The organism is Paenibacillus sp. JNUCC 35, assembly GCF_058269095.1.
In genome coordinates, this window is record NZ_CM177771.1 from 2,524,996 (window position 1) to 2,581,647 (window position 56,652).

Below are 56,652 nucleotides of genomic sequence, written 5' to 3' on the forward strand. Positions count from 1 at the left end.
TTGGTCACAAAGCCGATCAGAAAAATCATGACCGCGATCGTCATCCGTTCCGGGTAAAACTGATGCTTCGTAAAAAAGAGGTAGGCCACGGCCGCGACAAGCAAAGCGCCTCCCCACAGAAACACTTCGCGCAGCCATTTGGAAATTTTGCCGAGCTTGCTGCTCAGCATGCTGGGACCGTCCAGATCCGCGCTCAACGCGGAGAAAGCGGCCACCGATATGTACACCGCAAAATTCGTTGGGGTAAAAGGATGAAAAGCGGACGCGGCAAGTCCGATGGCAGTGCCGATTGCGAGATGAGTTGAACCTTTCATAATGCCTCCGTTGACTGACGATGATAGGAATGCAAACATATGTTTGCTAAGACAGTATACAAGGAAAGCTCATTACGCACAAGGCATGGAGGAAAAATAAGTACTTCGGCGGAAATTCGAACTTCGGAGAAATCAACAAAAAAGACGCGGCACCCGTCAAAACGGGCTGCCGCGCCTTTTCTTGCATTTGTCTGCGTTCAGTCAAAGAAATTACCGAAATTTTTGATATGGAACTCGGTTTTGACATGGACAAACGCACGACCGCATCCGACAACACGCAGAAAACCCGGGAAAGAGCCGATTTTTTTGCGGGCAATGGGGTAAGTATAAGCAGGTGCAGCCTTATCTGGAAAACTACGGAGTACGGAGAGGAGCCGGATGGATGGGAAATACATTTGAAGACGCACGTGGACAGCGGACTCGTCGCCAAAATGTCGCCCGCGTTCCCGAACGACGGGATTGGTCTGGGCAGCTATTTGCGCAAGCTTCCGTCGGACGTCAAGCAGGAGTCGCATTATAAAGTGATGATGCAGACAGCCGGAGGTAAACGGACCCCCGAAATATTTTACGACCGACTGGGAAGCGGCCAAAATCTCCGTCCGGTTTCTGGAAGGATTACAGTCGTCTCTGGCCGTAACCGGACACGGAAGACAGGTTTCCGGACCAGAATTGGCGGAAGGATTGCGAACACTTTCTGAACATTTCGAAAAACGGGCGATGCCGGAGAAGAAATAACGGCTGAAATCCCTCTTTTTTTAAGGTGAATTGTCTGAAAATTTGTCGAAAAAACCGCCAATCTATGAGGTTTTTACCAAAAAAGCCATAATTGCCGGCTAAATTGTGAACTCTTGTGACAAAATGCGCAATTTTTTTGGACTTTTCTATAGACTGCATTATAATAAGTATTGTAATTTCCACATTTGATGACGATACCTGAAATTGAGGAGAGATTCTCGACGAGGAGGGCTATCGTTATTGTTATGCTAGGATGTTCTATACGAGCAGAACTAATATCTTAAAAGTGAGGCGGAAAATTACAGCTATGAGGAATGAAGTGGAAGGCAGTCGATGGCCCTGGGAATCTTATTACGGGCCGAACCTAGGTTACATTCAAGAGAAGTATGAGCAGTATCTGAACGATCCCGACTCTGTGGAAGCAGCTTATCGGGACCTGTTTGCGCGTTTTGGAGCGCCTCCGGCATCGGTACAAACCGTCCAATCCGAAGGTCAGGCAAACGCAGGAACCACTACCACCAGCGACCCGAACGTGCTGAAGAAAGTCGTCGCCGTCGGCAAACTGGTGTGGAATATTCGCACATACGGGCACTTAGCTGCCAACCTGGACCCGCTGGGTCTGAGCACCAACCCGGATACCAGACTTCTTGAGCCGGGCACATACGGCCTGACCAAAGAAGATCTGTTGGCAATGCCGGCTTCAATCGTTTGGGAAGAAGCTCCGTCCGACGTGGCGAACGGCTGGGAAGCGATCCAGCGCCTGCGTCAAAGATATTCCCAATCGATCGGTTTCGAGTTCAGCCATGTTCATGAAGAAGACGAGCGCAATTGGCTGAACCGTCAAGCGGAATCGGGCGCATCTATCGAGCCGCTTACGAAAGAAGAGCGCGCCAAGCTTCTGGACCGCCTTGTACAGACAGAGCAGTTCGAAAACTTCCTGCACCGCACATTTGTCGGCCAGAAGCGTTTCTCACTGCAAGGTACGGACGTACTTATTCCACTTTTAGACGAAATCGTTCATGAAGTCGTTCACGACGGAGCGGAACACATTCTGATGGGGATGGCTCACCGTGGACGCCTAAACGTGCTCGCTCACATTCTGGGCAAGCCGTACAAGAAAATCTTTTCGGAATTCCATCATTCGCCGAACAAAGACATCATTCCATCCGAAGGTTCCACAGGAATCAACTACGGCTGGACAGGGGACGTAAAGTACCACCTGGGTGCACGACGCTCAATCAAGGAAGGCGAAACTAGAGAAGCCAAGCTGACACTCGCGAACAACCCGAGTCACTTGGAGTTTGTAGGCGCAGTCGTTGAGGGCTTTGCGCGTGCGGCACAAGATAATCGCGAAAATCCCGGCTATCCAGAACAGGATCTGAACAAGGCGGCTTGTATTGTCATGCACGGCGACGCCGCGTTCCCGGGTGAAGGTATCGTTGCCGAGACGCTCAACTTTACGAAGCTGACCGGTTATCAGAACGGCGGAACGATCCATATTATCGTCAACAACCGGGTAGGTTTCACGACCGACAGCACGGATTCCCGCTCCACTCACTATGCGAGCGACCTGGCCAAAGGCTACGAGATTCCGATCGTTCACGTTAACGCGGACGACCCGGAAGCATGCCTCGCAGCGGCGCGTCTGGCTTGCGAATACCGCAACCGGTTCAAGAAAGACTTCCTGATCGACCTGATCGGCTACCGCCGCTATGGACACAACGAGAACGACGATCCGGAAACGACTCAGCCGCTGATGTACGGCAAAGTGAAGAACCATTCGACGATCTCCGTCCTGTATGCGGAAAAGCTGAAGAAGGAAGGGCTTGTAGACGACAACGGCTACCAGCAGATGCTCCAGAACATCCAGAACACGCTTCAGGAAGCGTACGAAGTCGTCAAAAATCACCAAGGCAAGGGACAGCGTGTCGCCGAGCCGGCTATTTTCGACGATCTCAAGAAAATCAAGACGGCCGTTCCGCTTCAGGAACTGCAGGAAATCAACCGCGAGCTGATTACATGGCCGGAAGATTTCAACGTCTACCCGAAATTGCAGCGTATCCTGGAACGCCGCGGAGACGCGCTTAACGAAGGCGGCAAGGTAGACTGGGCGCTCGCGGAGACGCTGGCGTTCGCTTCGATCCTGGCCGACGGCAAGCCGATCCGGATCAGCGGACAGGACGTAGGCCGCGGAACGTTCGCGCATCGCCACCTCGTGCTGCACGATGTGAAGAACGGCTCGACCTACTCGCCGCTGCACAAGCTGCCTCAGGCGCGCGCATCGTTCGCGATTTACAACAGCCCGCTGTCCGAAGGCTCCGTCCTTGCTTTCGAATACGGCTACAACGTGTATTCGCCGGAAACGCTCGTGATCTGGGAAGCCCAGTACGGCGATTTCGCCAATGCGGCGCAGGTGATCATCGACCAGTTCATTGCCGCGGGCCGCTCCAAATGGGAGCAAAAATCCAGTCTCGTGATGCTTCTGCCGCACGGCTACGAAGGTCAAGGACCGGAGCATTCCAGTGCCCGTCTGGAACGTTTCCTGCAGCTTTCCGCAGAGAACAACTGGACGGTCGCGAACCTGAGCAGCGCGGCGCAATATTTCCATATTCTCCGCCGCCAGGCTGCCATTACGGAACGCGAAGAGGCTCGTCCGCTCGTTATTATGGCGCCGAAAAGCCTTATCCGTAACGCGCGCGTATCGTCCGACGGCAAGGAACTCAGCGAAAGCTCCTTCCTGCCGGTCATGGAACAGAAAGGTCTTGGCGATCAGCCGAAGAAAGTGAAACGTCTTGTGCTGACCACCGGTAAAATGGCGATCGATCTGGAAGAAGCACTTGAAACTTCCGAAGACCGCGATTTCTCGTGGCTTCATATTGCCCGCGTAGAGCAGCTTTACCCGCTGCCGGAACAGGATATCGCGGAAATCATCGCGAAGTTCCCTGGACTGAAAGAAATCGTCTGGGTACAGGAAGAACCCCGGAACATGGGCTCCTGGAACTTCATGGAATCCAGAATCCGTTCCCTTGCGCCGGATAAAGTCAACGTGCGTTACGTAGGTCTGCCTGACCGCTCCAGCCCGGCCAGCGGTTTCCAGGAGATTCATACGTTCGAACATAACCAGATTATCTCGCTCGCTCTTAAACAACCGGAATAATAAATCTGCATAGGAGGTCACCATCGTGGCTGATATTAAAGTGCCTGAATTAGGCGAATCTATTACTGAGGCAACCATCTCTAAATGGCTTGTGACTGAAGGAAGTACGGTAAGTCAAGGCGACTTGCTTCTTGAACTTGAAACGGACAAAGTAAACCTGGAAATCAGCGCGGAACAAGACGGCGTCCTGTCTGAAATCCGCAAGCAGGAAGGCGACAACGTATCGGTCGGCGAAATCGTCGGCGTGATCGGCGCTTCTTCCGGCGCTCCGGCGTCTGCGGCTCCTGCAGCAGCGCCTGAGGCACCGAAAGCGGCGGAAGCTCCTGCAGCTTCCCCGGCGGCTCAAGCTCCTGCCAAAGCTACTGCGGCTTCCGCAGCGGAGAGCGACAGCGCGTCGCTGGCCGCTTCGCCGGCAGCTAGAAAGCTTGCCAGAGAGCGCGGTATCGACCTGAGCCAGGTCAAATCGCAAGATCCGATCGGCCGCGTATACTCGGACGATGTGAAGTCCCACGGCACGCAAGCGGCACAACCGGCGAGCGCGCCGGCTGCAGCGAAGTCCGGGGGCGCTGGACAAGCCGCACAGCAAGCGGTACCGGGCAAACCGGTTGAGCGCAAGCGCATGTCCCGCCGCCGTCAGACTATCGCGAACCGTCTAGTGGAAGCTCAGCACACGGCTGCCATGCTGACGACTTTCAACGAAGTCGACATGACGGCGATTCTCGACGTGCGCAAACGCCGCAAGCAGGCGTTCCTTGACAAGCACGATGTGGGTCTGGGCTTTATGTCCTTCTTCACGAAAGCGGTCGTTGGCGCGTTGAAGAAATTCCCTCATCTGAACGCCGAGATCGACGGAGACGATATCGTAGTGAAGCAGTTCTACGACATCGGTATCGCCGTATCCGCGAAAGAAGGTTTGGTCGTTCCGGTCGTTCGCGAAGCGGATCGTCTGAGCTTTGCGGATATCGAGAAGCAAATCGGAGACCTGGCCGGCAAAGCGCGTGCCAACACACTGGCGCTGTCCGACCTTCAAGGCGGTACGTTCACGATCACAAACGGCGGCGTATTCGGTTCCCTGCTGTCCACACCGATTCTTAACGCTCCGCAAGTGGGCATTCTGGGCATGCACAAAATCCAGATCCGTCCGGTTGCGATCGATGCGGAAAGAATGGAAAACCGTCCGATGATGTACATCGCGCTTTCCTACGATCACCGTATCGTAGACGGCAGCGAGGCGGTTCGTTTCCTCGTAACCGTCAAAGAACTGCTCGAAGATCCGGAATCCCTGCTGCTTGAAGGTTAATCGCTCAACTTGAGCGGTTTAACCGACCGGCACGTATCCTAGCTTATTGACATAAAAGGCCTGCTGAGCATTTGCTCGGCAGGCCTTTTTGCAAATAATGCCCCGTTTGTCTTTCAGATATCCATCTGATTAAGGATGATAATTATTAATAAGGTTAATTAACGGATTTCAGATATACTACTCCTGCTTTTTCTTCTGATCCGTTACGGTACTGCGCCTGTCGGTTCTTATTCCAAAGGTTCCGGCACAGCGTCGGGCTTGTCAGATAAGCAGGCTGCTTTTAAAATTCAGGAAGCTTCGGCTGTCATAGTACTTGCATTTCTGGGTAATGAATGTAGAGAAGCGGGATGCAGGAATGACCATTCGAAGGGGGAAGAAGAGATGAAGATCATGATTACGCAAAGCGAAGCGCTGGAAAAGGGAATCTGGCCCGAAGTGATGAAAATGTTCGGCTTGAACCAAGAGGACGATGTGTGGGCCAACGAAGAATTTGTCCTGACCGAAGAACAGGCTAAAGCACTGGGATTGATATCCTAAAGAATGGCCCGGAAGAGAGGGGATGGGAAATTCCCGGATTCGGTGTATAATAGGCTTCGAAGGTTTTGATGAGAAAGGAATGCTGACATGCTAACGATTACAGCTTTTAGTGCAGAACTTGTAAAAGACCCGTTCGGGATTATTCCGGGAAAGCGTTATGAATTTAATCTGGAGGTAGACGTCCCGGAAGACGACGAGCTGTACACGGCTAACGGAATCTATCTGCGGGTCATATATGGCGTGGACGAAGGCCAAGGCCGGATAATCAAGTACGATATTCATGAAAATTCGACGGATACCTACCTTGAGTTCGATCTTGAGGACGAAGAGCTTGCGGTCGTCGACACGTTCTGCAGAGAACATCTTCCGCAGGACGAATAAAATGCGGGGATGAAGGGGCGGCTTATTGCCTTTACCAAATCCCGTCATGCTGGCTGGCAAGAGGCTTACCAGGCGCGTCTTCGGATGGCCGCGGGAAGCCTTTTTTCATGCTTTTTGTGCTGCGTACGAGAGAACAGCCGCCATTTGAGCGCCGAACGGATGCCAGCCGCCGCATAAAAAGCCTGTTCCTACAGGAACAGGCTCGGCAGATGTAAGTAAGGATTGCGAAGGGATTGCAGGGGTTAATCGGTAACGTCTTCGGACGCCGTGTCTTCCACGGCTTCATCCGCTTCACCGATTCTATCGGCTTCCGGGACTTCGCCGTCGACCTCTTCCGTACTGTCTTCTAAGGCATCCGCGTCCGGGGCGACATCTTCCGCCGTTTCGGCTCCCGCAGCATCGGCGGCGCTTTCCGCATCCGCTTGGGCTTCCCCGGCTGTTTCTACCTCGCCGGCAGCGACTGTTTCTGAGGCTGCGGCTTCTTCTTCAGACAATTGAATTTCATTTTCGGACTCTGCCATCGTTCATCCCTCCATTTGTACACTTAGTTCTCTAAGCGCATCCTAAGCATACCAAACGGACAGCGAAGAAAATGTCGGAGGTTGAGAGCGAATTCATTAAAATCTTATAAATCTTGGGACATCCGGACCATATCGATAACCTGCATCCCGTTCTCGTAGATTTCTTCGGCGTAGTGCCGGACGAAAAAATCCTTGTCGATTCCCGTAATCCGGAATCCGCACTTTTGATAAAGCGCAAGCTGGGCGACCCCGGTGCTGCCTGTTCCGATTTCGATCGTTTTGAAGCCGATTTCCCGGGCCTGCCCGACGGCATGGAGAACCAGCTCCTTGCCGTAGCCTCTGCCGTGACAATCCTCGCGGACCGCCACGTTGACGAGCTCGACTGTCCCCGGGCGGGTTGGCAGCAGCACATAGACGCCTATCATGGTCCCATCCGCAGCCGCTCCGGTAAAGCAGCGTCCTCTCTGTATGTATTCCCGAACCAGTTCTTCCGAAGGATCGGCAAGAAGGAGCAGGTCCATCGGATAAGGTTCGCCATGACGCAGTTCCGTAATGTTCATCGTTTTTTCTCCTTTTATACGGTTTCTGTCTTCTAACAACTCCACACCTTTACTCCTATTAAACATTCGTCTCCTAATTCCTGTCTCGTGAAAAGGAAAAACGGCTATCGGCTCGAATTGTTTGGGGTAACAACAATTGGGAGGCGCAAAAAATGGAACCTATCGTAAATTATTACAGCCAATTTGATGAGTGGGGGAGACTTGACCGGGAAACGTGGGAGTACACCATAAATTTGTCTTTTATAAAAAAGTATCTGCCCGCGGGCTCCGCTGTTTTGGATAACGGAGCGGGGCCAGGCAAATACGCCATGGAGCTGGCTCGTCAGGGCCATGACGTGACCCTTGCCGACTTGACGCCGAAGCTCGTGGAAACGGCGCGGAGCAAAGCCGGCGAGCTGGGGCTGCTGGACCGGTTCCGCGGCTTTCACGCAGCCGATGCCAGGGACCTCAGCCTGTTCGGAGACGGGCAGTTCGACGTCTCCTTGATGCTTGGGCCTCTCTATCACCTGCAAGGCGCTGAAGACCGGGTGAAGGCGGTACGCGAGCTTCACCGGGTAACCGCCAAAGACGGCTGGGTCTTTGTCGCTTTTATGCCGCGGATAAGGCAGCTCGCCAATTCCCTGCGCTTTCCGCAGAATTGGAAGCCCAACGATACGGTCCGCGGGCTGGAGGCTTTCGCCGAAACGGGCCGCTTCGATCACAGCGATGACGGGCGTTTTACCGGCGCGTACTATTTTCCGGTAGGCGATATCGTCCCGTTCATGGAGACGAACGGCTTCGGGACCGTCAAGCTGATCGGTTCCGGGAGTATCGCCGGCGGAATGACGGAGGAGCAGTGGGATTACTGGCGCTCGCAAGGGGAGGAAGTCTCCCGGAGAGTAATGGATCTGATCCTGCAAGCGGCCGAAGATCCGTACAATCTCGGCTCTTCCTCGCACCTTTTGTACGTGGGCAGGAGACTTTAAAGCAGCCGTCCGATTATTCTCTGTATAGGGATTGGAATAAGATGATTTTAACGCTATAATCGAGTTAGGATTTTAGCTCTTTTTGCGATCCATTTCAAATTCAAACGAAGTAAGGAGCCTTTATTGATGGAAAAAACATTGATTTTCGGACACAAAAACCCGGACACCGACACCATTTGTTCCGCACTCGCATATGCAGACCTGAAGACCCAGCTTGGCGAAAACGTAGAAGCGGTCCGCCTGGGAGCCGTAAGCGGCGAAACCCAATTCGCGCTGGATACTTTTAAGGCAGAAGCTCCCCGTCTTGTCGAGACGGTTGCCGGCGAAGTCAAGACCGTTATTCTCGTCGATCATAACGAACGTCAGCAGAGCGTTAGCGACATCGATCAAGTGCGCGTAGCCGAGGTCATCGACCACCACCGCATCGCGAATTTCGAGACGAGCGGTCCGCTTTACTACCGCGCCGAACCTGTCGGCTGCACGGCGACGATTTTGAACAAGCTGTACAAAGAAAACGGCAAGTCCGTTCCGCAAAACATTGCCGGACTGATGGTGTCCGCCATCATTTCGGACACGCTGCTGCTGAAATCGCCGACCTGCACGGAGCAGGACGTGGCGGCCGCCCGCGAACTGGCGGAGATCGCCGGCGTTAACCTGGAAAGCTACGGACTGGACATGCTCAAAGCGGGCGCGGACCTCAGCGACAAAACGATCGAGCAGCTCATTTCGCTGGACGCGAAAGAGTTCCAGATGGGCTCCCGCAAGGTGGAAATCGCGCAGGTAAACGCGGTGGACACGAACGATGTACTCGCCCGCCAGGACGAGCTGGAAGCGGCTTTGAACGCGATTATCGAGAAAAAAGGGCTGGATCTTTTCCTGTTTGTCGTAACGGATATTCTTAATAACGATTCCATCGGTCTGGCGCTCGGCTCCTCCGCCAAAGCGGTTGAAGAAGCGTACAACGTAACGCTTGTCGACAACAAAGCGGTGCTGAAAGGCGTCGTTTCCCGCAAATCGCAGATCGTTCCCGTTCTGACAGATATTTTGAGCAAATAAGACTTTATAAATAACGGCCGCCGGGCATCCAAGCCTGGCGGCTTTTTAACGTTCACTGGAGGCTCGTACAGACTCGGGTACCGGGCTGAATCAATCGGGGCGTCTGATCCGTTGTTCCCTCCCTACATAGGTTGAACAGCACTATTCGCTGCACGCAAGGCTGATCTGTCATGAAGTCGGCCGGAAATTCGCTTAAGGAGGAATCGGGAAGGAAGGGACTTTCTAGCTGCGTGCCGGAAAAAAGTTAGATATGCCTCTTGACGAAATGGCTGCTCGGCTTTTATTATTTATTTATCGATAAATAAAAGGAGGTGCGGAGTTGGTTGTCCGCGAAGATCGCAAAGAACAGATTATAGACGCAGCCGTGGGAATATTCGCGGAACTCGGATATTACAAAGCAACGACAGCCATGGTGGCTAAAGCAGTGGGCGTGTCTCAGCCGTATGTGTTTCATTTTTTCAAGAATAAGGAAGAACTGTTCAAGGCGGTGATTGACCGGGCCGTACAGCGGCTCTATGATGTCTTCATACAGGTGGAAGCTTCAGGGGATCTCATTCTGGAATCAATGGGCCAGGCGTTCAAAGATCTCATGCGGGCTAACCGGGCGGAAATGTTGATGGTGTTGCAGGCGCCTGCCATATCAGAACCCGAAATCCGCAGGCATATGAGCGAGAAGTTTACGCTGATACACACCACAATCGTGCGAAAATTCGAAGAATCCGGAATGGACGAGGTCGAGACGGCAGCCGGAAATTTCATGGCACTCGGACTTCTGATCGTAACTTCGGATGTGCTACAGCTTCCCGGGCTGCTTCCTTTCAAAGATTTGAACTGCTAGGAAACCTAGCAAGGCGGCACGTTAAGGCTGCCTATTTTTTTGCAAGATTATTTATTGACTAATAAATAAATTTCTAAGAATAGGATGTGGGCAAAATGAAACCAGCTCTTTATAACGGACACGGCGGCTCAAAATCGATGTTTTCAGGCGAACGCGTACTAATCTGGACGGGTTTGGCAGGCTTGGTACTCGCCGCTTTTATGGCGGTTTATATGACCTTATACGGAAGCCGGGTCCTCCCGGAAGGCAATGTGGAAAGCGCCTTCTCCTTTAACGCGGCGCTAGGTGTTTTCGTCTTGTCGATAGCGGCCATTCTCCCATTGGCCGGAATGGGCAGCCGCCCGCACAAAGTATTCCGCTGGCTGCTCGCATTTACGGCAGGAGCAGCTTACCTGCTCGAGTCCGTCCAGCATCTGAGGGGAATCAATCCGCGCTTTACGCAGGCGGGCTCCGTCGTCGATCGCATCGCAAACATCACCTTCGGTCTTGACTCCATGCTGCTGATTGTTCTCATCGTCTGGCTTGCCGCGGCTTTTTTCAGAAAATCGGTACTTGCGGAGCGGCCGCTTGTTATTCTCGGCATCCGTTACGGGTTTCTCTCCACGATGGCGGCCGTCGCGGCGGGTATCGGCATGATCGTGCTCCAGAGCCGCTTCACCGGCTCTTCGGGCAATCTGATTGTTCTGCACGGGCTGGGGTTTCATGCGGTTCAGACGCTTCCGCTGCTTGGCTGGCTGCTGGAAAAATCGGATGACGCGCAGTCCCGCAAAGCCATGCTCGTCCACGCGGGCGCAATCGGCTGGATGCTGGCGATCGCGGGGATCGGATTCCAGACGGCTTCGGGCATGTCCGTCGTCGAGCTGTCGCCCTGGACGCTCACGGCAGCCGCCGGAATGCTCGTGTGGCTCCTTGCTCTGGGCGCGGCTCTCCGGAAGTCGGTAACCGTAACCTGGAGAGTCCGGCCAGAGGCACCGAAGCTTTAACGGCCCCCTGTTTCGGCAAAGCTGCGCGGCATATCAGCAAGCCGATCCTTGCCGATAAGCTCAAACGTCTGATTGCCGAGTGGGCCACTCGGATAAAAGAACGATAGAAGCCGTGAAAACCCGCCGTGAAGCGGGTTTTTTGTTTGTACAGGCCTGAATACCGGGCCTATCCGCACCGTATGCGATTTGTGAAGTCGATGCGAATGTTTTATAATAAGCTACATTTAAACCTACATTAGATTAGCCGCATACAATAGTTTAGGTGAATACGTCAGTATATTACTGGAGGAATCTTCATGCAGTTTATTAATCAGGCGGCCGTCCAGCAAGTTCTTGATCTGCTTAAGGGCCAAGACCTGTATATTCATCTGGAAATGACGAACGGGGCTTATGCTTCTCATCTTGACCAGTCTAAACATACGGCCTCGACGTTTATCCGCAATTCGAAGATCCGTTATCTGCAGGGGTCCATTGCCGGAAACGGCCCCTACCGGGTAGGGCTCAAAATGGAAGAAGGCTGGGTTTATTCCGAGGGGCTTACCCATTGGGATGAAACGGAGACGCAGAGACTGATTTTGTCGGGACATGATAAGGACGGCAAGCTCGTCGTTTCGCTGCAGTTGAGCCGCGCCCCTTTTTAACTTACAAAGAGAGAAGGTAGATGGAGATGGAACGACACATACTGGTCGTCCTGCCGCATCCCGATGACGAAGCGTTCGGCGTATCCGGTACGCTTGCCGGCCATATACGGCAGGGAACCCCGGTGACTTACGCATGCTTGACTCTGGGAGAGATGGGACGCAACATGGGCAATCCCCTTGCGGCCAACCGCGTGACGCTGCCTGAAATCCGTAAAGCCGAGCTTGAGGAATCGTGCCGGTCAATCGGAATTCAGGATCTGCGCATGCTGGGCTTTCACGATAAAACGATTGAATTCGAAGACCGCGAACTGCTCGTCGGCAAAATCCGCGGACTCATCGACGAGCTGAATCCTTCGCTTGTCATTACGTTCTACCCGGGCTACAGCGTGCATCCGGATCATGACGCAACGGGCGCGGCCGTGATTGATACGGTCCAGCGAATCCCCGTGGAAGAGAGACCGGTCGTTCACTGCATCGCTTTTTCCAAAGGATGCGAAGATGTGCTCGGCAAAGCGGATATCGTGAGCGATGTCAGGCCGTATCTGGGGCAGAAGCTGGGCTCGATCCTTGCACACAGCTCCCAGTTCCAGCTCAACGGAAAGCTGAGCGGCAAATCCGCGAACGACAAAGAGGTGCAGGAACGGTTCGGCCACGAGCGGTTATGGACCTACCGGTTTCAATAAAAGAATGTGCGGGGCGGAAGCCGTTGCCGCATGCCGAAAGACCGCCAAGGAGCAGGCGTATCGTTCCTTGGCGGTTTTTTGCCGTTATTCGAGGGAGAGGGCGGCTTGAGCGTTGGCCGCGTCGTTTTCCAGCAGTTCCTTCAGGTCATAAGCGGGGTACGCACCGTCCGCATACATCCGGTTGAACACTTTGGCGTGAAATTCGACCGCTCTCAACAGATGTTTCACAAAGGTTGCCCGGAGACGGGGAGTCGCGGTTTCCGTGAGGGCGCAGGCGTAGCCGCGTACGGCCGTTTTGGCAAAACCGAGAAGCTGTCCCGCTTCCAGGACGGGCAGCTCCGGATTTTTATTCCTGGAGGAAGCATGCGCTTTGGGATAATACGCCAGCAGCTCGTTCAGATTCTGCTCCAAGGTTTGTATCGCCTCTCTAAAGAGCGTTTGAAGCCCTTCGTCCGTAAGCGTCGGCAATTTTTGTTTAAACGCGATCAATTGTCCGGTTTGAAGGCTCACAAGCTCGTGAAGCTCTAAGGTTTCGTGCCAGGCGAGATGTTTGGGGACTTTTGGCAGGCTCATCTTCTCAGACTCCGTTCGTGGGGTTTCTAACAGCCTATGTGAAGGGGCCGAAATTAGTAAGTTGTCAGCATCTCCAGACGGAAGTTCAAGTTAACAGAAGAGTTAATGGGGAATAGTTAATTGTTAAATATTTAATACCTATCAGGGACACGACAACGATGCTAAGATGTTTTTAACCTTAACTAAGGAGTCCTCGGAGTGCCGAATAACAGCAGCCTTATTTCAAAAGCCGTTTTAATAGCAGAAAAAGCCGGATTAAAGGACATTACTCCTCTCGAGCTTGGTAATGGCGGGAACCTGATCGTTCATTTGGCCCCGTATCCGATTGTGGCCCGAATAGCCACTGTGCTTTCAAAAAATCATGCAGATTACGCCTACAAGGTACTGGTTCGTGAATTAAGAGCCGCACGTCATCTCCAATCAAAGGGAGTGCCGGTACGATTGCCAACTGACCGTACGGACGCAGGACCATACGATATTGGCGGCACATGGATGACGTTTTGGAAGTATGTTCCCCCTACAGAACTGCGGCGCCCTTCGCCAAGCGAAGCAGTTGAACTGGTGAATAGACTTTCACTGGCATTGAAAGATTTTACCGATGAGATTCCTATGCTTGGTGTTTGGGAGCGGACATGTCAATCGGCTTTTAGATTAATGAAGCATCCGGATCAGCGTATACAAAACTTGCTAAGTCTGTTCTTCGCGATGGATAGACAGATGCGTCTCGAAACAAGTTTGCTACTACCGTCTCATGGAGATGCCCATTCAAGAAACTTAATACCGAGTCCCGAAGGCTGGGTCTGGTCGGACTTTGAGGATTTATCCTGGATGCCCGCATACTGGGATTTGGCTTCATATGTAGGCAATCTTGCATTATTCAACGGAATTCAGGAGCCAACCTTTCAGTATATCTGGAGTCAGATGAATATTCAGGCCGATAAGCAAGCTTTTGGATTTGCTGTTACCGCACGCATCCTTATGTCCACTTTAGGTAACTTGGATTTCGCACTTTCAGGCAGCGGAGATTTGGAATTTGCATATAAACAGCTTGGGCTGGCAAAAGATTTTATTAATCAAATCAACCTGATTATGGAAGGGGAATAGCGGAGTCATAAACCGTCGCGGCTCCACTTAATAGTCCGAAGTTTGGTGGGCCCGCCTTACCGGTACATCTGCTTGCCCGTACGCTTCGGTCATTTGCCAAAACGCCTGATTTGGACTACTATTAACCGTGAAGTTGTTTGGCATGCATGCTTTTCTTAAGATAATGGACTATCAAACATTCTTTATTAAACAGGTTCCGGTTCTTTCTCCGGGGAGAGGGAACGGATTAAAAGGGAAGTTCGGTGCAATTCCGATACGGTCCCGCCACTGTAAGGGGAAAAGGGGGAGAGGCCCCGGCCGAAGCGCATCACGTCACTGGTTAATCCGGGAAGGCGCGCATAGGGTTCCCGAGTCAGGAGACCTGCCTGTTTACCGGTAACTTCATTCCTACGCGGATAGGATGGCGTTGATGCGAATGTTCTCCCTAATCGTCCGGGTCCCGACCCGAGCGTATTCATGCGATGAACCCAAACATCCTGCCTCCGGCGGGATGTTTTTATTTGTTTCGGATCGATTGACTCCTCCGGCTTTACACGTAAAATGAAGTCCGCCGCATTTTGATCAAAAGAAGTATGAACAAAGATCTTCAAACCGCATGGGGAGGCAAACGATGTATTACGGAGTCAAACTAAATACGAATTACAAAACCCTCTGGCAGGAGGGGATGAAGGACTGGGACGGAAATCTTCCCGTACGGATGACCGATGACGTCAAGGAAGAAGGGTTCTGGAACGCTTTTATGAAAAAGAAAGAACAAGCCGGGGTGGATTCCTGGGTCGCCAACCTACGCAAGGAGCTGATCGCTTTGATTGATCCCGGCGAGGATGTGCTGGAAATCGGTCCCGGCTGGGGAAACTATACGTTCGAAGCGGCCGAGAAAGCGGGTTCCCTCACCTGTGTCGACAGCTCCGAAAGCGTGCTTGCTTTCCTGAGAGCCGCAGCGGAGCGGAAGGGCTGGAATCATTTAAACTTCGTGCATGCCAAGTGGGAAGAGCTTCCCGAGGTGGAGCGAGCCGACGTGGTATTCGGCGTCAATTGTTACTACCGGATGCAGGAAATCGACCGGGCGCTGCTGCACATCAACAACACGGCGAAGCGTCTCGGAATCGCGGGGATGGTAAGCGGTCCCGAGAGACCGCACTACAAGGACATCCAGGAGCAGCTGGGCTGCCGGATCAAATTTCAACGCAGAGATTACATCCATTTGCAGAATCTGCTATATGAACTGGGAATCGATGCGAACTGTAAAATGGTCAACCTGCACAAAACATATGCCTACGATACGGAGGAAGAGCTGCTGAAGGACAACCTGAGCGCGGTTTTGGACAAGGAGTATGACCGCAGGAAGGCCGTTGATCTCTTGTACTCTTATGTGCGTGAAGAAGACGGCAAGCTGATTTACCCGCACAATTTCAAAGCGGCTCTCCTTTACTGGAAGCCGGAAAAACGGCTGGAACCTGCGGACCTCCCGCGGAAGTGATACGGATCGTGCAGGTTTAAATCCGAGCCGCTGAAGCATTATCCCGGTAACGCGGTTTCGCGTGCCGGGATTTTTTTTGGCTTCACGGACCGGACAAGGGAAGGAGCTTGTCATAGATTCGGGCAGACTCGCATAGAGATGAAGAAGAGGATCAGGGTAAGGGAGAAGTCTTTTTTGTTGAAAAACGTAATGATTACGATTAAAATAAAAATACTGTCTTACACAGGAGGAGAGAACGTGCATTTCAGCGGAGCAAGCAGAGGGATGAGAAAAAGACACCTGATTTATATCGCAGCGGGAAGTTTCCTGGCTATACTGGCCTGGCAAGCCGTGCGGACAGGGAATGCGGTGCTGCCGGACCCTTCGGTCATCCGCCTGTTCAAGACGATGTTTATCGGCATCGTGCTCGAAGCGGTTCCTTTTATTATGCTCGGTGTGCTGCTTTCCTCGTTCATGCAGGTCTACATCCCGGAGACCTGGATCCGCAAAGCGATCCCCCGGAATCCTTTGCTCGGATTCGTGTTCGCCTGTCTGCTGGGCATCCTCTTTCCGATTTGCGAATGCGGCATGATCCCGGTCGTCCGGCGGCTGATCAACAAGGGAATGCCGCTGTACATAGGCGTAGTCGTCATTCTGGCGGGTCCCATCGTCAACCCGGTCGTCTATGCGGCAACATACACGGCGTTCCGGATGAATCCCGAAATGGTGTATGCCCGGATGGGACTGGCCCTTGGAGTCAGCGCGTTTATCGGTTTGTTCGTGTACGCGTTTATTAACAAAAATCCTCTGAAACACAGGCTGGACTCGCTGTACGCCGAGAACGGACAAGACTGCGCGCACGTGCAGGGCGGCGGCAAATTCGTTACGATGATGGGTCACGCGGGCGGGGAATTTTTCGATATGGGGAAATATCTCATTTTCGGCTCTCTCCTTACGGCCGTTATTCAGGCGTTTGTGCCGAGAGGCGATTTGTCGGCGCTGGGGGAGGGGGAGGTGCTTCCGCATCTGTTTATGATGGGATTTGCCTACATGTTGTCGCTCTGTTCCACCTCGGACGCCTTTGTCGCTTCTTCCTTTCTCCAGACGTTTTCCAAAGGTTCCCTGCTCACGTTCCTCGTTTTCGGGCCCATGCTCGATTTTAAAAGCACGCTGATGCTTCTGTCCGTCTTCAAAACGAAGTTTGTCCTGCTGCTGGCCGTTCTTATCACGGTGACCGTGTTTGCCGGTTCCGTAGTGGTCGAGCATCTTTATTTCAAGTAACCTTTTGAATTGGGGGAGGTGAACCGGGTGGAAGACAGGCGCGCTTACGCCTTCCATTATTTTATCCGGGCGGCGATTCTATGCGGGTTTTCGTTTTATATCGTTTATCTGGTCAAAACGGGCGGCATGCCGCATTATTTGGCGCCCCGCCTGGTACCGTACGTCAAAGCTTCGGCGATCGCCCTGTTCGTGCTGGCCGTGATCCAGATTTATCTGGCTCTGCAGCCCTCTGTAGGCAAGGAACCCGACTGCGGATGCGAGTCCGATGTAAAGAAATCGAAGCTTTCGCATGGTGCGGCTTATTCCTTGTTCCTTTTACCGCTGCTGCTCGGCTTTCTGCTGCCCGACCGGGTAACGGGGAGCGATATCGTTCAAGTCAAAGGGATTCAATTGAATACCTCCAGCCTCCAAACGCAGAGGAACGCAGGTCCCCAGGACGATCCGCCCAAGAAGGAACTATCTTCCGGGGGGATAAGTCAGGGCGGGGAAGACACGGAAGAAGCCAGGCTCAAGGAGATGTTCAAAGGCAGCCGGTTTACGGAAGACTACGCGAAGCTGGCCATGCGGCTTTACAAAAGCAAAACCATTCTTATCGGAGATAAAGGCTTTATGGAGAAGCTGACGGCAGTAGATCTGTTCGCCGGGAATTTTGCGGGGAAGCAGATGGAAATCAGCGGCTTCGTTTACCGGGAGGACGGCATGCCCAAAAACCAGTTCGTCGTCGCAAGACTGACGATGCAGTGCTGCTCGGCCGATGCATCCCCGTACGGCGTTATCGTTGAAGCGCCGGGAGCGGATTCGTATCTCAAGGATACATGGGTGACGGTGAAAGGCACGATCCGAAAGTCCGTGTACGAAGATAAAGACGTGATGAAGCTGGAGGAAGCCGTTATCCAAAAAATCAAAGAGCCTTCGTCCCCTTACGTGTATCCGTATGCCGGTGATTTCGCCGATCTAGGAAATTAAAGGCTGTGGCAAAAACAAAAACCGCTTTCCCACGGAAGGCGGTTTTGTGCGGTGCAAGAGCCGGATGTTGAAGGTTCTTAATCGGTAAATACAATCAACAGAACAGGAGGAGGGTACAAAAAGATCGTATAGATCGTGCCGAATAGAAGGCGCCTCCCTATCCGTGCCTGAAGCTATTTCCGGCGGCGGCCGGATTCCGGTTCAAGGGACTGTGGCTTATCCAGAAGACGTTTCCATTCTTCACTCAGCCGGTCCGTATCCAGATCGATCCCGATAAACACGAGATATGGCTCTCCCGTGTAAAAGGAAGGCTCCCAGTAGCTCCGCTTTCCTGCGTATTGCAGCAGATGCATGTGCCCGGATTCCGCGAACGTCACATAACCTTTGGCGCGGATCAGACCGTCCTTCCACCGCTGGAGGAAGGCGTCCACATCCGCTTTGGTCAGCCCCGCAGCCCGATTCCACGGGAGGGTGACGGTACGGACGCGGGAGTGGGAAGGCGCGGTTTCCGCCGGTGCCGGCGAATCTGCGGGGTGCACGTCGCGTCCGGTGCCAGCTGTGTTGGGCTCCTTCGGATGAGTCCGGATCTTCGTCATCCGGATAGGCCGGACCGTCAGAGGCGCATTCTGCGCAGGCTGGATCCCTTCCAGGATCGGCTGAATCTCAATGCGGCAGTGGGTCGTATACACGAGCATAGCGTGCCCGTTCAGCTTGCGTATCGCCTTCTCGATTTGGTGCAGCCGGATGCGGTGCACATAATCCGTTTTGTTGACCAGGATAAGGTCGGCAACTTCGACCTGCCTGCGAAGCGTCCGCACAAGCTGTTTGTCCGAGGCGAACAGGCTGTTGTAATCCATGAAGTTTTCGGCATCGAGCACAGTGATGACCTGCTTGAGGGCAACGCGGTCCAGCAGACCGGATTCCGTAAGCACATCGGCAATTTCTTCGGGGTTGGCCACGCCGGTCAGCTCGATGAACAACATATCCGGATTGCGCAGAAGCAGAGCCTGCAAGCTGCCGGTAAGCTCGCTTTTCTTACTGCAGCAGACACAGCCGTCCAGCAGTTTTTCAACCGAAGCGGAACTGTGCCCTTCCAGAATTAAGCCGTCGACATCCGCTTTGCCCAGCTCATTCATCAGTATTCCCGGGCGCAGACCAAGCTTCTTGGATTCTTCGAGCATACGGAGCAGAAGGGTCGTTTTACCGCTGCCCAAAAAACCGCTAAGTACGAATACAGGTATTGTCACGGTTTTAGTTCCTTTCTGAAATAAAAGATATGTTCTCATTATATGCCTGTCCGGAAACGGCCATGCCAGAAAAATCGTAATCGTTACGTTTAAATTTATTGTACAGGAAACAGCGCTGTCCGGCAAACCGGATGTTTTCATTAGGAGGAGTGGAAGGCAGCTTCCAGAGCTTCCTTATGTTCTTGTAATCCGGGTAAAAAGTCCCTAATTATTCAAAGTGGTAAAAAAATCCTCCATGTCCATTAATGGACATGGAGGATTTTTTAAATTTCCTATGCTTTATTGCAGGGACTGCTGAGTTTTGGCGGAACCCGCAAAGGTCTGAAATTGATCCTTTAATTTCTGACGGGCGTCTTTATTGCGGAGTAAGTAAGCAGCTCCTAAACCAATTGCAGTAAACATCATTTTTTTACCCATTTTCGTTTACCTCCTCGTATGTTAAGGTTGCTGGCTCTACAGAAAATTACCCGCTCAGCCCGATGCTAAACATTTTTCCGCGTAATAAACTAAAAAGAGAGAGGGGTGCTGCCGTGCAGACCCATCTTCTTCAAATAAAAAAGACCACCCGATAAGAGCTCGGATGGTCCTTCTTGTTGAGTGAATTAGACGGTTTTCCAAACGTCGGCTTTACCAGGGATCTCACCTTGTGTCCACCATTTGGCTTCGTATACGACACCGTTGTAAGTAACGCGGTTGCCTGCTGTGTAAACGGAGGAGGAGCTCCAAGCAGGTGCAGTTGTGCCGCCACCGCCGGCAGTTGTTTTAGCCGTTACAGCGGAGCTTGCAGCGGAAGTGTTGCCTGCTGCGTCTTTCGCTACAACCGTGAACGTGTAGCTAGTGTCAGCCGTCAGGCCTGTTACCGTGAAGCTGGTAGTTGTGGAAGTTCCTACTTTAGTGGAACCTTGGTATACATCGTAACCCGTTACGCCGACATTGTCGGAAGAAGCGCTCCAGTTCAGAGTTACGGAGTTAGCTGTTACGCCGGAAGCAGTTACGCCTGCAGGAACAGTAGGAGCTTGAGTGTCTGGTGTGCCAGTTCCGCCACCGTTTACGTTAACGTCGATTACGTTGTAGAAAGCGTTAGGCGTATCGGCGATTTCCCAAACAGCCAGGATTACGTTGTAACCGCTGCGGGCAGGAACGTCACAGGTGTGGGAAGTGGAAGGATTCGGTTTTTTACCGCCGTCGTTGAAGGAACAGAACAGTTCGAAATCCGAACGTTTCAGAGCTTCGTTAGGATTCCAGCCTGTTTTCGTGATGTAGTATTTCCATTCTCTCGTTGCGTGTGCGGCAGTCAGCTTCCAAGTGAACGTGTTGCTTCCGCTGTTGATGTTCACTTTGGACCAGCGGTCTGCAGTTTGAGCGTTCAGTTCAGGGAAAGCGGCGCCGGCGCCGGCGATTTGACCGTCAGCAGGGCCTCCTGCAGGGTAGCTGCCAGGTGCTTCAAGGCTTTGCGGCTCGTACACGATGGCTCCGCAGTTTTTGTTAATGCCTTGATTACAGAGGGCTGCGCGGCTTGCCGGACCTGTGATGTAACCATGAGCGGAAGCGCTTTCAGCGAAAACGAGCGAACAGATGGCACCGATTACGAGCGCAGCAAATGCTACGAGAAAAGGAGAAACTTTGAAAAGAGAGCGGTTCCATGAAATGGATTGGGACATTAGTTTAATACCTCCGATTTAATTGAATTGGAATACAGGGAATTTAGAACTATACTGCTGCGAATCGTAAAAAATCATAATGACACAAACCAGAGTGATTCTGGTGGATAGGTCAGGATTCGGCATCGTAAGCAGTGAATGGCTATCTACCGAGAGCAGCAAATGAGCTTTAATTCCTGCCTGTCAAAAAGTTTAGCATCTACCTCCTGTCAATTTATGTCTAAATGAATCATTTCACCTCCTCATATCCATATTATAGTATAAGGCAGAAGCAATGGAAGTAGGTCTTTAGAACTATTTATATACATAAAATGGTTTAAATAGTAAAACATCTCCTCCATAATATCCAGAAAATTTGGATATTTTTTTGTAAAGATCGTAAATTGGAAAATAAATTAGAATTAAAAGGGAAATTGTCGAATGGAACGAATTAGATGTATACAAATGCGGAAGAGGAAGGGAGTGAGCCGGTTATGAGTGTTGCGGCAGACATCAAATTGTTTATTTCCGTCAAAAAAGCATGGATTCTGGTCCTGGCGATGATTTTGTACGGAATCGGCGTCGGAATTTTGGCGCCCATGAACGCCATTTACTTAAAAGAAGGGATCGGACTCGGGAAAGGCGAGATCGCGTCGATTTTTGCCATTTCGCTTGTGCTCAATATGATTTTCACGATCAGCGTCGGCATTCTGAGCGATAAGATTCCGCGGAAGAAAATCATCCCCATGGCGGCTTCTGTGGTGTGTGCGGCCGGGCTGCTGATCTATATGCGAGCCGACGGGTACGTATCCGCGCTGGTGGGCATGTCGATCGCATCGGCCCCGTCCGGGATGGTTATGGGGCAGATGTTTGCCATGGCCCGGAACCATTTCTCGAAGCTGGCGCCGGACATCGTGGAGATTTCGCAGCTCTGGCTGCGCGCGTCTTTCAGCGTGGGTTTTTTTGCGGGACTGCTGCTGGGGGCGAACATTTATTTATGGTTCACCTTCTACGGGGTGCTCTGGGGCAATCTTGCGGGGTACACGGCACTCTTCGTCCTTCTGTTGTTTTACCGGGAAACGGTGGAAGCGCCTTCCAAAGCGGTCCTTAAGAAGAGCGGCGAGCCCTTCTCGCTGGCTATGCTGGCCGCGCTGCTTATGCTGTCGTGCGCCGATGCGATTCGGGGCCTGTATCTTCCCCTTGTCGTGAACGAGAAGTTCGGCAACCCGGAGCTGATGTCTTACATCTGGAGCGCACAGGCGGTGTTCGAACTGTTGTTTATGACGGTTGCGGGCTATTGGGCGCTGAAATACGGCTTCAAGCCGGTCATTCTATTCGCCGGCCTGTTCGCGCTGATCGTCTATCTGGTGTACGCCAATGTCGATTACCTGCCGTTCTTTTTCGCTATGCAGCCGCTGTATTCGTTTTACGTGGCCGTGCTGCTCGGGGTGGCAATGGGCTACGTCCAGCGGATGTTTTTGCACAAAACCGGGTTCGGAGCCAGCCTGTATGTCGTGATTACCCAAATGGCTTCTCTGGTCGGCTATTTCCTGCCGCTGCTGATTGATGGCATCACGCCGTCCATCTTTTACATCCCCGCTACGCTCATTGTCGTCTCCATGCTGCTTATCACGAGAACGATGCTGAAAGAACGCGGCAGCAGAAAGCCGGGAAACGTACAAACTTTGTAAGTGAGGCGGTGTGCCAAACGGTCTTGAAAAAAATGCTTCTCCGGCACTTTACCGTAAAACGCCCGCTGTGCTAAAATGAGGCCACTGGAAGAGTGTGTAACTGGCGGAACGTGGGGAACCACGGGGGAGCACACGGGAAATATAGCCGTACGCCTGGGCGAAAGTATTTGCAGATAGCGGAAAACCGCGGTCTGCGGATACTTTTTTTGTTTTCTTTTTGTAGGAAACCAATAAATCGGGGGGCGGAAAACATGGGAATGTTAATGAAAACGGCAGATCTTGCCGGTCGGTTAAGGGACTCGATCCGAATAGAAACGGACGCGTGGAAAAAGCGGGGAATAGAACCTTCCCTGGCGGTTGTACTCCTAAAAGGGGATCCGGCTTCCGAATACTACGCCAGAGCCAAGGAAAAGACGGCGCAAAAACTCGGTATCGGCTACCGTCTGATGGAATTCGATCCGGCTATTACGCAGTCGGAATTGCTCGGACATCTTGGAGAGCTGAACGATGACAAAAGCGTGCACGGAATCATGCTGGAGCTTCCGCTGCCCCGGCATTTGAACCCGTCCGAAGCTTTCGAGCTTATCCGCCCCGACAAGGATGTGGACGGGATTACGCCCGGCAGTAAACTTGCCTGTTTCCTCGGCACAAAAGGGCTGTACCCGGCAACGCCCCAGTCCTGTATCCGCATTCTGCAGGAATTCGGATTCGGACTGAAAGGGCGGCATGTGGTGCTCGTCGGGAGAGGCGAGACCGTCGGCAGGCCTTTGATGCCTATGCTGCTGCGGGAGCACGCGACCCTTACGGTATGCCATTCGCACACGGAGAATCTCGCGCGTCATATTGCCGGTGCGGACATCCTCATTACAGCGGCCGGAAGGGCGGGGATGGTTACCGCGGATATGGTGCATCCGGATCTGGTTATTGTCGATGCAGGCATCAACGAAACGGACACGGGATTAACGGGGGATGTAAGTCCGGATGCTCTGCAGCGGGTAAAGGCGATGACGCCGGTGCCGAGAGGCGTAGGGACGTTAACGACGCTCATCTTGTTTGAAAATTAAAAGCGGTCGGAATGCAGATCGGGGAGGGAGCGTACAAATGAGGGTGTACGATCAGTCGATTCGCGAATTTCTGGCCGAGGCTTCTTCGGGCTCTCCGGTGCCCGGCGGAGGCAGCATTGCCGCTTTGGCCGCAGCCCTCGGAGCGTCCATGGGGTCGATGACCGCCTGCTTGACCACGGGCGCCAAGTTTAAAGAGCAAGAAGCCGCGATGCTCGAGAATACGGATCTTTTTCGGCAGGCCATCGTGCGGTTCGAATCCTTGCAGGAAAAAGATATGGCTTCATTCAGCCGGTTCATGAAGGCGCTGAAGCTGCCGGCTTCCACTCCCGCGGAGAAAGAAGCCCGGAGTCTCGCTATCCGGGAAGCCTCCGCTCATGCGGCGGATGTGCCGCTGGAACTGATGGAGGCGTGCCTCGGGGTCATGCGGCGGCTGGCGGTCCTGGTCCCGGAAGTCAACAAGAATGTGGTGTCCGATCTGGGAATTGCCGTTCTGATGCTGGAAGCCGCGGTACAATCTGCCTGGATCACGGTGGAAATCAACTTGAATGCCATGTCCGCCGACAACCGGAAAGAGTACAGAGACAAAGGAACACTTCTGATGAGAGAATCGGAAGAAATAAAACGGGATGCTTTGGTACAAGTAAGAGAGCGGATTTGAGAAGCCGCTCGGAGCGGCAGAGCTTTCCGATCATGGACAGCAAGATGTACCGTTCCGGCGATGATACAAAAAGCCGTCTGAGCTTCTTCTGAAAAGAAGAGTTTCAGACGGCTTTTTTGCTGGTTTAACGGGCCCGCGCCTTTATTCGTAGCGGCGAGTCGACGGCCAGGAGCCTTGAAGCTTGCGGATCAGCACGATCTCGCCGGTATGAAAAGCGTCGTGCTGGATGATGCTGGCGATGCGGAAACCGATCGGACAATCACGGTATAGAGCGTCCATGTCCGGATCGGATTTGGTGTCCAGAAGGCTGCCGATGCGGGTATGAACGGCGTCGAGCTCACGAAGCGTCCGCTGCCACGCTTCTTCGGAACCGTGCGTATCGGGCGTTTTGAATGTGTCGTCGTTGTTTTGGGCCCAGTGGTCCGGTTCTTCGCCCTGGAGATGCTCCAGCAGCCGCTGCTTGTAGTAGACCAGATGGTTGACTGTCTCCCAGATGGTATTGCCCGCTTTACCCGGCGGCCGCCAGGAAGCCTGCTCCGCGCTTATCCCGCTGACGGCGTCTTTCAGAGGGGCATACCAGTCTTCCGTTCCGTAAGCGTGTTCCCAGCCTCGTTTGAGAAGATCCAATCCGTTCATTTGATTTCCTCCTAAATTAAGAATGGTGTAAAATTAGAAAGGCGATGTCATCATGTGTGGATAGGTTGTGCGATAAGACTGCCCGATGTGCAGACCATTCGCACAGATTCATTGTAACTATCTATTTTGTTTATGGTGGTTACATTTTGAATTTTAACATCAATTGGAAGAAGACTCAATCTTTATTCGGAGGTTGTTTTGGAAAATTCGGCTTTAGAGTTTATGAACAGCCAGTGGTACGACTGGCGGGGAACGGGGCGGAGCGAGGACAGGCTTGACCGACCGGGCTGGCTGGAAGCTTTTCTCGAGAAGTGGGAGCTGCAGGCCCAGGTGCCTCCGCAGCCCCACGAACGCGCCGCCCTCGGCGAGCTCCGCCAAGCCATGCGCGCGATCACGGAATGCGCATGCTCTAACAGCGAGCCGGATCGCGCGGACATCGCCAGGTTGAACGAAGCGATGGCTGAAGTGCCTTCCCGCCCGGTTCTGGCGAGGGAAGAAGGCGGCTGGCGGCTGGAGCGCAGGACGGGCGATAGGGGCTGGGCCGCGGTCATGGGCCAGGTGGCCGTCGCATTTGCGCGGCTGCTGGCGGAAGAAGACGTGCGGCGGCTCAAAATGTGCGCCAACGAAGACTGCCGCTGGGTTTTCTTCGACGAGAGCAGAAGCCGGACGGCCCGGTGGTGCGACGATAAAATGTGCGGCAACCTGATGAAAGTCAGGCGCTTCCGGAAACGCCGGAAAGAAAACGATTGATCCGGCGTTGGAGCATTTTGCGGGCGTGCCACAAGGAATACGGCTTAGAGAGTCGAAGAAGTAAGAGGAACTTACATAACGAACAGTCCGAGAGTGAATTTACCTACAAAGGAGAATGAATATGGCGAATCAATTCAAGAAAAACCTGGAGAAATACGCCGAGCTGGCGGTGAAAGTCGGTTTGAACATACAGCCGGGTCAGTCCTTATGGGTGAATGCTTCCATTCAGCAGGCCCCTTTAACCCGTTTTATTGCGCAAAAAGCATACGAAGCGGGAGCGAAATCGGTCCACGTCGAATGGATGGATGATGTTATTACGAAGCTGAGATATACGCTTGCTCCCGACGATTCGTTTGATACCTATCCGGCATGGAGAGCGCAGGCGGTAGAAGAGCTGGCCGAAAACGGCGGTGCTTATCTGCTTATCGAATCGGGCAATCCGGAACTGCTTCAAGGAGTGAAACCCGAACGTATCACGGCTTATTCCAAGGCTGCGGGTAAAGCGCTTGCCAAATGGAGAGAGTACATGACCTCCCACAAGATGACGTGGTCGATTCTCGCTGCCCCTTCCACCGGCTGGGCCAGCAAAGTGTTCCCCGATCTGCCGGAAGATGAAGCCGTGGCCGCTTTGTGGGAGGAGATTTTCAAAGCTACCCGAGTGGATCAAGACAATCCCGTTCAGGTCTGGGAGCGGCATAATGCCACGCTCATGGCCAAAGTGGAAGAGCTGAACGCCAAACAATACCGGAAGCTTCATTACCGGGCGCCGGGCACGGAGCTGAGCGTAACGCTGCCGGAGCGGCACATCTGGTGCGGAGGCTCGACTGTGAACGAGAAGGGGGATGCTTTCAATCCGAACGTGCCGACGGAGGAAGTATTCGTTTCTCCGCTTAAGGACGGCACGAACGGAGTGGTTCGCAGCACGAAGCCGCTGAGCTATCAGGGAAATCTGATCGAGAATTTCACGCTTACGTTTGAAAACGGCCGTGTCGTGGACTTTCAGGCAGAGAAAGGCTATGAAGCGTTAAAAGGACTTCTCGAACTGGACGAAGGAGCCCGTCATCTGGGCGAGGTTGCGCTTGTGCCTCATGAGTCGCCTATTTCCGCGAGCAACATCATATTCTTTAACACGCTGTTCGATGAGAACGCGTCGAATCACCTTGCTCTGGGGAAAGCCTTCGGCTTCAGCATCCCGGACGGAACGAAAATGTCGGTGGAGGAGCTGACGAAGGCGGGCCTCAACGACAGTATTACCCACGTGGACTTCATGATCGGCTCGGCGGAAATGGACATTGACGGAGAACGGGCCGACGGGACGCTTGAACCGATTTTCCGCAAAGGGAATTGGGCTTAATTTTCCGGGAAATACCGGACGTCCTGCCTGTAAAGGCACGGTAACGAGCGTGATAAGGATATCAAAGGTCAGCCGGGATTGCCGGCTGGCTTTTTCTTTGAGTGCATCCGAGTTCTTTTCTTTATGTGCAGCTCGTTAGGCGTTTCTTACGGAAGCGTGCGGCGGTTTTTTTTGTTTTTAGAAAAGGTTTATTTGGAATTCCCTGGAATATCCTTTTATACTTACAAAGTGGCCCTTATAAAACTCATGGGGAGTGAGGAAATGAGCGTTTACGAACATCTGGTTCAACCGGAACGGTCAGGCGACTTGAAAAAAGATGTGTATGCTTTTCTGACCGAAAACGGACACCGCGAAACCGCGGAGCACTGCATGAAAGTGGGCGAGAAGGCCCGCGAACTGGCCGTCCGCTTCGGGGCGGACCCGGAAACAGCGGCATCGTCCGGTTATTTGCACGATATCAGCGCCGTTTTTTCCAACGATACGCGTATTTCCATGTCGGTTCAGCTTGGGATCGAAGTGCTTCCGGAGGAAGAAAGCTTTCCGATGATCATTCACCAGAAGATTTCGAAAGCGATAGCACGGGATCTATTCGGAGTGGCGGACCCAGAAATCTTGAGTGCGATTGAATGCCACACCACGCTCAAAAAACAGGCATCGCAGATGGATAAGCTGCTTTTCACAGCCGACAAAGTGGCTTGGGATCAGAAGGGCACGCCTCCGTATCTCGAAGAGTTGAATAGGGGACTTGCGCTTTCGCTAGACCATGCCGCGTTTGCCTATATCCGCTACTTATGGAGCCGGAAAGACACGCTGAGAGTCGTTCATCCATGGCTCAGAGAGGCGTACGCGGATTTGTCGGGACGCATTGGAAGTGAGCCGGAAACGTGCGGAACCTAAGCAGGGGAAAAATTTTTGCACTGTCAATCGTTCTGATTGTTTTACTGGCTCCGTTTGTTTATGTTCAGGGAAATAAATGGGCCTATGCGGAAAGAGTCAGGAGCTACCTGCTCCAGGAAAAAAGCTACAAAGAAGAGGAACTGGCATCGGTCAAAGGGATTTGGGGGATGAAACTTCCCTCCTTCTATACAGTCGTTGTTTTCAAGGATGAGCCGGAGGTGAATTATGTTTATTTTTCCCATAACGAGGTCCTGCAATTCGATCAGTGGATTACCCCGAAAGGAGTAGAGATGGGGGTAACGCCTGAAAAGCTGAAACACACGGAAAAGCGAAGGGAGGGGTAGGAGGTCCAAAACCGGAACGAACTGATTTTAATTTTTTTGTAGACAAATCAAATAATTGTTGACCTAAAACCAAACGTTATTATATTATGTTTATGTATTAAATAAACAAAACGAGATATCGTTTGTTGATCAGGTCTTATTCTGAGTCTGAACAAAATCTCAGTGGGAAATCACAGGAAGGGGCTCGCAGTCGTGTTTAAAAATACTTTTGTCAGAACGATTATTTTATCCAACGTTCTGCTCCAGCTTGGCATCTGGGTAAGAAATTTTGCCATTCTGCTGTATGTGACGGATATAACGAATAACAATCCCAAGTTTGTATCGTTGATCTCAGTCGCCGAATTTACTCCGATTTTTCTTTTCGCGATTATCGGCGGAACGTTCGCGGACCGGTGGAAACCGAAGCGGACGATGATTGTTTGCGATCTTCTCTCGGCGTTGTCCGTATTCGCCGTCCTGCTCGTCGTGATGTTCGGTTCGTGGCAGGCGCTGTTTTTCGCGACGCTGGTGTCGGCGATTTTGTCGCAATTCTCCCAGCCGTCCGCATTAAAACTGTTCAAACAGCATGTCCCGGAAGAGCAGCTTCAAGGGGTCATGGCGATGTTCCAGACGTTAATGGCCATCTTTATGGTATTCGGCCCGATTCTCGGGACATTCGTGTACCAGCACTACGGTCTGGAAATTTCGATTGCGGTCATGGGGGTTTGTTTCATCGCTTCCGCCGCCGTTCTTACTTTACTACCGGCCGATCAGGAGAATTCGGCTAAGGCGGAACGCAATTTCATGCAGGAAATGAAGGACGGACTCCGTTACGTGTGGAACAGCCGTGCATTGAAGACGCTTGGAGGAACGTTCGTCGTTTCGGGCTTGGCGGTAGGTGTTATTCAGCCTTTGATGCTGTTTATCGCTATCGAAAATCTCGGGCAGGATAAACTGTTTCTGCAATGGCTTCTGGCGGCGAACGGAATGGCAATGCTGGCAGGCGGGGGTTTCGTCATGGCACTCTCGAAAAAAATGCAGCCGCAATCACTGCTTGCGGCGGGGCTTATCGCCAGCACCGTTGGAACGATAGGAATCGGCTTGTCCACAAGCGTTCCGCTGACGATCTTTTTCCAGGTGGTGAATGGGCTGTTTTATCCGTGCATCATGATCGGAATTAACACCATGATGATGAAAAACACGGAAGCGGCTTTTATCGGCCGCGTGGGAGGCGTATTAACGCCGATGTTTATGGGGTTTATGGTCATCGGCATGTCTGCCGCTGGATTTATGAAGGATATTTTGTCCCTTCAAACGGTTTATGCCGGAAGCGGAATTCTCTTCTTGCTCGGTGCGCTGCTGCTTGTTCCGTTGATGCTGCGCCGGACGGAATCTCCCCGGGAGAGCCAAGGTGCCGCAGCGGCAGCGGACAGCACCGACTAATCAAACGGCATCGCACGCAGTCCTGCACTATAAAAAGCCTCCCCTTTTTTAGAAGGAGAGGCTTTTTGGCGTTAAGGCGCGGCTTCAACCGGCTGCGGTCCGGCATGTCGGCTGAGCGCACGGAGCAGCGTACCGTCCACGAGGTCGCTGATCCGTTTCATCATCGTTTCGGGCAGTTCCTTCATGCCCGTTTTGACCCATTTGACGACGATGCCTACGAACGCGAAGGTGTAAAATTCCGCGATAAAGCATTTGTCCGCATCCGAAACGTCAAGGCCGGAGGAAGCGTCGTCCACTACTCGTTTGATCATATCCTTGGTAGCCTCGAACAAATAGCTGTCAAACGCGTTCTGCCCCGGGGTATTGAGCGCGTTGATATAGAACAATCGGTTTTTCATCAAATAATGCAGGATTTGTACGGCCATGTCGCTCCAGTGCCCGTAATCGCGGTAATCGGCGACGCTTTCCACCGCTTCCGAATAGTAAATCCAGTGAACCAGGTCGTATTTGTCTTTAAAATGATAATAAAAGGTCTGTCTGTTCAGTCCGCTGCCGGAGGAAATATCCTGAACACTGATTTTCGCCAAAGGTTTCGTTTCCATCTGCTTTTTAAGCGATGCGGCCAACGCTTTTTTGGTCGTTTGCGAATCGGTCATCGTGTCACCTCGATATGGTTCTCCACACTCCACTTTTCACTTTCCAGTATAAAGGAATTGAGATCTTTTTAAAAATGCAGGACCGGATACGTGCGGTTCGTTAACGGAAAAATCGGATCATATAAATAGACAATCCCGGTAAAGTGTTTTGTTTTTGGACAATTCGCTGGAATTGTCTATTTTGCGGGGGCGGTTTTCCGCGTTACACTGGAAATGATTACATAAGGCATCCATGCAAGTGGTAATTTTTTTCGCGGGCAGCCGCTGGAGAGCGAGAAAAAATGGATAGCCGTTCCTTTCTTTTCAAATAGTAGGGAGGGTGTGTAAGTACCAGTATGGCATGAACAAGGAGGGCGAGAGTGTCTTGGCTAAATCAGAACCGTTAATTCCGCAGCCCAAAACCTACGGGCCGCTCGGCAATCTTCCGTTAATTGATAAAGAAAGCCCGCTGCAATCGATGATGAAACTGGCGGATGAGCTGGGTCCCATCTTCAAGCTGGAGATGCCCGGCAGAACGCAGCTGCTGATCTCCAGCCACGAGCTGGTCGCAGACGCGTGCGACGAATCCCGTTTTGATAAGAAAATCGGAGCCGCTCTTTCGAATGTGCGCGCGTTTGGGGGAGACGGGCTGTTTACCGCGCACACGGATGAACCGAACTGGCAGAAGGCTCATCATATTCTGCTGCCGACGTTCAGCCAGCGTGCCATGAAGGGGTACCACAACATGATGGCGGACATTGCGGTCCAGCTCATCCAGAAGTGGTCCCGGCTAAACGCGGACGAAATCATTGATGTGCCGGAGGATATGACGCGCCTGACGCTGGATACGATCGGATTGTGCGGGTTCAACTACCGGTTTAACAGCTTTTACCGGGAGCAGCCGCATCCTTTTATTACAAGCATGGTAAGAGCGCTTCACGAAGCGATGAATCAGACCCAGCGTCTCGGACTTCAGGACAAGCTGATGGTCATTACGAAGAGACAATTCAACCATGACATCCAGGCCATGTTCTCCTTGGTGGACAAGCTGATTGCCGAACGAAGGGCCCAGGGAACGGAAGGTATCGATGACCTGCTGTCCCACATGCTGAACGGCAAAGACCCGGAAACGGGCGAATCCCTGGGTGACGAGAATATTCGCTATCAAATCATTACGTTCCTGATCGCGGGCCACGAGACCACGAGCGGACTTCTCTCGTTCGCCCTATATTTTCTTCTTAAAAATCCCGACAAGCTCCGGAAAGCGTACGAAGAAGTGGACCGGGTTCTGACCGATCCCGTGCCGACTTACGCACAAGTCCGCGAGCTTACCTACATCCGGATGATCTTGAACGAAGCGCTGCGGCTTTGGCCGACGGCTCCTGCTTTCGTGCTTTACGCGAAAGAAGACACCCTGCTGGCCGATAAATATCCCCTGCACAAAGGGGACAGCCTGACGGTGCTCATTCCGAAGCTTCACCGGGACAAGACCGTGTGGGGAGATGACGTGGAATCGTTCATTCCCGAGCGGTTCGAAGACCCGGGTAAAATTCCTTACGATGCGTACAAGCCGTTCGGCAACGGACAGCGCGCCTGCATCGGCCAGCAGTTTGCCATGCAGGAAGCTACGCTTGTGCTCGGAATGGTTTTGAAGCATTTCAACATTATGCCGCATACGGATTATGTCCTGAAGGTAAAAGAAACGCTGACGATGAAGCCCGAAGGCTTCACGATGAAAGTGGAGCCGCGCCAGCAAGGCGTTTCCGTCACCATTCCGGGGACTGCGGTTTCCGCGGCGGATGACAAGCGGGTCAAAGAACAAGCCGTCCCGCTCAGCGTGAACGCCCACAACACGCCGCTGCTTGTGCTGTACGGCTCGAACCTCGGTACCGCCGAAGGCATTGCGCGAGAACTGGCCGATGCGGCGAAATACCAGGGCTTCCGCCCCGAAGTCGCTTCCATGAACGACTATGCCGGGAAGCTGCCAAAGGAAGGGGCGCTGTTCCTCGTGACCGCCTCCTACAACGGCAAGCCGCCGAGCAACGCCAAAGACTTCATGGACTGGCTCGAAAGCGCGGAGCCAAGCGAAATCGCCGGCGTGCGGTTCGCCGTGTTCGGCTGCGGCGATCATAACTGGGCGAGCACGTACCAGGACGTTCCGCGCCGGGCCGACGAGCTGCTTGCCTCCAAAGGAGGACAGCGCCTTGCCGGCCGGGGAGAAGGCGACGCCAGCGGCGATTTCGAGAAGCAACTGGAAGACTGGCGCGAAGCGCTGTGGCCGGACGTCATGAAGGCGCTGGGCCTGGAGCTCGCCGAGATCTCGGAGAAGGAGAAAAGCTCGCTCAGCCTGCAGTTTGTGAGCGGCTTCGCCGGTACGCCGCTGGCGGAATCCTACGATGCCGTGCATGCGGTCATCGCCGGGAACACGGAGCTTCAGCGGGAGGAAAGCGGGCGCAGCACCCGCCGGATCGAGGTGAAGCTGCCCGAAGGCGTGACCTACCGGGTCGGCGATCACCTGGGCGTCCTGCCGCGCAACTCGCGCGAAAGCGTGGCGCGTGTGCTCCGCCGGTTCGGGCTGCAGGGGAGCGACCACCTCATTCTGAGCGGAAGCGGACGAAGCGCCGCCCATCTGCCGCTGGACCGCCCGGTGAGCCTGGACGATCTACTGGGCCACAGCGTGGACCTGCAGGAAGCGGCAACTCGGGCCCAGCTGCGGGAGCTGGCGGGCTGCACGGCGTGCCCGCCGCACAAGCGCGAGCTGGAAGCCCTGCTGGAGGAGGACGCGTACCGCGAGCAGGTGTGGAAGAAGCGCGTGTCCATGCTCGACCTGCTGGAGCGGTACGAAGCGTGCGAGCTGGGGTTCGAGCGCTTCCTGGAGCTGCTGCCGCCGCTGAAGCCGCGGTACTACTCGATCTCCAGCGCCCCGCAGGTGCAGCCGGAAGAGGCGAGCATCACGGTCGGGGTCGTGAAGGGACCGGCATGGAGCGGACGCGGCGAGTACCGGGGCGTGGCGTCGAACTACCTGGCGGAGCGCCGGGAGGGTGATGCGATCGTCATGTTCGTCCGGACGCCGGAATCGGGCTTCGGGCTGCCGGACGATCCGAAGACGCCGGTCATCATGGTCGGTCCCGGCACGGGCGTCGCGCCGTTCCGCGGGTTCCTGCAGGCCCGCAGCGCGCTGCGGCGGGAAGGAACGGAGCTGGGGGAAGCGCACCTGTACTTCGGCTGCCGGTGCGAGAGCGACTACATTTACCGCGAGGAGCTGGAGCGGTACGAGCGGGAAGGCATCGTCAAGCTGCACACCGCGTATTCGCGGGAGGAAGGAACGCCGAAGACGTACGTGCAGCACCTGATGAAAGAGAATGCGGCGGAGCTGATCGCCCTGCTCGAACAAGGCGGGCGGCTGTATGTATGCGGAGACGGAAGCCGGATGGCGCCGGACGTGGAAGAGCAGCTGCGGCAGGCGTACGCGAATATCCGTCAGGTAAGCCCGGACGAAGCCCGGAAGTGGCTGGACGGCTTGCAGACGGACGGGCGCTACGCCAAAGACGTCTGGGCGGGCATTTAACGGTGATCGCTCGAACTGAACGGGATTTCCCGAGATAAAATTACAGCAAGCCTCCGTAAGCGGGCAAATCCGCTTGCGGAGGCTTTTTGACTGCCGCTTTTGGGCAAGCGGAAAGGGCATGAACGAAAGGGCGGGCGCACGGAGCGCCACCCTTCTGGGTCCTGCTTCCTTATTTGGCCGCTACGTCGGTTCTTACTACGCCCACGTCCGAAGCGTTGATGGCGAATGCGTTGCCGCCTTGTCCCGTATGAGCCTTGGCCGATTGGTTAACGTTTACCGTGTTTTGAGTCGTTTTGACTTTCGTGGATTTCACTTTCGTGTCTTTCACATGTTTGTGTTTCTTCCAGTGTTTAGACATGCTTTTCACCTCCTTTCCGGGCGGAGGCTGGACCCGTTAACGTTTCTTGTCTTTTTTAAACACTTTCACATGGACGGCGTTGCTGGCGAGCGCATTTCCGGCGTGTGTTTTGGCGATGGCGGACTGGAAGATCTGGATGACCAGAAACTTGTTTTTGCCCACTTTATAGGTATAGGATTTGGTTTTCGTATGAACCACAGGATGTGGCCTCCTTATCCGGTAAGTTATCCCTAGCGTATGAAGAATGAGAGATAGGAGAAGCGGCGGATGGCAGAGCGGATAAGCGGTCTCCGGAAAAAAGAGAGGCAGCTGCGGGCAGGCATGCAAATGCTTCCTGGTTTTCCCGGAAGTAAGGGTGGGAAAGACGAGGGTTTTAAGGTAAGCTTAGGCTAGCGGAAATGACCTTCCAAATGCCCCCCGAAAGGAAAAAGCGGAATTCATGGATATTTCAGACATCGTGTCCTATGTAACAAATGAAGACCATTTAAAACATCTGCTGGAACAATACCGGTCGCTCGGTCCGCTTCCGGGTATTTTGCTTACTTTTATGAAATCGTTTGTCCCGCCCCTGCCGACTTTGCTCATCGTAGGGGTAAATGCGGCGGTTTACGGACTGTGGGCCGGTTTTCTTTACTCATGGATCGGGATCGTGAGCGGCTGTCTCGTCACCTTCCTGATCGTCCGCAAGATCGCCGGTCATTCTTATCTGGAAAGGCTGGCCCGCAAGCCGAAAATCGCAAGAACGACGAAGTGGATCCGGCGGAACGCTTACAGCTACGTTTTTCTGCTGAGCCTGTTTCCCGTGGGCCCGTTCGTGGTCATTAACATAGCGGCGGGACTGGCCGGCATGCGCCTCCGTTCTTTTCTGATGGCGGTTCTGATCGGCAAAGGCATCATGGTGTTCACCGTTTCGTATATCGGTTACGATGTGGCCAAATATATCGAGAATCCGTACCAACTGCTCTATGTCGTCCTTTTCGTCGCCGTATCGCTGATCGTCAGCAAAAAGATAGAGAAGCGGTTTTCGTCCGGCCAGACGATGGAGCTGGAATAGGGCAGAACTCTATGAAAACTTCCCCCTCACCGCGGAAAACTCATTATGCACGCTGCTTGCTGCGTTGAACTTGTCCTTCTTCCGCCTTCGGATAATGTTCCGGCTGACGGCATATGTATGAAGGAATGCAGGAAACGGAATGCGGAATGCAGAGAGGAGCTTGGCTAGTGAGCGGATACGATTATAGGGCCGGCCCGACGAATCATCACAAAAGTTCCGGCATGCCCAATCTCGCCTTTAACGTACGCGATAACGTGCTGTTTAAGCGCAATGAAGACAATGTGGCGTATGAAGTCACCTCAACGCAGCTTCCGCCTATGACGGGTGGAGCTTTTACGGATCTGCGGCTCGGCAGGGGACATATCCGGGAACCCCACTGGCATCCGAACGCGTGGGAGCTTCATGTCATTGTAGCGGGAGAGGCGGAAATTTCGGTGATGTGCCCCGACAGCCCCCAACTGGTGAACTACCGCGCGAAGGAAGGGCAGGTCGTTTTTGTTCCCGCAGGCTGGTGGCACTGGATTACGCCGGTTTCCGAGAAGGTGCATCTTCATGCGTTCTTCAATCACGAGCAGCCCGAGACGGTGCACGGCTCCGATATCCTGCGGCTGACTCCGCCGGAAGTGCTGCAGAACGCCTATAATGTCAATGCCGCTCTTGCCGGCAAAGCCTTCGCGCCGATTACGGAGTCGGTCCGTATCGGACCGGCGGTTCCTGTGCACAGCGAACCGGGAAAACCGGCCACTCCGGGTCAGCCTTATCTTAACGAAAAAAAGAAAACCTAGGTATTTCGGCCCCGGAGGCCGCCGTTCGTCTAAAAGCTTTCCGCACTCTTTCCAGAGCGGGAGGCTTTTTTTTGTAAGCGGAAATTCGGAGACAGGGAGTACACCCCCATTTACAGGTGGAAAAATATAGGGTAATATATGACCTATAATCATATTATCAATGATAATATAAATGAGGCGGTTCATTCCTATGAATATCGAACAAGTGATTTTGGGTTTTATTTACGGGGAAGCGATGACCGGCTATGAGCTGAAAAAGCGGTTCGACGAGTCGGTCGCCCATTTCTTCGGAGCGACTTTCAGCGGAATTTACCCGGCGCTCAGGCGGATGGAAAGGGAGGCACTCATTGAGAAGGAAGTCGTCGTCCAGGAGGGCAAACCTTCCAAAAATATAGTCCGCATTACGGAGAAAGGACGGCAGTCGTTTGCGGACTATTTGAAGTCTCCGTTGTCGCCCGGTGTGCAGAAATCGGATCTGCTCGTCCGTTATTTTTTCGGCAGGTATGCCGCTGCGGATCAGATACAAGGCTGGCTGCTGGAGGAACGGGCGAGGCTTGCACATACGAGAGAAGGCCTTCTTCATATGCGGCAGGGAGCTTGGAATGATCCGGACAGCGATGCGTTTCGTCTGAAAACGCTGGAGATGGGTATTGCCCAGATTGAGTTTTCCCTCCGCTGGATAGACGAGGAACTGACGAAACAGTCCGCTGGAGGTTCCGGTGCCCAAGAGAAACCCGGCAGAAAGGAGAAGGCGTGAATCCTATGAATATGGCTGCAAAAAGCCCGGATACACTCGCCTTTTCCGCCACAGGCAGCGCGGAAGCTGAATCGCACGCTTCTTGCGTAAAGCTGCCGGAGCTCGGCGCCGCGGAAATGGCCCGCGGAATTAAAGCAGGCAGATGGACGTCGAGCGAGCTTGTGGAGGCGCATATTGCCCGGATCGGACAGATCCAGCCGCTGATCGGAGCGGTTGCCGTCCCGCTGTTCGAGGAAGCGCGCCGGGCAGCGGCCGAAGCGGACCGGCGGACCGCTTCGGGAGAACCGCTCGGTCCTCTGCACGGAGTGCCGGTCAGCGTCAAGGAATCCCTTGACGCGGCGGGAACCCCGTCAACGTGGGGGCTGACGGGACGCACGGCGCCTGCTTCTGAGGACGATCCGGCCGTCGCCGCTCTCCGCCGGGCCGGAGCGATCGTCCTGGCGAAGACGAATGCGATGCAGCTGCTCATGGGCTGCGAAACCGTGAACCCGGTATACGGGCGCACAAGCAGCCCGTGGAACCCCGCCGGTCGTTCGTGCGGCGGAAGCAGCGGCGGTGAAGCCGCCCTTATCGCAGCGGGCGGATCGCCGCTCGGTCTCGGCACGGATGTCGGCGGCTCCATCCGTACGCCGGCGCACTTCTGCGGCGTCCACGGGCTGAAGCCGACGCCAGGCCGGGTGGCCTCGCGCCCGCCGGCCGGCATCGCGCACATCTGCCGCGAGGCGGCGGAGATGGCGAGCACCGGCCCGCTGGCGCGGAAGGTCGAAGACCTCGCGCTCGCCATGGAGGTGCTCGCCGCGCCGGAGACGCTGCAGGCGCATCCCCTGCAGCGTCCCGGGGAAGCCGATCCGGCGGGACTGCGGATCGGCTTCTACACGTCGGACGGCATTCTGCCGCCGTCTCCCGCCGTGGAGCGGACGGTCCTGGACGCCGCGGAAGCGCTGCGTGCCCGCGGCGTGACCGTGAAGCCGTTCCGCCTGCCGGAGCCGGATTTGGCGCTGCATCAGTTCTACGCGCTGATGTCGGCCGCCGGGGCGGAAGGCATCGCGGAGACGGCAGACGCGGATGCGCTTGTCCCGCAGGTGGAGGGCACACGCCGCTCCTTCGGGCGTTCGCGGACGGCCAACCGCATCCTGGCGCTGCTTCTGCGGGGTGCGGGACAGAAAATCGCCGGCACGCACATTCTTCCTTACCTCGGGCGCAAAACCCGAGAGGATCTCGGGAAAGCCGCGGAGCTCCGCCAAGCCTACCGTGAAAAGTTCGCGGCGGAGATGGAGCGGCAGCAGGTCGACGTCCTGCTGTCGCCGCCCTTCCTTACGCCCGCAATCCCGCACGATCATTCTCTCGCAATGACGTACGAGGGCTCTTATGCGTTATTGTACAATTATCTCGGCATGCCTGCAGGGGTCATCAGCCTCAGTCAGGTGCGGGTGGAGGAAGCGGCTGCAATGCGGGCCGTCCGAAGCCGGGACAGACTGGTCCAGGCCGCTGCGCAAGCGGACCTGAACAGCGCCGGGCTGCCTGTCGGTGTCCAGGTCGCGGCCGCGCCCTGGCGGGAAGACCGGGTGATTGCCGTGATGGATATGCTGGAGAAGCTTTTCCGGGACCGTCCGGATTATCCGGCGGGAAAACTTGCGGCGGCTCCTTTGCCGATTGCCGATAAATAACTGTCAGGAGGAACGAGTATGCCCGGAACACTTTTTGAAGAAAACGTTCGGAAGGAAACGGGGATTACCTGGGAAGAATGGGTCGTCAAGCTCCAGCGTTCCGTGAACGAGCTTTGGTCGCATGAGGAGATCAGGGATCACATTTGCGGCTGTTACGGCGTTTCAGGCGAGTGGGGAGAATGGCTGGCTGCCATGTACGCTCCCTTTTTGGGAAGGACTCCCGTCGGTGTGACTAAGGACGCCGGCGTTCAGATCGGGGTAAGAAAAACGGTTGCGATATCCGCTCCGCAAGTCTGGAACTATCTGACTTCGAGGGAAGGATTAGCGTTGTGGATCGGAAGCGTGTCCGCGTTTCCTTTGGAGAAAGGGGCGGAATTCGCTTCCGCCGAAGGCATTGCGGGGAAACTTACCGTGGTCGATCCGTTTCGAAAGCTCCGGATGACCTGGAAGCGTAAAGAATGGCCGAACCCCTCGCGTCTTCAAATTACTTTGACGGCCGCAAAGTCGGGAGGGACCACGATTTCCATTCATCAGGAAATGCTGGACGATGTGTATATGCGGGAAATGATGAGACGGGAGTGGGAGTCCGTGCTGAATAGTATCCAGGAATTGGGTGCGGGAGAACACAAAAGGGTGTAAACTATAGAGAACGGATGACGCATTCCAAATCTGTTCAAAGGCGGTGCGGAAGATGAAGCTGAACCATCTTAATTTGACGGTTACGGACGTCCCGGCGTCCCAGGCTTTTCTGGAAACGTATTTCGGTTTGACAACGCGGAGTACGCGCGGCAGCGCGTTCGCCGTATTGTCCGATGACAACGGAGCGGTCCTGACCCTGATGAAAGGCGCGGAAGTCAGCTATCCGAAAACGTTTCACATCGGTTTTATCCAGGAAAGCGAAGAGAAGGTAAACGAGATCAACCGGCGTCTGAAAGAGGACGGGTTCGACGTGGAACCGCCTCAAAGAATGCACGGCTGGACATTTTATGTAAAAGCCCCGGGCGGCTTTGTCGTCGAGGTGCTGAGCTGAAACCGTCAAGGAGGATTCATCAAATTGGACATCCGCTACAGTCATTCCAACGAAATCAATATAGACGAGCTCCAGGAGCTGTTCCTGTCCGTAGACTGGGAATCGGGAAAACACCCTGAAGAGCTGCATCAGGCGATTCTGAATTCCCACTCGGTCGTGACGGCATGGCACGGCGATAAGCTGGTCGGGCTGGTTAACGCTCTTTCCGACGGCGTAATGACGGCGTATTTTCATTACATGCTGGTGAGGCCGGATTACCAGAACCACGGGATCGGCAAAGAGCTGATGACCGAGATTCTCGGCAAGTACAGGGAATACAAAACGAAAGTGCTGATTTCCTACGCGGAAGCGGAATCCTTTTACCGTTCGCTTGGGTTCCGGGCGGAGCAGGGAACCGTTCCGCTCTATATTTCCGAATTGGTTTAAAGAGAAGTGGAATAAAACCAAGTTGACAGCTTGGAAAAATATGTTATAAGATATGGAAATAACGGCATCGTCCTGCTCCGTGCGGGGTTGAACAGCATGATTTTTTCCTATCCAGACAGCCTTAGGCGGACCCATCAGGTGATAGCCGCGCGGCTGTTTTTTTGTTTGCACAGGAGGTGGGAGGAAATTCCGATCCGGTACAAGGCTGCCTTTAAACCTTGTTATCGGGTAAGAATAGTAGTGTATAACAGTAGGAGGGGAATTGTGCATCTCGATACGGACTTTATGTGGAAGCATCTGCCCGAGTTTGTGCGAGCCGGAGGGGAAACGCTCAGAATCGGGGGCATCGCCATCTTTTTTTCCCTTTTCGTAGCGGTCATTCATTCGTTTATTCTGTATTTTCGCATCCGTCCCCTGACCTGGGCCGTCCGGCTGCATATTGAATTGGCGAGAAACACACCGCTGCTTATCCAGTTGTTTTTTCTGTATTTCGCCCTGCCCCAGCTGGGGATTAAACTGTCCGCGATGACGACGGTTTTTATTGCGATGACCTTCCTGGGCGGCGGATATTTTACGGAGGTGTTCCGTTCGGGCATAGAGGCCGTTGAGAAGTCGCAGTCGGAATCGGGGCTTGCCATCGGGCTTTCGAAATGGCAGCTGTTCCGGTATGTCATCCTGCCGCAGGCGCTGCGGATTTCCATCCCGTCGTTATTCGCGAACTTTATTTTCCTGCTTAAAGAAACGACGGTCGTGTCGGCGATTGCGGTACCGGAGCTGCTTTATACGACGACGAGTTATATTTCGCTCTATTACAAAACGTACGAGATGCTTCTGATGATGACGCTCTGTTATCTCGTTATTTTTCTGCCTCTGTCCTTTCTGCTGGGTTATCTGGAAAGGAGGTTCCGGCATGGCGCTTTCGGCTTATGAGCTTCTCGTCGGGAGCCTGCCTCAGCTTGCGGAAGGGTTGTGGGCGACGCTGCGAATCTCGCTTCTGACCATTGTGTTCAGCGTGGCCGGAGGAATCGGTTTCGGGCTGCTGAGAACTTCGCGCCTGCTTCTCGCGCGTCTGCTGTCCGGGACGATTCTGGAGCTGGTCCGGAGCGTTCCGATCCTGGTCTGGCTGTTTTTCTTTTTCTTCGGTCTGCCGATCCTGTTCGACATTCATCTTCCCGCATTCGCTTCGGCCCTGCTTGTCCTGTCGCTGTGGGGGATGACCGAAATCGGGGAAATCGTCCGGGGAGCCCTGCAATCTCTTCCCAAAGGGCAGACGGAGGCCGGAAAATCCTTGGGACTGAGCGGACCGCAGCTGCTGGTTTACGTGCTTATCCCGCAGGCGGTGAGGCGTATGGTGCCGCCGGCCATCAACGTCTTTACGCGGATTGTCATGACAAGTTCTCTGACGGTGCTGGTGGGTGTGCCGGAACTGATCAAATCGGGTCAGCAGATCATTGAACGCCATTACACGCTTTCTTACGCCTCCGTCGTTATTTACGGCCTCATGGCTCTGTTGTATTTTGCCTTATGCTACCCGCTGTCTGTGTTCTCGCGCAGACTGGAAAGAAGATGGGCCGACTAGCCTGCTGAACGGCCGGAAAGGAGGTTCTTATGGGGGAAGCGCTTCTGCAGCTTAGACAAGTAGAGAAATCGTTCGACGGGCACCGGGTGCTCAAGCGGATCGATCTGGACGTGGCACCCGGGGAAGTCGTCGTCATTCTGGGCCCCAGCGGATGCGGCAAAAGCACGCTGCTCCGGTGTTTGAACGGGCTCGAACCGATACAGGGCGGCGCCCTTTTGTTCAAAGGGGAAGACCTGAACGCCGGGAAAGTGCCGTGGCGGGCGATCCGGCAGAAAATCGGCATGGTTTTTCAGAGCTATCATCTGTTCCCGCATATGACGGTGCTCGATAACATTTTGCTGGGACCGCTCAAAGTACAAAAACGGAGCCGGCGCGAAGCGGCCGCGGATGCGGAGAAGCTGCTGGCACGCGTCGGCCTGCTGGATAAAAAGAACGCTTATCCCCGTCAGCTATCGGGCGGACAGCAGCAGCGGATCGCTATCGTCCGGGCGCTTTGCATGCGGCCCGAGGTGATGCTGTTCGACGAAGTAACGGCGGCGCTCGATCCCGAGATGGTGAAAGAAGTGCTGGAGGTAATGCTGGACTTGGCCCGGGAGGGCATGACCATGCTGATCGTGACTCACGAAATGAGATTCGCCCGCGCGGTTGCCGACCGGATCGTTTTTATGGACGAAGGCGAAATTCGCGAAATCGCGCCGCCGGATACATTTTTCAGCCGTCCCCAAAGCGGCCGCGCCAAGCAATTTCTAAATCAGTTTTTCGAAATGGAGACCGGAAAAGGGAGAGAAGAAGCATGAGAAAAACAATAGCTGTATGGGTAACGGTCGTCCTGCTTGCGGGCGTATTGGCCGCTTGCGGAGCCGCCAAAGATTCGAAAGACGCTTCGGGAAGCGGAGCCAAACCCGCATCGGCCGGAGAAAGCGGCGGGGGAAGCATCCAGAAAATCAAAGACCGGGGCAAGCTGATCGTAGGCGTATTCACGGACAAGCCCCCGTTCGGCTTTACCGACGACAAAGGGAACAAGATCGGCTTCGACAGCGATCTGGCCAAGCGTTTCGCCAAGGATCTGCTGGGGGACGAATCGAAGATCGAGTTCGTGACGGTCGAGCCCGCCAGCCGCATCCCGTTTCTGCAAAGCGACAAGGTGGACCTCATCGTGGCGAATATGACGGTGACCGACGAGCGCAAGGAAGCGGTGGATTTTACGAATCCCACAATGAAAGTGGCGACGCAGGTGCTCGTGTCCGACAAAAGCGGGCTTAAGACGCTGGCCGATCTGAAGGGCAAAAAAATCATCGTCACGAAGGGCACGACAGCCGATCTGTTTCTGACCAAAAACCGCCCGGACGTAGAGCTGGTAAAGTACGAGAGAAATACCGAATCCCTGCAAGCGCTGAAAGACGGGCGCGGAGACGGCTACGCCCAGGATAACTTCGTTCTCTTCGCCTGGTCCCGCCAGAATCCCGGCTTCACGCTTATCCCGGAGAAGCTGGAGAAAGAAGCGCCGATCGCTCCGGCGGTCAAGAAAGGGAATACCGAGCTCCGGAATTGGGTGAATAAGGAGTTGGAGACGCTCGGGCAGGAGAAGTTCCTGCTGCAGCTTTACGACAAGTACGTCAAAGAGGAGCTCGGCTCCGCTACCGATCCGAACGACGTCATTACAGAAGGCGGCAAACTGTAAGCGGTGCAATTGCAAAGCATCCCCCTCTTCCGGACTAGGGAGAAGGGATGCTTTTTTTAACGTCCGATGAGCCTGTGCGATCCGTTAGTCTTGGCTTTTGAGGTCAGGTTGATTATCATAGACGCAGGGAAGCCAGTAAATACGGAGCAGTCCATAAGGAGGGAACCGGGTGTCGCCGAGAAATACGGAACGGGATTTACGCGTCAGAGAAGAACGGATTCAGCTCATTCTGGATTCCGCCATAACGGTTATTTCTTCAAAAGGGTTCGGAGCCGCGAGCATCAGCGATATCGCAAAGGCGGCCGGCATCAGCATCGGCACGATGTACCATTATTTCAGCTCCAAAGACGAGATTTTCGCCGACGTGTTAAAACGCGGACAGCTCGATTACGGAAAGAGAGCGGCGGAGCTCGCCGATGAGCAAACGATGCCGCCGCTGGTCAAGCTGCACGAATTCGCCGTGGGCTGGCTTGCCAATCCGATCAATTGGGCCTACACGATCATGCTGCAGAGCGCCCGGACGACCGAAACCGTGCCCGTGGAGATCAGGCAGGCCGTTACGGACCGGTTTACGGCCAATCTTCAGCCGATCGCGCGCATTATGGAGGATGGACAAGGCCGGGGGGATATTAGGGCCGGAGATCCGCTGCAGCTGGCTTTTTATTATGTGAGTCTGATTCAAGGTCTGACCCTGCAGAGGGCGCCGGGTTTTGAAATCCCCGTATCCATTGAGGTAGACGCGCTGATCCGGTTTTTTGAAGCTTGATTCAATTCCGATTTATCCGATAGGAAAAAAGTATTGACAATCTTCTTTTCAGCCTGATAGAATGCTGATAACAAACCGAATGAATATTCAGGTTGTGAAACGAAAAACCGAATCCAGACCTTTTAACGCATTCGACCAGACAGCTGGAGATTGGCGGTAGGCAAACAAGCGGGGAACGAACCTGCTTATAGTCCTGCGGCCATTTTTTATTTCTCAAAACCAATTAAAAAGATCGGTTTTGTTGTTTTTTTGGCATCGAGCGTAAATTTGAACTACATACGGAGGAGAGATACGGATATGAAAACATGGACAACGGCGCTGCTTCTGCTTGCAACGGTTCTGATCGCGGCCGGCTGCGCCAAGAAAGACGATACGTCCCCGTTCGCAAACGGAGGCAAGCCGGATTATAAGGGGCTTACCCTGAAGCTGGGCGTCCAGGGAAGCGGGGGCATGTACGCCAAAGCGAGGGAAGAGAAATGGTTCGAGAAAGCCTACGAACCGCTTGGCGTAAAAGTCGAATGGGCGGAATTTCAAAGCGGTCCGCCCATGACGGAAGCGATGGCCTCGGACAAACTGGATTTCGCTTCCCTCGGCAATATGCCGGTCATCGCCGCCCAATCGGCCGGAATCAAGTTCGAAATTATTTCCCAGATACTCGACGGCAAGCGGAATACGGCCATTATCGTACCGGCGGACAGCCCGCTCAAGGACATCCGGGATTTGAAGGGCAAGAAGGTTGCCGTTACGAAGGGCAGCAACGCTTATAATTTGCTGACCCGGGGATTGCACGATGCCGGAGTTAACCCTGCGGACGTTCAGGTTATCCAGCTGCAGCCAAACGAAGCTCAGCCCGCCTTCGATTCCGGCAAGGTTGATGCCTGGGCGGCCTGGGATCCGTATATTACCGTCAACATCTTGACGGGAAAAGGAAAAGTGCTGGCCGAAGGCGAGACTTTGGGCGTTCTGGCCCCGTCTTTTGTCATCGTGCGCAAAGAGATCGCGGATAAATACCCGGAGCTTGCCACCGTCTATTTGTCCGTTCTTGAGAAGGCGAGGCTGTGGGAAGAACAGAACTCCGCGGAAGCTCTGAAACGGTATGCGGCGGATTACAAAATCCCGGAAGCGGTCGTCGGCGGCATGCTGACACGTTCGAAATCGATCAATATTCCGGTCAGTGAGGCTACGGCTGCGGAGCTTCAGAAAACGGCCGATTTTCAGGAGTCGGCCGGAACGATCCGCAAGAAGATCAAAGTGGCGGACGCCGTAAACAACACCTTTATCGAAGCGGCCCTTAAAGCGGCCTCTGCGGCCAAATAAGATCCGAAAGAGAGGCGCTGCACATGCTTTCGGCGAGTACCCGAAACAAACTTATGGACGGCAAGCGGTTCGGCAGTACGCCGGGGGTCGGAAAATCACACAAGAAATCTCTTCTTGCGGTTAACCGGCTCACCGGACTTTTGCTTCCCCTTAGTCTGCTTGTAGGATGGCAGATCGCCGGTTCCGCCGGGTGGCTGAATCCCATCCTGCTGCCGACCCCGTCCGATATACTCGGCGAATTCGGGGCGATGCTGCTAAGCGGGGAACTGTTCCGCAACCTCGGAGTCTCGGCATGGAGAGTACTGTGCGGTTTTCTGCTGGGAGGGGGCCTCGGACTTGCGGCCGGGCTGTGGGTCGGATTTTCACACAAGGCGGAAAGACTGCTGAATCCCACGCTGCAAATGCTGCGCACGCTGCCGCATCTGGCGATCGCGCCGTTGTTCATTCTCTGGTTCGGCTTCGGGGAGGAATCCAAGCTCCTGCTGATTGCCAAAGGTTCTTTTTTTCCGCTTTACATTCAAACCTTCCTGGGCATACGTTCTGTGGACAATAAAATGTTCGATGTCGCCCGGGTGCTTGAGTTCAGTCGCTTTCAGATGATCGCCAAGCTGTTTCTGCCCGCTTCCCTGCCTAACATCCTGCTCGGAACCCGGTTGTCGCTCGGCGTCGCATGGCTGGGGCTGGTCGTCGCCGAGATGATGGGCTCCAGCACAGGCATCGGTTTTATGATCAACGATGCCCGGTCCATGTCGCTCACGACGGTTATGTTCGTCGGGATTATCGTGTTCGCGGTGATAGGCAAGCTGTCCGACTCGCTTGTGCTTCTGGCCGAGCGCAGGCTGCTCCGCTGGAGAGACAGCTTCCGCGGGGAGGGGGGATAAGCATGGCGAAATCCGTATCCGCAAAAGGCTCTGCCAAAACGTTCTCGGGCAAAACGGCTCCGAACGCCTACGACAGGACGGCCAACGACTTGGGCTGGCTCGGAGTGTTTCCGTCCTGGACGCACGGCCTGCTTGTCCCGTTCGTCCTGCTGGCGGTATGGCAGGCGGCCGGTATGAGCGGACTGGTCGGCAAGGAGCAGCTGCCGACGCCTTCGGACATTGCCCGGCGCTTCGCCGAGCTAGGCCTGAGCGGCGAGCTGCTGCGGCATATCGGCGTCAGCTTCGTCCGGGCCGCAAGCGGTTTCCTGCTTGGGGCGCTTACCGGACTTCTGACCGGGCTATTCACCGGAATCGGCAAAATGATGGAACGGACGCTGGACCCTTCGCTCCAGATGCTGAGGACGGTACCGCTGCTTGCGCTGATTCCGCTGTTTATTCTGTGGTTCGGAATCGGGGAATTCAGCAAAATTCTGATGATTTCGCTGGCCGCATTTTTCCCGGTCTACCTCAATACGTTCACGGGAATCCGGGGTGTGGATTCCAAACTCTACGAGGTGACCCGCATTTTGCAGTATTCGCGCAGCCAGCAGCTGAGGAAACTCATTATCCCTTCCGCGCTGCCCCACATTTTGCTGGGTCTGCGTCTGGCCATGGGCGTTTCGTGGCTCGTACTCGTTTTCGCCGAACTGATGGGAACGAGCGCGGGCATCGGATACATGATCGAGGATGCCCGGACGTATTCGAATACGGATATCGTATTCGTCGGGATTATCCTGTTCGCGTGCGTCGGTTCTTTATCGGACCTCGCGGTCCACGCTCTGGAGAAACGTTGGCTGGGCTGGCGGGATACGTTCAAGGGTTGACCGGAACATTTGAATTAGAGGAGGTTGAATGCGAATGTCTAAACGCACGGACCAGCTCCATCTGGGAGCTTTCATTTATTATGCCGGCCATCATCATGCGGGCTGGCGCCACCCGGAATCCGGGGTGGAGGGGATGTACGATTTCGACCTGTACCGCTCCATTGCCGAAACGGCCGAACGCGGCAAGTTCGACATGATTTTTTTCGCGGATTTGTTGTATGTGCAGCATGTGGATATGGCGGCCTCGGGCATGCTGGACCCCATAACGCTGCTGTCGGCTCTGGCCGCCGTTACGACACGGATCGGCCTTACGGCGACCGTATCCACGACCTACAATCATCCTTACAATGTGGCCCGGAAGTTCGCGTCGCTCGATTATATCAGCAAGGGGCGGGCGGGCTGGAACATCGTGACCTCCCAGCTCGATATCGAAGCCCACAACTACGGCCTGCCGAAGCACCCCGATCATGCGCTTCGCTACGAGATGGCCGAGGAATTCGTCGAAGCGGTCACCCGGCTTTGGGACAGCTGGGACGATGACGCGCTAGTGCTCGACCGGGAAGCGGGTATCTATGCCGATCCCGGCAAGGTGAAGGCGGTCGATTACCGGGGAAAATGGTTCTCCAGCAAAGGACCGCTGAATGTTCCCCGCCCTCCGCAGGGTAATCCTGTCCTGATCCAGGCGGGCTCGTCCCCGCAGGGACAGGAGTTCGCTTCCCGTTACGGCGAGGTGATTTTCACCGCCCAGCAGTCTCTGGAGGCGGCCAAAGCGTTCTATGCCGCCGTCAACGGTAGGCTGTCGGGAGCAGGCAGAAAGCCGGGCAGCCTCAAAATTATGCCGGGAATATCGCCGATTCTCGGATCGACAGTGGAAGAAGCCCGGCGCAAAGAGCGGGAGCTGATGGATCTTATCCCGACCGAGCTGGCCGTCATGGCCCTGTCCGGCATGGTCAGCCACGATCTGTCGGCTTACCCGCCGGACGGACCGCTGCCCGATATTCCCGATCCGGTGGAGAAGTCCAACGGGATGAAAAGCCGCGTCCAGCTTATTATGGATACCGCCCGTTCCGAGGGGCTTTCCATCCGGGAGCTGGGGCAGAGGATTCTGGGCGCCCGGGGACACTTGCAATTCGTTGGCACATCGGAGCAGCTTGCGGATCTCATGGAACAGTGGTTCCGGGAGAAAGCATGCGACGGGTTCAATGTCATGGGGCCGGTCCTGCCGGGAGACCTGGAGACATTTACCGACGAGGTGGTTCCGATTCTTCAGCGCAGAGGCCTTTTCCGTACGGAATACAGCGGAACCACGCTGCGGGATCACTTGGGCCTCGAACGGGCCGAAGCAGGGCATTTCAGCAGACGCGGTTCGGCGGAGGTCGGCGTGAACGTTTAGGGAGAGAGCCGCATTCCGGCGGATTTGACGGCGATCCTCCCTGTAAGCCGTTTCCTTTGCGGGAAACGGCTTTTAAATTGGCATAAAATCAGGTTCTTCTATAAAAGGCATTAAAAACCTCAATAGATAAAAATTACATATTTCTGTTAAGATGAAAGGGAATCCACCCATTTTGCTAGAGAGGTGATAGAAAAGTTTGCCGGCGGAAGCGGTGAACTACGGATTTCGCTTTGACCAAAACGAGAGAGAAGGATGGGAGAAAACCATGAAAAAATTGACTTACCTGACGGCAGCGGCTTTTCTGGGACTGAGCTTGATCGGCGGTTTCGACGTACCCACGGCAGAGGCGGCTCAAACGACGTCTACGACTACCCCCAAAAATGTGGCGGCGGGAGGCTCCGTAACGGCAAGCGGCGAATATGCGCCGACCCAGACCAAGGAAAGCGCATTCGACCAGTCTCTTTATTCAAAATGGCTTACGTTCAGTTCCACAGGCTGGATTCAAGTCAAACTCGACACCGCGAAGACGGTCACCTCTTACTCGATTACGGCCGCCGAAGATTTTCCCGAAAGAGACCCGAAAAGCTGGGTGCTCAAAGGCTCCAATGACGGATCGACGTGGACCGTACTCGATACCCGGCAAAATGAAGCTTTTACATACCGTAATCAGACAAAATCCTACTCGTTTGCGAACACGTCCTCTTTTAAATATTTTAAATTCGACAGCATTACAAACCAGTCGGGCGGAATCCTCCAGATCTCGGAAATCAAATTATTCGACGGCTCCGTCGATACCTGGACCACGATCAAGCCGACCGTTACGGCCAGCGCTGAAAATACGCCTAACGAAGGCAAAGATAATCTGGTAGACGGAACCAGCGTGACCAAATGGCTGACATTCAATGCCACGGGCTGGCTGAAGTTCGATTTCGGCAAACCGGTTACGATCGACGGCTACGCGCTGACGGCCGCCAATGACTTTGCCGAACGCGATCCTAAAAGCTGGGTGCTTCAGGGCTCTAACGATAACGCCAACTGGACAAGCCTGGATACCAAGAGCAATGAATCGTTCAGACTCCGGCATCAGCGGAATCATTACGTTCTGAACGGCAACAACACCGCTTACCAGTATTACCGTCTGAATAATCTCCAAAACCACAGCGGGGGCATCCTGCAGCTGTCCGAAGTTGAATTCTCGCGCAAGGACGACATGTGGCATGCGGTGAACCCGGTAATCGAGGTGCAGAATCTTGACGCCGCAGGCAACGGTCAACTGTTCGACCAGGCATTGCCTACCGCGACGGACGATATCCGGGTTATCGTGCGCAAAGTAAACGAGCTGCTGTACAACAATCCCGGCGAGCTGCTGGGCGGCGTGCAGAAAATCAAGGTCACGATCGAAGACGTTCCCGGAGTGGCTTGGGCGTCGGGCGACCATCTCCAGAAAACGGTCGGTTTCAGTTCCCGGTTTCTGCGCGATATCGCGAACGATCCGAACAAATCGGTGCGCGATGAAATTCTCGGCGTACTGTACCACGAGCTGACTCACTGCTACCAGTACGATGATAACCGGTATGCCGACAAAAGCGTCGGCGGTGTCAGCTACATGGTCGAGGGTCTGGCGGATACGATCCGCTTCGCAGTCGGCTATCATGACCGTTACAGCATGACCAAGGGGGGAACGTGGCAGGACGGTTACGGCACGACGGGCAATTTCTTCCGCTGGATCGAGGACACGAAAAAGCCCGGATTTATCCGGCAGCTGAATGCAAGCCTGACTCCGTTCGACGGACAGGACTGGACAGAAGGCAAAATCCAGGAGCTAACGGGCACGAACGTTAATACGCTTTGGACAGAGTATCAGGCGACACTCCCTAACTAATCGCCGATGGGATTCATAGGTAAAGGCTGCCGGAAACCGGCAGCCTTTCTTTTTTTGAGGAAACCGGGGTAGCTCAGATCCTAACAGCCGGGAAGGGCAGGGCGGGAACGGACCACCGGTTTTTAAGCTTTCTGGATGCCGCTCACCTGAAGATCCTGTCCGATTGACTGCCTGTCACCCGTACGTTATCGAATGTCGGCAGATCTATCACACTCTCTTTCAATTGGTATATCTCATTCTATGAGGACAACTATCAAGAAGATATGATCTGTTGACACATTTTCGGCCGAAAAAGCGCCTAAATCACCGAAATGAGCTTTTTTTTGTTAAAACGGCCTATCAATTTGGGATAAACACACTAAATCAAATTATTTTACCTGTGCATATGCTAGCTTAAAAGCCCCCTTGAAACGGACGTTGTCGCTATCCGAGGACTATGCGGAAATGAGGAGCAGCATGAAAAAAACGATCAAGAAGAAATCCCCTTCCAAACAGGAGCAAAACAAATGGATTTTAAATGAAGTGAAAAAACCGTTGAACAAGAAGCTTCAGCCGGTCAAACACACGATGTCCGTTAACCGGCCCGGTACTCGGAACGAGTTGCCGCTGCACCGGGATGTCCAGAGCCCGAAGATCACTAAAAAACGGCCTTACAAGCGGATGAACCTGCTTCTTGTGGCACGCGACCACCCTATGCCGGGAGCACCGAACGAGATACTGCTTGAAGAGCACTTGAGGCATCTGGTGAGAAATGTGACGACAATCAAATGCACCCAGCCTCTGGCGGAGCAACTAAAACGGCCGGACCTTGACCTGATTCTGATTATAGGCGGGGATGGGCCGTTCTCCGATGAAAGTACGGACGCCTTGAAAAACACACCGGTTCGTAAGGTGCTTTGGCTGTCCGATAAAGAGAAGCCGTTCGATTTGGATTCGCGGACGGTTACTTTGTTCGATTATATCCTTACTCAGAAAATGGCCCACATCCCCGTTTACCGGGCGTTGCAGTGCCGAAACTGCCGCTGTCTGCCCTACGCCTCCGATACCGGCGTGTATTTTCCGAGACCGGTCGAGGACCGCTATAAATCCGATCTACTGCTGATCGGTCACGCCGAGCCCGAAAGCATTCTGTATTCGTTCGCCTTTTCGGACTTGCCGGCCGATGAGAAGGTTAGGGTATGCGGAAGAGGCTGGGAAACGTTCCCCTCTCTGATTATTATTCCGCCGGATGAAGATTTGGCGCCTTATTACAACGGAGCCCGCATCGTGATCAACTGCAGCGGTTCCCTCGTGCAGACGCTGGAAGTGGCGGCCTGCGGTGCGTTTCAGCTCATCCAGCAGCACTCCGAATTGACGCCTTTTTTGGAAGCGGGGGACTGGATCACCTTTCGGACGCCGGATGAGTTTGCGGATAAATTTCTGTACTACCGGGAAAACGTCGATCACCGGCGGCTCGCCGCTTCGAAAGCTCTGGCCGACAACAAGTACAATCATTCTTTTCTTCAAAAAGGTATACAACTGCTGGACCTTGTATTCGGCTGAACCGGCGGAGGACATCCGGGGTGTGTTCTTATTCAACAAGGAGGGATAGGCGTTGAAGCTCATTGCCTTTTTACTGCCCCAGTTTCATCGGATTGAGGAGAACGACCGCTGGTGGGGGAAAGGCTTCACGGAGTGGACGAACGTAAAAAAGTCCGTTGCGTTATACAGGCACCACAGTCAGCCCAGAGCCCCTCTGAACGATTATTATTATGACCTGACCGATCCGCGAGCAAGGCAGTGGCAGGCCCGGACAGCCCGGGACTACGGCATTTACGGATTTTGCTATTCCCATTACTGGTTTAAAGGAAAGCGGCTGCTTGAGAAGCCCGTTCAGCATATACTGGCGAGCGGGGAGCCGGATTTTCCTTTCTGCCTGTCCTGGGTCAACGAGCCTTGGACGCGGAGATGGGACGGCATGGAGTCGGATGTGCTGATGCCCCAGGATTACGGGAACGAAGAAGACTGGAGTCTGCACTTTTATGCGCTCCTGGATGCATTCAGGGATAAACGGTACATCCGCGTCGACGGCAAGCCGGTCCTCTTGATTTACAGGCCCGCGAGCATTCCGAAGTGCGAAGCCATGCTCAGCCACTGGAGAAACCTGGCGCGCCTCAACGGCTTGGAGGGGCTTCATCTGGTGCGGACGCTCGGCGGTTTCCCCGTCGGCACGCAGCACGAATTCGACGCCAGCGTGGAGTTCGAACCGCATTACACATTCGCCCACGGCAGCCTACATCCGCCCTGGCTGCAAATCCCGGTCATGGGAAAGGGGCATCTGGCCGTTGACTACGACCGGACATGGACAAACATCCTGGGGCGCACGCCGCACAGGGACGGCGAAGTGGTTTATCCCGGCGCTTTCGTCAACTGGGATAATACGCCCCGGAAAGGAGTTGACGGCCAGAGCACTCTGGGCATGACTCCGCAGAAATTCGGCTGGTACTTGTCCCGGCAAATCGCAAGAGCCAGGGAGACTTTCGGCAGCGAATTTCTGTTTATCAACGCCTGGAACGAGTGGGCGGAGGGAGCATATCTGGAGCCGGACACGAAGTACGGCTATCAGGTTCTGGAGGCCGTTAAAGCGGCCCTGGAACTTAACAGCGCGGCTTCTTACGGGAACCTCTGACCGGCTGCGGCCTCCCGGCGCTTCGCCTGCTCCGGCGGCAGGCGTGATTCCCTTATACGCGTGTTCCTCTTGCTGGCAACCGAAAGGCGTTACAAAGCACATCCGTTTTCTGCGGGTGTGTCTTTTTTAGATGGGGAGAAAATAACCGTTATTATGTCGTTATTAAAAGAAAACAAACAGTTGTATCATGTTCTTGTATAATTTGTAATATGAGGTATAATATGAGTTGTATTTTCGACCGTGTGCGCCTGGTTCCACGTTCTAGCCGGATGGCTGTGGCCATGCAGCTTACTATCCGGCTGTTTATGAAATCGCTTACGCACGCTGTCGCGAAGAGGAAAGAGGCGGTTAGCTTTGTTTGCAGCCAGCCGCGATCCTGTGAAAGGAGGAGGATGCAGGGGTATCCGCAGGAATAATCTTTGCCGCTGCCCACTTGTACTTAATGGTAGACCCGGCTCCAGCGCCGGCATTTGTTAAAACGCTTTCATTTTCATCGCCCACTAAAAGGAGGAATTTATAGTGACCATTCGTTTGCCCTATCAAGGGATGATCAAGATGCTTGCGGCCGGAGCTATTATGCTCATGCTGTCCATCGCCATGCTTCTTCTGCTGGAAAATAAAGCTTCCGCTCACGGGTATGTCAGTAACCCGTCCAGCCGTGCCGCTCTTTGCGCCAGTGGAGTGAACAAAAATTGCGGTCTGATTATTTACGAGCCTTACAGCCTCGAAGCGCTTAAAGGCTTCCCCGCCGCGGGACCTGCCGACGGTAAAATCGCAAGCGCGAACGGCCAGTTCGCACCGCTCGATGAGCAGTCGTCCACGCGCTGGACCAAAGTAAACCTCAGCCCGGGTCCGACGACTTTCAACTGGACGCTGAAAGTTCCGCATGCGACGTCCGCTTGGAAATACTACATCACGAAGCAGGACTGGAACCCGAATGCGCCTCTGAGCCGCGCTTCCTTCGACCTGACGCCTTTCTGCAACGTACCGTACAAGGGACAACCTTCCGGTTCGTACTCCGACACGTGTAACGTTCCGAGCAGAACGGGCTATCAAGTAATCCTTGCCGTTTGGGAAATCGCCGATACGGCCAACGCTTTCTACAACGTAATCGACGTGAACTTCGGCGGATCTCCGGAAACTCCCGACACGTCAGCTCCGACGGCACCAACAGGCCTGACGGCTTCGAATGTTGCCGCTACAAGCGCAACCGTATCCTGGACGGCGTCTTCCGACAATGTCGGTGTAGCCGGCTACCGGATCTACAACGGTTCCACTCAAATCGGCACGACCAGCGGAGCGCTCAGCTTCAACCTGACGGGTCTGACGGCCAATACGGCCTACGCCATCACGGTCAAAGCCGTTGACGCTGCGGGCAATGTATCGGCTGCCAGCAACACCGTCAGCTTCACGACAAGCGTTGGCACGACTTATCCGGTCTGGAACGCTTCGACCGCTTATACGGGCGGAAGCAAGGTGACGTACAACGGCGTCAACTACGAAGCCAAATGGTGGACGCAGGGCGAAACACCCGGCAGCAACTCCAGCGTATGGAAAGTGATTCCATAACAGCCGCCGCTGACCGTTAGTCCCAGGATGACTTCCGAATATTCGGGAGTCATCTTTTTTGTGCATGCGGCACCTTAAGAGGATTGAGAAGCCCGGCCGTTCATCCGGATGGAGGAATGAGGCCGGGCTTCCTTGATCCCTACCGGCAGCAGGCCCGGGGGTAAACTTTGCGCGGGGTTAGAGACCGCGGTCGCGGGAGATGGTCGTGTATTCTACGGCTGTCTTGGAACGCGCGGACTACGACCGGATAACCGAAACGCTGTCACCGGCGCTGTTGGTTACATACACCCGGCTCGTTTTGGAATTGACGCTGAGGTCCGACGGCTGGGCGCCGACCTTAAGGGTGGCAATGACCTTGTTATTGAAACCGCTGATGACCGAAACGCTTCCCCTCGATAATTTCAGAGAAGCGTTAACGACGAAGATGCGGTTCTTCTTTGTATCGATACCGAGAACGGAAGGCTGGATTCCGACCTTGATCGTGTCGATAACCGACAGTTTTCTTCCGCTGATGACGGAAACTGTATTGGCGGACGAATTTGCCGTGTAGACCCGGCCGGTTCTTACGTTGACTTTGATGTCGGAAGGAAATGTGCCCACACGGATTGTTTTGATGACTTTATTCGTTTTTCCGTTAATGACCGAAACGGTGCTGCTGTTCGTATTCGCGACAAAGATCCGGTTGGTCAGGGTATTAATCGCGATGGTGTCCGGTCCTGAGCCTACTTTAACGGTAGCGATTACTTTATTGGTAGCTCCGTTGATGACGGAAACCGTGCCGGCGTCGTGATTGGACACAAAGATCCGGTTGGTGAACGGATTGACAGCCGCGTTGAACGGCGTGTTGCCTACTTTAACGGTTGTGATCACCCGGTTGGTGCGTCCGTTGATCACGGTAACGGAGTCGCTGCCCGCGTTGACGGCAAACACCCGGCCGGTTGCGGCGTTCAAGGCGATAGCAGCTCCGTCCTTGCCGACGTCAACGGACGATACCAGCCGGTTCGTCGCGCCGTTCACGAGACTCACGCTTCCAGTAAGTCCCTGAGGGTTCGCCGTTACCGCCGTGTTTAACGTGTGTATACGATTTTTGCGGGCGTTGACCACCAGGTGATTCGGCGCGTTTTCGATAGGGATGGTTTTAATGACACGATTGGTAAATCCGTTGATTACCTCCAGCGCATCCAAGCTCCGGGTGACGAACACCCGGTTCGTTTTGCGGTTAATGGCGACATGGAGGGGAGAATTTAGAGGAATCGTAGCAATGACTTTCGGTGGTGTTTTTCTTTGGATAAGGGTTGCTTTCGACATGGATCGCAGTCCTGCCTTTCTATTGGGAACTACGACACTTTATTCAAAATCAAGACAGTTGCTTATGCGTCTGCCCATCCGAGGCTCAATCCAACTCGTCTTTTTGCCAATGGTTTGACCGAATTTCGCTGGCTAACAAAGTGGAGAAGACCAGCCCGTAACGGTAAGAAAAAGCGGGAGGAGGGCAGCGGCCGATCCAAACAGCCAAACCGAATAGCCGGCTTTCGACAGGCCGCGGTAATCGGCTTTTTTGCCGTTTCCGCGTGTAAATTACGGCTGGAGGGAAGAGATCGGAAAGCCAAAAGGGCCCTTTCATGCAAAAACCTGAGAACACACGATTTGAAAGCGTGAAGTAAAGAAGTGTATATAAAAGTCAGAAGTTATCTCTTTTATTCAAGAGGCGCGTCTCTTAAGGTTACATTGTAGGCGCTTTCATACCACCCATTTTAGGAGGGAAATTATGAGTTCGAAGAAGAAATGGTTATCGCTGGCACTGGGAGTGACCTTGATGGCTACGATGCTTCCCCAGGCATACGGCGCCCAGGCTCAGCCGGAAGTGCGCAATCTTGCCAAAGGCTTGAAGTACGAATGGTCCGAAGCTCCTCATTCAAACTATCCGGATCCGTCCGGCAAGCTTACCGACGGAGTGATCGGCAGCGCCAATGTGACGGACCCGTCCTGGGTCGGAAGCTTAAATAAGCAGACCCG

At 54.1% G+C, this 56,652-nt stretch carries 57 protein-coding genes and 2 riboswitches (2 of these 59 cut by a window edge); of the genes, 45 read left to right on the forward strand and 12 right to left on the reverse strand.

Features of this window, described 5'->3' with window-relative positions:
* Nucleotides 1-314 carry the start of a metal-dependent hydrolase gene (locus tag AC2TF6_RS11710; RefSeq protein WP_491311137.1) on the reverse strand. It extends 334 nt beyond the left edge of the window, so 314 of the gene's 648 nt are visible here — the first part of the coding sequence; the start codon lies at nt 312-314; the stop codon falls past the left edge of the window.
* 245 nt (nt 315-559) lie between these two features.
* Here AC2TF6_RS11710 and AC2TF6_RS11715 point away from each other — a divergent pair, with 245 nt between their 5' ends.
* The 5 genes from AC2TF6_RS11715 to AC2TF6_RS11735 all read left to right on the forward strand — a co-directional run bounded on the left by AC2TF6_RS11715 (nt 560) and on the right by AC2TF6_RS11735 (nt 6,424).
* A complete protein-coding gene (locus AC2TF6_RS11715) occupies nt 560-1,012 on the forward strand; it encodes a hypothetical protein (protein ID WP_491311138.1) in 453 nt (150 codons plus the stop codon).
* 344 nt (nt 1,013-1,356) lie between these two features.
* Entirely contained in the window at nt 1,357-4,206 is a 2,850-nt protein-coding gene (locus tag AC2TF6_RS11720) for a 2-oxoglutarate dehydrogenase E1 component (RefSeq protein ID WP_491311139.1), read from the forward strand.
* A gap of 25 nt (nt 4,207-4,231) precedes the next feature.
* Nucleotides 4,232-5,506 (forward strand): 2-oxoglutarate dehydrogenase complex dihydrolipoyllysine-residue succinyltransferase, encoded by a 1,275-nt coding sequence (gene odhB / locus AC2TF6_RS11725; RefSeq protein WP_491311140.1) that lies wholly within the window; start codon nt 4,232-4,234, stop codon nt 5,504-5,506.
* Nucleotides 5,507-5,887: 381 nt separating this feature from the next.
* Nucleotides 5,888-6,043, forward strand: a complete 156-nt coding sequence (locus tag AC2TF6_RS11730; RefSeq protein WP_009672761.1) for a hypothetical protein — start codon at nt 5,888-5,890, stop codon at nt 6,041-6,043.
* Nucleotides 6,044-6,130: 87 nt separating this feature from the next.
* Complete coding sequence (locus AC2TF6_RS11735) at nt 6,131-6,424, forward strand: DUF6509 family protein (RefSeq protein ID WP_491311141.1); 294 nt, start codon at nt 6,131-6,133, stop codon at nt 6,422-6,424.
* Between the two features lie 242 nt (nt 6,425-6,666).
* Here AC2TF6_RS11735 and AC2TF6_RS11740 read toward each other — a convergent pair whose 3' ends face one another.
* Nucleotides 6,667-6,945: a hypothetical protein gene (locus AC2TF6_RS11740; protein WP_491311142.1), complete on the reverse strand. Its 279-nt coding sequence runs from the start codon at nt 6,943-6,945 to the stop codon at nt 6,667-6,669.
* Between the two features lie 104 nt (nt 6,946-7,049).
* Nucleotides 7,050-7,505 carry a GNAT family N-acetyltransferase gene (locus AC2TF6_RS11745; RefSeq protein ID WP_491311143.1) on the reverse strand — a complete coding sequence of 152 codons (456 nt, stop codon included), beginning with the start codon at nt 7,503-7,505 and terminating at the stop codon, nt 7,050-7,052.
* A gap of 152 nt (nt 7,506-7,657) precedes the next feature.
* Here AC2TF6_RS11745 and AC2TF6_RS11750 point away from each other — a divergent pair, with 152 nt between their 5' ends.
* The 6 genes from AC2TF6_RS11750 (at nt 7,658) to bshB2 (ending at nt 12,671) form a co-directional block, all read left to right on the forward strand.
* Entirely contained in the window at nt 7,658-8,470 is an 813-nt protein-coding gene (locus AC2TF6_RS11750; protein WP_491311144.1) for a class I SAM-dependent methyltransferase, read from the forward strand.
* Between the two features lie 126 nt (nt 8,471-8,596).
* Nucleotides 8,597-9,526, forward strand: coding sequence for a manganese-dependent inorganic pyrophosphatase (locus AC2TF6_RS11755; RefSeq protein ID WP_491311145.1), 930 nt, complete (start codon nt 8,597-8,599; stop codon nt 9,524-9,526).
* A gap of 319 nt (nt 9,527-9,845) precedes the next feature.
* Complete coding sequence (locus AC2TF6_RS11760) at nt 9,846-10,364, forward strand: TetR/AcrR family transcriptional regulator (RefSeq protein WP_491311146.1); 519 nt, start codon at nt 9,846-9,848, stop codon at nt 10,362-10,364.
* A gap of 95 nt (nt 10,365-10,459) precedes the next feature.
* Nucleotides 10,460-11,347: a hypothetical protein gene (locus AC2TF6_RS11765; RefSeq protein WP_491311147.1), complete on the forward strand. Its 888-nt coding sequence runs from the start codon at nt 10,460-10,462 to the stop codon at nt 11,345-11,347.
* 296 nt (nt 11,348-11,643) lie between these two features.
* A complete protein-coding gene (locus AC2TF6_RS11770) occupies nt 11,644-11,988 on the forward strand; it encodes a YojF family protein (RefSeq protein ID WP_009672889.1) in 345 nt (114 codons plus the stop codon).
* A 26-nt stretch (nt 11,989-12,014) separates the two neighbouring features.
* Nucleotides 12,015-12,671: a bacillithiol biosynthesis deacetylase BshB2 gene (gene bshB2, locus AC2TF6_RS11775; RefSeq protein WP_491311148.1), complete on the forward strand. Its 657-nt coding sequence runs from the start codon at nt 12,015-12,017 to the stop codon at nt 12,669-12,671.
* A gap of 84 nt (nt 12,672-12,755) precedes the next feature.
* On the opposite strand, the gene AC2TF6_RS11780 is transcribed toward bshB2, so the two are convergent.
* Nucleotides 12,756-13,244, reverse strand: coding sequence for a spore coat protein (locus AC2TF6_RS11780; RefSeq protein WP_491311149.1), 489 nt, complete (start codon nt 13,242-13,244; stop codon nt 12,756-12,758).
* A gap of 198 nt (nt 13,245-13,442) precedes the next feature.
* Here AC2TF6_RS11780 and AC2TF6_RS11785 point away from each other — a divergent pair, with 198 nt between their 5' ends.
* From AC2TF6_RS11785 to AC2TF6_RS11800, 4 genes are all read left to right on the forward strand, one after another.
* Complete coding sequence (locus tag AC2TF6_RS11785; RefSeq protein ID WP_491311150.1) at nt 13,443-14,348, forward strand: aminoglycoside phosphotransferase family protein; 906 nt, start codon at nt 13,443-13,445, stop codon at nt 14,346-14,348.
* A gap of 174 nt (nt 14,349-14,522) precedes the next feature.
* A riboswitch (cobalamin riboswitch) is annotated at nt 14,523-14,731 on the forward strand.
* A 227-nt stretch (nt 14,732-14,958) separates the two neighbouring features.
* A complete protein-coding gene (locus tag AC2TF6_RS11790) occupies nt 14,959-15,828 on the forward strand; it encodes a class I SAM-dependent methyltransferase (RefSeq protein ID WP_491311151.1) in 870 nt (289 codons plus the stop codon).
* Nucleotides 15,829-16,002: 174 nt separating this feature from the next.
* Entirely contained in the window at nt 16,003-17,088 is a 1,086-nt protein-coding gene (locus AC2TF6_RS11795; protein WP_491311152.1) for a permease, read from the forward strand.
* A gap of 27 nt (nt 17,089-17,115) precedes the next feature.
* Nucleotides 17,116-18,054 carry a TIGR03943 family putative permease subunit gene (locus AC2TF6_RS11800; RefSeq protein WP_491311153.1) on the forward strand — a complete coding sequence of 313 codons (939 nt, stop codon included), beginning with the start codon at nt 17,116-17,118 and terminating at the stop codon, nt 18,052-18,054.
* A 173-nt stretch (nt 18,055-18,227) separates the two neighbouring features.
* Here the strand turns inward: AC2TF6_RS11800 and AC2TF6_RS11805 are convergent, their stop codons facing one another.
* From AC2TF6_RS11805 to AC2TF6_RS11815, 3 genes are all read right to left on the reverse strand, one after another.
* Nucleotides 18,228-19,301, reverse strand: a complete 1,074-nt coding sequence (locus AC2TF6_RS11805) for a CobW family GTP-binding protein (protein WP_491311154.1) — start codon at nt 19,299-19,301, stop codon at nt 18,228-18,230.
* A gap of 279 nt (nt 19,302-19,580) precedes the next feature.
* Nucleotides 19,581-19,718, reverse strand: coding sequence for a hypothetical protein (locus AC2TF6_RS11810; RefSeq protein ID WP_009672324.1), 138 nt, complete (start codon nt 19,716-19,718; stop codon nt 19,581-19,583).
* A gap of 185 nt (nt 19,719-19,903) precedes the next feature.
* Entirely contained in the window at nt 19,904-20,962 is a 1,059-nt protein-coding gene (locus tag AC2TF6_RS11815) for a lytic polysaccharide monooxygenase (protein WP_491311155.1), read from the reverse strand.
* A 473-nt stretch (nt 20,963-21,435) separates the two neighbouring features.
* Between AC2TF6_RS11815 and AC2TF6_RS11820 the strand changes: the two genes are divergently transcribed.
* The 3 genes from AC2TF6_RS11820 to AC2TF6_RS11830 all read left to right on the forward strand — a co-directional run bounded on the left by AC2TF6_RS11820 (nt 21,436) and on the right by AC2TF6_RS11830 (nt 24,354).
* Nucleotides 21,436-22,632 (forward strand): MFS transporter, encoded by a 1,197-nt coding sequence (locus AC2TF6_RS11820; RefSeq protein WP_491311156.1) that lies wholly within the window; start codon nt 21,436-21,438, stop codon nt 22,630-22,632.
* 86 nt (nt 22,633-22,718) lie between these two features.
* A riboswitch (ZMP/ZTP riboswitch) is annotated at nt 22,719-22,798 on the forward strand.
* 85 nt (nt 22,799-22,883) lie between these two features.
* Complete coding sequence (locus tag AC2TF6_RS11825; protein WP_491311157.1) at nt 22,884-23,696, forward strand: bifunctional 5,10-methylenetetrahydrofolate dehydrogenase/5,10-methenyltetrahydrofolate cyclohydrolase; 813 nt, start codon at nt 22,884-22,886, stop codon at nt 23,694-23,696.
* A gap of 37 nt (nt 23,697-23,733) precedes the next feature.
* Nucleotides 23,734-24,354, forward strand: coding sequence for a cyclodeaminase/cyclohydrolase family protein (locus AC2TF6_RS11830; RefSeq protein ID WP_491311158.1), 621 nt, complete (start codon nt 23,734-23,736; stop codon nt 24,352-24,354).
* A gap of 141 nt (nt 24,355-24,495) precedes the next feature.
* Here the strand turns inward: AC2TF6_RS11830 and AC2TF6_RS11835 are convergent, their stop codons facing one another.
* Nucleotides 24,496-24,990 (reverse strand): DinB family protein, encoded by a 495-nt coding sequence (locus AC2TF6_RS11835; RefSeq protein WP_491311159.1) that lies wholly within the window; start codon nt 24,988-24,990, stop codon nt 24,496-24,498.
* 198 nt (nt 24,991-25,188) lie between these two features.
* On the opposite strand from AC2TF6_RS11835, the gene AC2TF6_RS11840 reads away from it, so the two are divergent.
* The 5 genes from AC2TF6_RS11840 to AC2TF6_RS11860 all read left to right on the forward strand — a co-directional run bounded on the left by AC2TF6_RS11840 (nt 25,189) and on the right by AC2TF6_RS11860 (nt 29,757).
* Complete coding sequence (locus AC2TF6_RS11840; protein WP_491311160.1) at nt 25,189-25,740, forward strand: CGNR zinc finger domain-containing protein; 552 nt, start codon at nt 25,189-25,191, stop codon at nt 25,738-25,740.
* A 121-nt stretch (nt 25,741-25,861) separates the two neighbouring features.
* Nucleotides 25,862-27,094 (forward strand): aminopeptidase, encoded by a 1,233-nt coding sequence (locus tag AC2TF6_RS11845; protein ID WP_491311161.1) that lies wholly within the window; start codon nt 25,862-25,864, stop codon nt 27,092-27,094.
* A gap of 261 nt (nt 27,095-27,355) precedes the next feature.
* Nucleotides 27,356-27,991: a bis(5'-nucleosyl)-tetraphosphatase (symmetrical) YqeK gene (yqeK, locus tag AC2TF6_RS11850; RefSeq protein WP_491311162.1), complete on the forward strand. Its 636-nt coding sequence runs from the start codon at nt 27,356-27,358 to the stop codon at nt 27,989-27,991.
* Nucleotides 27,979-28,335: a DUF3139 domain-containing protein gene (locus tag AC2TF6_RS11855; protein ID WP_491311163.1), complete on the forward strand. Its 357-nt coding sequence runs from the start codon at nt 27,979-27,981 to the stop codon at nt 28,333-28,335. Before yqeK ends, AC2TF6_RS11855 begins: the two co-directional genes overlap by 13 nt.
* A gap of 192 nt (nt 28,336-28,527) precedes the next feature.
* Complete coding sequence (locus AC2TF6_RS11860; RefSeq protein WP_491311164.1) at nt 28,528-29,757, forward strand: MFS transporter; 1,230 nt, start codon at nt 28,528-28,530, stop codon at nt 29,755-29,757.
* Between the two features lie 71 nt (nt 29,758-29,828).
* On the opposite strand, the gene dhaS is transcribed toward AC2TF6_RS11860, so the two are convergent.
* On the reverse strand, nt 29,829-30,413 hold the full coding sequence (gene dhaS / locus AC2TF6_RS11865; protein WP_491311165.1) for a dihydroxyacetone kinase transcriptional activator DhaS: 585 nt from the start codon (nt 30,411-30,413) through the stop codon (nt 29,829-29,831).
* 340 nt (nt 30,414-30,753) lie between these two features.
* On the opposite strand from dhaS, the gene AC2TF6_RS11870 reads away from it, so the two are divergent.
* On the forward strand, nt 30,754-33,960 hold the full coding sequence (locus tag AC2TF6_RS11870; RefSeq protein ID WP_491311166.1) for a bifunctional cytochrome P450/NADPH--P450 reductase: 3,207 nt from the start codon (nt 30,754-30,756) through the stop codon (nt 33,958-33,960).
* A gap of 169 nt (nt 33,961-34,129) precedes the next feature.
* On the opposite strand, the gene AC2TF6_RS11875 is transcribed toward AC2TF6_RS11870, so the two are convergent.
* Both AC2TF6_RS11875 and AC2TF6_RS11880 read right to left on the reverse strand, forming a co-directional pair.
* Nucleotides 34,130-34,318: a hypothetical protein gene (locus AC2TF6_RS11875; protein WP_491311167.1), complete on the reverse strand. Its 189-nt coding sequence runs from the start codon at nt 34,316-34,318 to the stop codon at nt 34,130-34,132.
* A 36-nt stretch (nt 34,319-34,354) separates the two neighbouring features.
* On the reverse strand, nt 34,355-34,516 hold the full coding sequence (locus AC2TF6_RS11880; protein WP_491311168.1) for a hypothetical protein: 162 nt from the start codon (nt 34,514-34,516) through the stop codon (nt 34,355-34,357).
* 241 nt (nt 34,517-34,757) lie between these two features.
* On the opposite strand from AC2TF6_RS11880, the gene AC2TF6_RS11885 reads away from it, so the two are divergent.
* The 20 genes from AC2TF6_RS11885 (at nt 34,758) to AC2TF6_RS11980 (ending at nt 54,636) form a co-directional block, all read left to right on the forward strand.
* The gene (locus AC2TF6_RS11885; RefSeq protein WP_491311169.1) at nt 34,758-35,372 is read left to right on the forward strand and encodes a TVP38/TMEM64 family protein; all 615 of its coding nucleotides are present in this window, start codon (nt 34,758-34,760) and stop codon (nt 35,370-35,372) included.
* 146 nt (nt 35,373-35,518) lie between these two features.
* A complete protein-coding gene (locus tag AC2TF6_RS11890) occupies nt 35,519-36,157 on the forward strand; it encodes a cupin domain-containing protein (RefSeq protein WP_491311170.1) in 639 nt (212 codons plus the stop codon).
* Between the two features lie 190 nt (nt 36,158-36,347).
* Nucleotides 36,348-36,914 carry a helix-turn-helix transcriptional regulator gene (locus AC2TF6_RS11895; RefSeq protein ID WP_491311171.1) on the forward strand — a complete coding sequence of 189 codons (567 nt, stop codon included), beginning with the start codon at nt 36,348-36,350 and terminating at the stop codon, nt 36,912-36,914.
* A gap of 5 nt (nt 36,915-36,919) precedes the next feature.
* Nucleotides 36,920-38,581 (forward strand): amidase, encoded by a 1,662-nt coding sequence (locus tag AC2TF6_RS11900; protein WP_491311172.1) that lies wholly within the window; start codon nt 36,920-36,922, stop codon nt 38,579-38,581.
* An 18-nt stretch (nt 38,582-38,599) separates the two neighbouring features.
* Complete coding sequence (locus AC2TF6_RS11905; protein ID WP_491311173.1) at nt 38,600-39,220, forward strand: SRPBCC family protein; 621 nt, start codon at nt 38,600-38,602, stop codon at nt 39,218-39,220.
* 52 nt (nt 39,221-39,272) lie between these two features.
* Nucleotides 39,273-39,611: a VOC family protein gene (locus AC2TF6_RS11910; RefSeq protein WP_452531366.1), complete on the forward strand. Its 339-nt coding sequence runs from the start codon at nt 39,273-39,275 to the stop codon at nt 39,609-39,611.
* A gap of 24 nt (nt 39,612-39,635) precedes the next feature.
* Nucleotides 39,636-40,037 (forward strand): GNAT family N-acetyltransferase, encoded by a 402-nt coding sequence (locus AC2TF6_RS11915; RefSeq protein WP_491311174.1) that lies wholly within the window; start codon nt 39,636-39,638, stop codon nt 40,035-40,037.
* A 264-nt stretch (nt 40,038-40,301) separates the two neighbouring features.
* Nucleotides 40,302-40,967 (forward strand): amino acid ABC transporter permease, encoded by a 666-nt coding sequence (locus AC2TF6_RS11920; protein WP_491311175.1) that lies wholly within the window; start codon nt 40,302-40,304, stop codon nt 40,965-40,967.
* Nucleotides 40,948-41,616 (forward strand): amino acid ABC transporter permease, encoded by a 669-nt coding sequence (locus AC2TF6_RS11925; protein ID WP_491311176.1) that lies wholly within the window; start codon nt 40,948-40,950, stop codon nt 41,614-41,616. The genes AC2TF6_RS11920 and AC2TF6_RS11925 overlap by 20 nt, the downstream gene beginning before the upstream one ends.
* A 29-nt stretch (nt 41,617-41,645) precedes the next feature.
* Entirely contained in the window at nt 41,646-42,413 is a 768-nt protein-coding gene (locus AC2TF6_RS11930; protein ID WP_491311177.1) for an amino acid ABC transporter ATP-binding protein, read from the forward strand.
* A complete protein-coding gene (locus AC2TF6_RS11935; RefSeq protein ID WP_491311178.1) occupies nt 42,410-43,297 on the forward strand; it encodes a transporter substrate-binding domain-containing protein in 888 nt (295 codons plus the stop codon). The genes AC2TF6_RS11930 and AC2TF6_RS11935 overlap by 4 nt, the downstream gene beginning before the upstream one ends.
* Before the next feature lie 169 nt (nt 43,298-43,466).
* Nucleotides 43,467-44,063: a TetR/AcrR family transcriptional regulator gene (locus AC2TF6_RS11940; protein WP_491311179.1), complete on the forward strand. Its 597-nt coding sequence runs from the start codon at nt 43,467-43,469 to the stop codon at nt 44,061-44,063.
* 297 nt (nt 44,064-44,360) lie between these two features.
* Nucleotides 44,361-45,380, forward strand: a complete 1,020-nt coding sequence (locus tag AC2TF6_RS11945; RefSeq protein ID WP_491311180.1) for an aliphatic sulfonate ABC transporter substrate-binding protein — start codon at nt 44,361-44,363, stop codon at nt 45,378-45,380.
* A gap of 23 nt (nt 45,381-45,403) precedes the next feature.
* Nucleotides 45,404-46,261 (forward strand): ABC transporter permease, encoded by an 858-nt coding sequence (locus tag AC2TF6_RS11950; RefSeq protein ID WP_491311181.1) that lies wholly within the window; start codon nt 45,404-45,406, stop codon nt 46,259-46,261.
* A gap of 2 nt (nt 46,262-46,263) precedes the next feature.
* The gene (locus AC2TF6_RS11955) at nt 46,264-47,124 is read left to right on the forward strand and encodes an ABC transporter permease (protein ID WP_491311182.1); all 861 of its coding nucleotides are present in this window, start codon (nt 46,264-46,266) and stop codon (nt 47,122-47,124) included.
* A 34-nt stretch (nt 47,125-47,158) separates the two neighbouring features.
* A complete protein-coding gene (locus AC2TF6_RS11960; RefSeq protein ID WP_491311183.1) occupies nt 47,159-48,517 on the forward strand; it encodes an LLM class flavin-dependent oxidoreductase in 1,359 nt (452 codons plus the stop codon).
* 265 nt (nt 48,518-48,782) lie between these two features.
* Nucleotides 48,783-50,399: a basic secretory protein-like protein gene (locus AC2TF6_RS11965; RefSeq protein ID WP_491311184.1), complete on the forward strand. Its 1,617-nt coding sequence runs from the start codon at nt 48,783-48,785 to the stop codon at nt 50,397-50,399.
* Between the two features lie 456 nt (nt 50,400-50,855).
* On the forward strand, nt 50,856-51,941 hold the full coding sequence (locus AC2TF6_RS11970; protein ID WP_491311185.1) for a glycosyltransferase family protein: 1,086 nt from the start codon (nt 50,856-50,858) through the stop codon (nt 51,939-51,941).
* Nucleotides 51,942-51,993: 52 nt separating this feature from the next.
* Nucleotides 51,994-53,067: a glycosyltransferase WbsX family protein gene (locus AC2TF6_RS11975; protein WP_491311186.1), complete on the forward strand. Its 1,074-nt coding sequence runs from the start codon at nt 51,994-51,996 to the stop codon at nt 53,065-53,067.
* Between the two features lie 519 nt (nt 53,068-53,586).
* Nucleotides 53,587-54,636 (forward strand): lytic polysaccharide monooxygenase, encoded by a 1,050-nt coding sequence (locus AC2TF6_RS11980; protein WP_491311187.1) that lies wholly within the window; start codon nt 53,587-53,589, stop codon nt 54,634-54,636.
* Between the two features lie 237 nt (nt 54,637-54,873).
* Here the strand turns inward: AC2TF6_RS11980 and AC2TF6_RS11985 are convergent, their stop codons facing one another.
* The gene (locus tag AC2TF6_RS11985; RefSeq protein ID WP_491311188.1) at nt 54,874-55,944 is read right to left on the reverse strand and encodes a YVTN family beta-propeller repeat protein; all 1,071 of its coding nucleotides are present in this window, start codon (nt 55,942-55,944) and stop codon (nt 54,874-54,876) included.
* 460 nt (nt 55,945-56,404) lie between these two features.
* Between AC2TF6_RS11985 and AC2TF6_RS11990 the strand changes: the two genes are divergently transcribed.
* Nucleotides 56,405-56,652: the beginning of a DUF4855 domain-containing protein gene (locus AC2TF6_RS11990; RefSeq protein ID WP_491311189.1), read on the forward strand. 2,281 nt of this gene lie beyond the right edge of the window; only the first 248 of its 2,529 coding nucleotides appear in the window; it begins with the start codon at nt 56,405-56,407; the stop codon falls past the right edge of the window.

Excerpts from the sequence above, each read along its gene's own strand:
- AC2TF6_RS11900 (WP_491311172.1), top strand. The coding sequence starts at position 36,920 with ATGAATATGGCTGCAAAAAGCCCGGATACACTCGCCTTTTCCGCCACA.
- AC2TF6_RS11750 (WP_491311144.1), top strand. The coding sequence starts at position 7,658 with ATGGAACCTATCGTAAATTATTACAGCCAATTTGATGAGTGGGGGAGA.
- AC2TF6_RS11870 (WP_491311166.1), top strand. The coding sequence starts at position 30,754 with ATGAACAAGGAGGGCGAGAGTGTCTTGGCTAAATCAGAACCGTTAATT.
- AC2TF6_RS11820 (WP_491311156.1), top strand. The coding sequence starts at position 21,436 with ATGAGTGTTGCGGCAGACATCAAATTGTTTATTTCCGTCAAAAAAGCA.
- AC2TF6_RS11925 (WP_491311176.1), top strand. The coding sequence starts at position 40,948 with ATGGCGCTTTCGGCTTATGAGCTTCTCGTCGGGAGCCTGCCTCAGCTT.
- AC2TF6_RS11835 (WP_491311159.1), bottom strand. The coding sequence starts at position 24,990 with ATGAACGGATTGGATCTTCTCAAACGAGGCTGGGAACACGCTTACGGA.
- dhaS (WP_491311165.1), bottom strand. The coding sequence starts at position 30,413 with ATGACCGATTCGCAAACGACCAAAAAAGCGTTGGCCGCATCGCTTAAA.
- AC2TF6_RS11875 (WP_491311167.1), bottom strand. The coding sequence starts at position 34,318 with ATGTCTAAACACTGGAAGAAACACAAACATGTGAAAGACACGAAAGTG.
- AC2TF6_RS11815 (WP_491311155.1), bottom strand. The coding sequence starts at position 20,962 with ATGTCCCAATCCATTTCATGGAACCGCTCTCTTTTCAAAGTTTCTCCT.
- AC2TF6_RS11930 (WP_491311177.1), top strand. The coding sequence starts at position 41,646 with ATGGGGGAAGCGCTTCTGCAGCTTAGACAAGTAGAGAAATCGTTCGAC.
- AC2TF6_RS11715 (WP_491311138.1), top strand. The coding sequence starts at position 560 with ATGGACAAACGCACGACCGCATCCGACAACACGCAGAAAACCCGGGAA.
- AC2TF6_RS11955 (WP_491311182.1), top strand. The coding sequence starts at position 46,264 with ATGGCGAAATCCGTATCCGCAAAAGGCTCTGCCAAAACGTTCTCGGGC.
- AC2TF6_RS11780 (WP_491311149.1), bottom strand. The coding sequence starts at position 13,244 with ATGAGCCTGCCAAAAGTCCCCAAACATCTCGCCTGGCACGAAACCTTA.
- AC2TF6_RS11910 (WP_452531366.1), top strand. The coding sequence starts at position 39,273 with ATGAAGCTGAACCATCTTAATTTGACGGTTACGGACGTCCCGGCGTCC.
- AC2TF6_RS11970 (WP_491311185.1), top strand. The coding sequence starts at position 50,856 with ATGAAAAAAACGATCAAGAAGAAATCCCCTTCCAAACAGGAGCAAAAC.
- AC2TF6_RS11945 (WP_491311180.1), top strand. The coding sequence starts at position 44,361 with ATGAAAACATGGACAACGGCGCTGCTTCTGCTTGCAACGGTTCTGATC.
- AC2TF6_RS11965 (WP_491311184.1), top strand. The coding sequence starts at position 48,783 with ATGAAAAAATTGACTTACCTGACGGCAGCGGCTTTTCTGGGACTGAGC.
- AC2TF6_RS11765 (WP_491311147.1), top strand. The coding sequence starts at position 10,460 with ATGAAACCAGCTCTTTATAACGGACACGGCGGCTCAAAATCGATGTTT.
- AC2TF6_RS11790 (WP_491311151.1), top strand. The coding sequence starts at position 14,959 with ATGTATTACGGAGTCAAACTAAATACGAATTACAAAACCCTCTGGCAG.
- AC2TF6_RS11825 (WP_491311157.1), top strand. The coding sequence starts at position 22,884 with ATGGGAATGTTAATGAAAACGGCAGATCTTGCCGGTCGGTTAAGGGAC.
- AC2TF6_RS11735 (WP_491311141.1), top strand. The coding sequence starts at position 6,131 with ATGCTAACGATTACAGCTTTTAGTGCAGAACTTGTAAAAGACCCGTTC.
- AC2TF6_RS11745 (WP_491311143.1), bottom strand. The coding sequence starts at position 7,505 with ATGAACATTACGGAACTGCGTCATGGCGAACCTTATCCGATGGACCTG.
- AC2TF6_RS11935 (WP_491311178.1), top strand. The coding sequence starts at position 42,410 with ATGAGAAAAACAATAGCTGTATGGGTAACGGTCGTCCTGCTTGCGGGC.
- AC2TF6_RS11895 (WP_491311171.1), top strand. The coding sequence starts at position 36,348 with ATGAATATCGAACAAGTGATTTTGGGTTTTATTTACGGGGAAGCGATG.
- AC2TF6_RS11845 (WP_491311161.1), top strand. The coding sequence starts at position 25,862 with ATGGCGAATCAATTCAAGAAAAACCTGGAGAAATACGCCGAGCTGGCG.
- bshB2 (WP_491311148.1), top strand. The coding sequence starts at position 12,015 with ATGGAACGACACATACTGGTCGTCCTGCCGCATCCCGATGACGAAGCG.
- AC2TF6_RS11755 (WP_491311145.1), top strand. The coding sequence starts at position 8,597 with ATGGAAAAAACATTGATTTTCGGACACAAAAACCCGGACACCGACACC.
- AC2TF6_RS11720 (WP_491311139.1), top strand. The coding sequence starts at position 1,357 with ATGAGGAATGAAGTGGAAGGCAGTCGATGGCCCTGGGAATCTTATTAC.
- AC2TF6_RS11830 (WP_491311158.1), top strand. The coding sequence starts at position 23,734 with ATGAGGGTGTACGATCAGTCGATTCGCGAATTTCTGGCCGAGGCTTCT.
- AC2TF6_RS11740 (WP_491311142.1), bottom strand. The coding sequence starts at position 6,945 with ATGGCAGAGTCCGAAAATGAAATTCAATTGTCTGAAGAAGAAGCCGCA.
- AC2TF6_RS11960 (WP_491311183.1), top strand. The coding sequence starts at position 47,159 with ATGTCTAAACGCACGGACCAGCTCCATCTGGGAGCTTTCATTTATTAT.
- AC2TF6_RS11810 (WP_009672324.1), bottom strand. The coding sequence starts at position 19,718 with ATGGGTAAAAAAATGATGTTTACTGCAATTGGTTTAGGAGCTGCTTAC.
- AC2TF6_RS11890 (WP_491311170.1), top strand. The coding sequence starts at position 35,519 with ATGCAGAGAGGAGCTTGGCTAGTGAGCGGATACGATTATAGGGCCGGC.
- AC2TF6_RS11950 (WP_491311181.1), top strand. The coding sequence starts at position 45,404 with ATGCTTTCGGCGAGTACCCGAAACAAACTTATGGACGGCAAGCGGTTC.
- AC2TF6_RS11985 (WP_491311188.1), bottom strand. The coding sequence starts at position 55,944 with ATGTCGAAAGCAACCCTTATCCAAAGAAAAACACCACCGAAAGTCATT.
- AC2TF6_RS11905 (WP_491311173.1), top strand. The coding sequence starts at position 38,600 with ATGCCCGGAACACTTTTTGAAGAAAACGTTCGGAAGGAAACGGGGATT.
- AC2TF6_RS11885 (WP_491311169.1), top strand. The coding sequence starts at position 34,758 with ATGGATATTTCAGACATCGTGTCCTATGTAACAAATGAAGACCATTTA.
- AC2TF6_RS11730 (WP_009672761.1), top strand. The coding sequence starts at position 5,888 with ATGAAGATCATGATTACGCAAAGCGAAGCGCTGGAAAAGGGAATCTGG.
- yqeK (WP_491311162.1), top strand. The coding sequence starts at position 27,356 with ATGAGCGTTTACGAACATCTGGTTCAACCGGAACGGTCAGGCGACTTG.
- AC2TF6_RS11770 (WP_009672889.1), top strand. The coding sequence starts at position 11,644 with ATGCAGTTTATTAATCAGGCGGCCGTCCAGCAAGTTCTTGATCTGCTT.